Raw genomic sequence first — 55257 nt, 5'->3', positions numbered from 1 at the left:
CAAGCGGAAGACCGCCTCGGTCGGCGATGTCATCGTCGTGTCCGTGAAGGACGCGATTCCCCGCGGCAAGGTGAAGAAGGGCGACGTGCACCAGGCGGTGATCGTTCGCACCAGCTTCCCGGTTCGTCGGCCCGATGGCAGCGCGATCCGCTTCGACCGCAACGCGGCCGTGCTGATCAACAAGCAGCAGGAGCCGATCGGCACCCGCATCTTCGGCCCGGTGGTGCGTGAGCTGCGTGCGAAGAAGTTCATGAAGATCATCAGCCTCGCGCCGGAGGTGCTGTAATGGCTGCGCGCATTCGTAAGGGCGACACGGTCGTCGTCATCAGCGGCACCGATCGCGGCAAGCGCGGCGAAGTGCTGCGCGTGCATCCGAAGGACGACCGCGCGGTGGTGCAGGGCGTGAACGTGGCCAAGCGGCACACCAAGCCGCGCGGCATGGCCCAGCCCGGCGGCATCGTGGAGGTCGAGGCGACCATCCACCTGTCCAACCTGATGCTGGTGGATCCGAAGACCGACAAGCCGACCCGCGTGGGTTTCCGCGTGCTGGAGGACGGCCGCAAGGTTCGCGTGGCCAAGGCCACCGGCAACGTGGTCGAGAGCTGAGGAGATCACGGTGAGCGAGACGCAGATGGAGGCACGCGAGATGCCTCGCATGCACAAGCGCTATCTCGAGGAAGTGCGGGCCGCGCTGCAGAAGGAGTTCGGCTACACGAACCCGATGCAGGTGCCCAAGCTCGAGAAGATCGTCATCAATATGGGCGTGGGCGAAGCCGCCGGCGACCAGAAGAAGCTCGACGCCGCTGTGGCCGAACTGACCCTGATCAGCGGCCAGAAGCCGGTGAAGACGGTGGCCAAGAAGGCGATCGCCGGCTTCAAGATCCGCAAGGGTCTGCCGATCGGCTGCAAGGTGACGCTGCGCAAGTCCCGGATGTACGAGTTCCTGGACCGCCTGGTGACGATCGCGCTGCCGCGCGTGCGTGATTTCCGCGGCATCCCGAGCAACAAGGGCTTCGACGGCCGCGGCAACTTCGCCATGGGTCTGAAGGAGCAGATCATCTTCCCGGAAATCGTCTACGACAAGGTGGACGCGATCCGTGGCATGGACATCGTTTTCGTGACCACCGCGAGGAACGATGCCGAGGCGAAGGCGCTGCTGAAGCAGTTCGATATTCCGTTCGCTAGCTAATCAGCTTAACGCGCCTTTTGGCGTATTTGGTTTGGAAAACCGCCGGTTGACGCCGGCAGGTTCCGGAGGGTGAGACAGGATGGCCAAGACTTCGGCGGTCAACCGTAACGCAAAGCGGGAACGCATGGCGGTGCGCGACAAGGGCAAGCGCGCGGCGCTGAAGGCGATCGTGATGGATCGCACGCTCCCGGTCGAGGATCGTTTCGACGCGACGATGAAGCTTGCGCAACTGCCGCGCAACGGGGCGAAGGTGCGCGTGCGCCTGCGCTGCGAGTTGACGGGGCGTGCCCGGGCGAACTACCGGAAGTTCAAGCTGTGCCGTATCGCGCTGCGCGATCTCGCCAGCTCGGGACAGATCCCGGGCATGGTCAAGTCGAGCTGGTAAGGGGGCACACACATGTCTATGTCAGATCCCCTGGGCGATATGCTCACACGTATCCGCAACGCGCAGCGTTCACGTCACGCCAATTGCGTGGCGCCGGCCTCGAAGTTGCGGGCGAACGTGCTGGATGCGCTGAAGCGCGAGGGCTTCATCCGCGGCTTCTCGGCCGAGGAAGTGAAACCCGGCATCAGCCAGTTGCGTATCGAGCTGAAGTACAACGAGGGTGAACCGGTGATCAAGGAGATCACCCGCGTGTCCAAGCCGGGCCGCCGGGTGTACTCGAAGATCAAGGAACTGCCGCGGGTCTATGCCGGCCTCGGTATCTCCATTCTCTCGACGCCGCGCGGCGTGCTGAGCGATGCCGAGGCCCGCGCCGCCAATGTTGGCGGCGAAGTCCTTTGCCGCGTGTTCTGAGGAGAGCCACAGGATGTCGCGCGTAGGCAAATATCCCATCGAGATCCCGGCCGGCGTGCAGGTCGCCCTGGCCGGCGACAAGCTGACCGTCAAGGGCAAGCTCGGCGAACTGTCTCTGATGCTGACGGGCCAGGTGGACACGAAGGTCGAAGGCAACAAGGTCGCCGTCGCTCCGCGTGGCAACTCCGCGCCCGCCCGGATGATGTGGGGCACCACGCGGGCGCTGGTCGCCAACATGGTGAAGGGCGTCTCCACCGGCTATGCGAAGACCATGGAGATCACCGGCACCGGCTATCGCGCCGCGGTGCAGGGCAGCAACCTGGTGATCAACCTCGGGTTCTCGCATGACGTGGTCTACCCGATCCCCGCGGGGATCAAGGTGACGTGTGAGAAGCCGACCTCGATCAAGATCGAGGGTGTGGACAAGCGGCTGGTCGGGCAGGTCTGCGCCGAGATCCGCGCTTGGCGTCCGCCTGAGCCCTACAAGGGCAAGGGCGTGAAGTTCGAGGGCGAAGCGATCCGCCGCAAGGAAGGCAAGAAGAAGTAATGAGCGAGAGCAAGGATCTGCAGCAGCGCCGGCGTACCCGCCTGCGCTTCCAGCTGCGGCGGAAGGCCGCGGGACGTCCGCGCCTGTCCGTGTTCCGTTCCGGCAAGCACATCTACGCCCAGGTCATCGACGACGCGCAGGGCCGCACCCTCGCCGCCGCTTCCAGCCTCGACCGCGCTCTGCGCGAGGCGTTGAAGACCGGCGCCGACAAGGATGCGGCGACGGCCGTCGGCAAGCTGGTGGCGGAGCGGGCGGTCGCCGTCGGCGTGACCCAGGTCGTGTTCGACCGCGGGTCGTATCTGTATCACGGCCGCGTCAAGGCGCTGGCTGACGCCGCCCGAGAGGGCGGCCTGGCCTTCTGAGGGGAAGCAGCATGGCACGTGAACCGAGGGAAGGCGGCCGCGGCGGTCGCGATCGCGACCGTGATGGCGGCGACGATCTGATCGACAAGCTGGTCACGATCAACCGCGTGGCCAAGGTGGTGAAGGGCGGCCGTCGTTTCGCCTTCGCCGCCCTGGTGGTGGTCGGCGACCAGAAGGGCCGCGTCGGCTACGGCGCCGGCAAGGCGCGCGAGGTGCCGGAGGCGATCCGCAAGGCCACCGATCGCGCCAAACGGGCGATGATCCGGGTGCCGATGAAGGAAGGCCGTACCCTGCACCACGATGTGGAGGGCAATTTCGGCGCCGGCCATGTGGTGCTGCGCAGCGCCACGGCGGGCACCGGCATCATCGCCGGCGGCCCGATGCGCGCGGTGTTCGAGACGCTGGGAATCGGCGACGTCGTGGCCAAGAGCCTCGGCAGCCGCAACCCGCACAACATGGTGAAGGCGACGTTCGACGCCCTGCAGCGCTGCGCCAGCCCGCGTTCGGTTGCGGCACGGCGTGGCAAGAAGGTCTCCGACCTGCTGGGCAAGCGCGACGCGCCGGCGGCGCAGGAGGGGGCTGATGCCTGAGGGTAAGAAGGTTCGCGTCACGCAGGTGGCCTCCGGGCTGGGACGCAAGCCCGGCCAACAGGCGACGCTGATCGGGCTCGGCCTGAACAAGATCCGTCGCACGCGCGAGCTGGAGGACACCCCTTCGGTGCGCGGCATGATCCGCAAGGTGGCCCATCTGGTGAAGGTGGAGGAACTGTCCTGACCGGCGGTCGGGACAGAGGGGAAGTTCGATGAAGCTGAACGATCTGCGCGACAATGCCGGCTCGCGCCTGAAGTCCAAGCGCCTCGGCCGTGGCATCGGCTCGGGCAAGGGCAAGACCTCCGGCAAGGGCGTGAAGGGCCAGAAGGCGCGTGAGGGCGTGGCCCTGAACGGCTTCGAAGGCGGCCAGCTGCCGATCTATCGGCGGCTGCCGAAGCGGGGCTTCACGAATCTCTTCCGCAAGGAATACGCCCCGGTGAACCTGGGCGCCCTGGCGAAGGCGATCGAAGCCGGCCGTATCGACGCCGCCCAGCCGATCACCGAGGACACGCTGCGTGCGGCCGGGCTGGTGCGCGGCGGCAAGGTGTCCGGCGTGCGGCTGCTGGCCATGGGCGAGCTGAGCCGTGCGGTCACCATCACGGTCTCCGGCGCGTCCGCGGCGGCGATCGCGGCGGTCCAGCAGGCCGGCGGCACCGTGACAACCACGGTGGCGGCGCGTGCCGAGGCCGCGCCCAAAGCCTGACACGCTCTCGCCGACACGCTGCCTCCCAGGGCGCTTTCGTCCAATGGGGCGGCAGAGTATGAAGTGCCAAGCGGCGCCCTCGGGATCCCCGTCGGCGCCGTTTGTGTTAGATGACCCCGCGCGTCATTGCGCGACTTAGGGATAGCAATATGGCCTCGGCAGCGGAACAGCTTGCGGCGAACCTGAATCTCGGCGTGCTCTCGAAGGCGACCGAGCTCAAGAAGCGCATCTGGTTCACGTTGGGGGCGCTGCTGGTCTATCGTATCGGCACCTACATCCCGGTGCCGGGCGTCGATGCGTCGGTGATGGGCGAGATGCTGCAGCAGCACGGCGGCGGCATCCTGGGCATGTTCGACATGTTCAGCGGCGGCGCGCTGGGGCGCATGACCGTCTTCGCGCTGAACATCATGCCGTACATCAGCGCCAGCATCATCATTCAGCTGATGTCCGCCGCCATTCCCTCGCTCGAGGCCCTGAAGAAGGAGGGCGAGAGCGGGCGCAAACGGCTGAACCAGTACACGCGCTACCTGACCGTGGTCATCGCCATGTTCCAGGCCTATGGCATCTCGATCGGCTTGCTGAGCATGCACGGCACGTTTGGCCCGGCGGTGATCATCTCGGACCACGTATTCTTCACCGTGTCCTGCGTGGTGTCACTGGTTGGCGGCACGCTGTTCCTGATGTGGCTGGGCGAGCAGATAACGGCGCGCGGCATCGGCAACGGCACCAGCCTGATCATCTTCGCGGGCATTGTCGCCAACTTGCCGGGGGCGTTGGCGACCCTGCTTGAGCTGGGCCGCACCGGCGCGCTGAGCCCCGTGTTCATCGTGGTCTTCATGGTGATCGCGGTGGCCGTGATCGCCTTCATCGTCTTCATCGAGCGGGCGCAGCGGCGCATCGTGGTGCAGTATCCGAAGCGCCAGGTGGGCCAGCGCATGTTCGGCGGCGACTCCACGCACATGCCGCTGAAGCTCAACACGCCCGGCGTGATTCCGCCGATCTTCGCGAGTTCCCTCCTGCTGATTCCAGCGACCGTCTCCGGCTTCGCGGGCCCCGGCGGCGACACCGGCATACTCGGCATCATCGGCAACGCGCTTGCCCATGGGCAGCCGCTGTACCTGCTGTCCTACGCGGCCATGATCATATTCTTCAGCTACTTCTACACCGCGGTCGTGTTCAACCCGCAGGAGACCGCCGATAACCTGAAGAAATACGGCGGCTTCATCCCGGGAATCCGTCCCGGCAACGCCACCGCCGAATATTTCGACTATGTCCTGACCCGGCTGACGACCGTGGGCGCCATCTATGTGGCCTTGGTCTGCCTGTTGCCGGAAGTGCTGATCAGCCATTACGGCGTGCCGTTCTATTTCGGCGGCACCAGCCTGATGATCATCGTTTCGGTCACCATGGACACGGTTACCCAAATCCAGTCTCATCTTCTCGCGCATCAGTACGAAGGACTGATCAAGAAGGCGCGCGTGAAGGGGAGGGGTCGTTGAATCTCATTCTGCTTGGACCGCCGGGCGCGGGAAAAGGGACTCAGGCGAAGCGGCTTCAGGATCGCTACGGCGTCGTCCAGATCTCGACCGGCGACATGCTGCGCGCCGAGGTTGCGGCAGGCAGCGAGATCGGGCGCGAGGCGAAGGCGGTCATGGAGGCCGGCCAACTGGTGTCCGACGACATCCTGATTCGCATGCTCGGCAACCGGATCGCGAAGCAGGATTGTGCCCGCGGCTTCATCCTCGACGGCTTCCCCCGCACGGTGCCGCAGGCCCAGGCGCTGGACCGGTTGCTGGCCGAAAAGCATCTTGAGCTGGATGTGGTCATCGAGTTGAGGGTCGATGACGCGGCCCTGGTCGAGCGCATCGCCGGCCGCTTCACCTGCGCCGCATGCGGCGCCGGCTATCACGACCAGTTCCACCCGACCAAGGCGCCCGGCGTCTGCGACATCTGCGGCAGCACCGAATTCTCGCGCCGAGCCGACGACAATCGCGACACCGTGGCGGCGCGGCTGGAGGCGTACCACAAGCAGACCGCCCCGATCCTGCCGTACTATGCAGCGCAGGGACGGCTGCGGACCGTGGACGGGATGGCCGATATCGACGAGGTCACGCGCCAGCTCGTTACCCTTCTGGACGGGCTTCGGAAGCGGTCAGTGGCTTGAGCATGATTTCCGGTGGGTACGGCGTCTGGTGCATAGCTGCCTCTTAACCGTTTCGGGATCACCGAGAGTTGATATGATCGCGTTGACTCCCGGAAATCCCGGCCTATAGTGCGCGCCCTCGGCGACCCCCCTGAGGGGGCCGCCGTCATGCAGTTTTCCCGAAGCCTCAAGGATTCCACACGGAATCGCGGGCGATCAGAGGGCCGGGTGCCTCAGTCCAACGGATGCGGGTGTCGGGCGGACCAGGGGCGATCCTGGTATTGAAGGAGTGAATGGGCGTGGCGCGTATTGCCGGCGTGAATATCCCGACCAACAAGCGGGTGACGATCAGTCTCCGCTACATCTTTGGCATCGGCCCGGCGAAGGCGCAGGAGATCTGCTCCATGCTCGCCATTCCCGATGACCGCCGGGTGAACCAGCTCTCCGACGAGGAGGTGCTGAAGCTCCGCGAGCTGATCGATCGTGACTACCGGGTCGAAGGCGACCTGCGGCGTGAAGTTGCGATGAACATCAAGCGGCTGATGGATCTCGGCTGCTATCGCGGCCTGCGCCATCGCCGTGGCCTGCCGGTCCGCGGCCAGCGCACCCACACCAATGCCCGTACCCGCAAGGGCAAGGCCGTTGCGATCGCCGGGAAGAAGAAGGTGACGAAGTAAGGCGCGGGGGCGCGTTTTCTTCGCGAACCGGCGCCCCGCCGCCTCCGTCTTTCTTGAACTCCGTCGCGGCCGTTGCCGGCTGTGGCGCATTGTTGGACAGGACCGTATTCCATGGCGAAGCCCGCCGCCTCCTCGCGCCCCCGCAAAAAGGAGCGCAAGAACATCACGTCCGGCGTTGCCCATGTCGCCGCGACGTTCAATAACACCATGATCACCATCACCGACGCGCAGGGCAATGCCATTGCCTGGTCGTCGGCCGGCAGCCAGGGCTTCAAGGGCAGCCGCAAGTCCACGCCCTATGCCGCCCAGGTCGCCGCCGAAGACGCCGGCAAGAAGGCCCGCGAGCACGGCATGGAGACGCTGGAGATCGAGGTGAGTGGGCCGGGGTCCGGGCGGGAGAGCGCGCTGCGCGCGCTGCAGGCCGTGGGCTTCAACATCACCACGATCCGCGACATGACCCCCGTTCCCCATAATGGATGCCGCCCGCGCAAGCGGCGGCGCGTGTGATCACATGAGGCTGAGTGTGGTCTTACAGAAGAACTGGCAGTCCCTGATCAAGCCCGAGAAGCTCGAAGTCGAGCCGGGGTCCGATCCGTCCCGCACCGCCACGGTCATCGCCGAGCCGCTGGAGCGTGGCTTTGGCATGACGCTTGGCAATGCCATCCGCCGCATCCTGCTGTCGTCGCTGCAAGGTGCTGCCGTGACCGCCGTGCAGATCGACGGCGTCCTGCATGAGTTCAGCAGCATTCCCGGCGTCCGTGAGGACGTGACCGACATCGTGCTGAACGTCAAGCAGCTGGCGCTGCGCATGCACGGCGACGGCCCGAAGCGCATGGTGCTGACGGCCACCGGCCCTGGCGAAGTGCGTGCCGGCCAGATCCAGGCCGGCCACGACATCGAGGTGATGAACCCCGACCTGGTGATCTGCACGCTCGACGAGGGCGTGAAGCTGGGCATGGAGTTCACGGTGAACATGGGCAAGGGCTACGTGCCCGCGTCCGCCAACCGCCCCGAAGATGCGCCCATCGGCCTGATCCCGGTCGACGCCATCTACTCGCCGGTGCGCCGCGTGTCGTACAAGGTCGAGCCGACCCGCGTGGGCCAGGTGACCGACTACGACAAGCTGCTGCTGGCGGTCGAGACCAACGGCGCGGTGTCGCCTGAGGATGCGGTGGCCCTGGCCGCCCGCATCCTGCAGGACCAGCTGCAGCTGTTCATCAACTTCGACGAGCCGCAGCAGGTCCGCCCGGAGGAGCCGCAGGACGACCTGCCGTTCAACCGCAACCTGCTGCGCAAGGTGGACGAGCTGGAGCTGTCGGTCCGCAGCGCCAACTGCCTGAAGAACGACAACATCGTCTATATCGGCGACCTCGTTCAGAAGAGCGAGCAGGAGATGCTGCGGACGCCGAATTTCGGCCGCAAGTCGCTGAACGAGATCAAGGAGGTGCTCGCCTCCATGGGCCTGTCGCTCGGCATGACCGTGTCCGGCTGGCCGCCTGAGAATGTCGAGGATCTGGCGAAGCGGCTCGAAGAGCCGTTCTGATCGCCGGCCTCGCCGGCTTTGCGTCGCCGCGCGGCGGCGCCACTTTGGGTTGCCGCGCCGCGGCGCGAGAGGAGTCTAGACGATGCGTCACGGAGTTGCCGGGCGGAAGCTCGGCGTAACCACCAGCCACCGCTTCGCCATGTTCCGCAACATGGCGCACGCGCTGATCAAGCACGAGCAGATCACCACCACGCTGCCCAAGGCCAAGGAATTGCGCCCGGTGGCGGAGAAGCTGATCACGTTGGGCAAGCGGGGCGGCCTGCATGCCCGCCGCCAAGCCTATGCCGAGCTCCGCGACGACGTGATCGTGGCGAAGCTGTTCGGCGCCCTGGCCGATCGCTACAAGGACCGCAAGGGTGGCTATACCCGCGTGCTCAAGGCCGGCACGCGCTACGGCGATGCCGCCAGCATGGCGGTGATCGAACTGGTGGACCGCGACCCATCCGCCAAGGGGCAGGACAGCGGCCCGAAGCCCGAAGTCGCCACGGATTCCGAGAGCGAGTGAAGCGCCCGCTTCGTCACGCGCCTCGACGTGCTGAGCATGGACCGGTCCTTGGGCCGGTCTTATGTTTTTGGGCCATGGGACCGGCACCGACCGTGATGTTCCGAGATGTCGCAATTCTCCCGGGAGCAGGGGGCTGACGCCATGGCGCGTGCCCCTTCGGCGGCCGACGAACTGTTTGCCGCCGCCACGCCCAAGCCTTTGGCCGACCGGCTGCGGCCGCGCACGCTCGCCGAGATCGTGGGCCAGGATCATCTGGCGGGCTCGGCCGGTACGCTGACCCGCATGCTCGACCGTGGCTCGCTGGCCTCGCTCATCCTGTGGGGCCCGCCAGGGGTCGGCAAGACGACCATCGCCCGCCTGCTGGCCGATCGCGCCGGGCTGCATTTCGTTCAGCTCTCCGCCGTGTTTTCCGGTGTCGCCGACCTGAAGCGCGCTTTCGAGGAGGCGCAGAAACGCCGCCGCGCCGGCCAGGGCACGTTGCTGTTCGTCGACGAGATCCACCGCTTCAACCGGGCCCAGCAGGACGGCTTCCTGCCGGTGGTGGAGGATGGGACCATCGTGCTGGTGGGGGCCACCACCGAGAATCCGTCCTTCGCCCTCAACGGCGCGCTGCTGTCGCGCTGCCAGGTGCTGGTGCTGCGCCGGCTCGACGACGCGGCGCTGGAGTTGCTGCTGGTGCGTGCCGAGGCCGAATTCGGCCGCAAGCTGCCGCTGCAGGACGACGCCCGCGCCAGCCTGCGCGCCATGGCTGACGGCGACGGCCGCTACCTGCTGAACATGGCCGAGCAGCTTTTCGCCTTGCCGGAGGATACGGCGCCGTTGGAGGCCGCGGGCCTGGCCGAGCTTTTGGCAAGGCGGGCGGCGCTCTACGACAAGGACCGCGAGGAGCACTACAACCTGATCTCCGCGCTGCACAAGGCGCTGCGGGGGTCGGATGCCGACGCGGCGCTGTATTGGTATGCCCGCATGCTCGTGGGCGGCGAGGATCCGCGCTACATCGCCCGCCGCCTGGTTCGTTTCGCGTCCGAGGATGTCGGCATGGCCGATCCGCAGGCGCTGCCGCAGGCACTGGCGGCGTGGGAGGCGTATGAGCGCCTCGGCAGCCCGGAAGGCGAGCTGGCGATCGCCCAGGCGGTTGTCTATCTCGGCACCGCACCCAAATCCAACGCTCTGTACACGGCGATCGGCGACGCGCAGCGGGCGGCCCGGTCCACCGGCAGCCTGATGCCGCCGGCGCATATCCTGAACGCGCCGACCAAGCTGATGAAGCAGCTCGGCTACGGCGCCGGCTATGCCTACGACCACGAAGCCGAGGATGGCTTCTCCGGCCAGAACTACTTCCCGGAAGGGATGGACCGGCAGGCCTTCTACCGCCCGCGCGAGCGGGGGTTCGAACGCGAGATCGCCAAGCGCCTGGCGTATTGGGCGAAGCTGCGCGAGGAGAGAGGCGCATGAGCGTCACGACGCATCCGGTCAGCCTGCGCAAAGTGACCGACGACGAGGCCGATATCCGCCTGGACCGCTGGTTCCGCCGGCATTTCCCCGCGATCACGCAAGGGGCGATCCAGAAGCTGTGCCGCACCGGCCAGGTGCGCGTGGACGGCAAGCGCGCCGACGCGGCCACACGCCTGCTGCCCGGTCAGGCCGTCCGCATTCCACCGCTGCCCACCACCGCCGCCGTGGCCAAACCGGTGCAGGCGCTGGACCCACGCGAACAGAAAGACCTGGAGCGCATGGTCCTGTACCGCGACGACCATGTGATCGTGCTGGACAAGCCGCAGGGCCTGCCGACCCAGGGTGGGCCTGGCATCACCCGCCACCTCGACGGCATGCTCGATGGCCTGCGCTTCGGCTCGGAGCATCGGCCGCGGCTGGTGCACCGGCTGGACCGGGAAACCTCCGGCGTGCTGGTGGTGGCGCGCACCCCTGGCGTGGCCGCGAAGCTCGCCGCCGCGTTCCGCGGCCGCACGGTGGAGAAGACCTACTGGGCCGTGGTGGTCGGCCGCCCGGTGCCGCCCGAAGGCCGCATCGCGCTCGACATGGTGCGCACCGACGGCTTCCGCGGCGAACGCGCCGCCGTTGCCGGTCCCTACGACACGGACACCGCCCATTCCATCACCGATTTCCGCACCCTCGACCATGCCGGCCGCAAGCTCGCCTGGCTGGAGCTGAGTCCGCTCACCGGGCGCACCCACCAGCTGCGCGTGCATTGCGCCGCCATCGGCGCACCGATCCTTGGCGACCTGCCGTACGGCACCGAGCGCGAGGGGCGCAACACCGCCCTGGTGGACGGCTTGTCCGAGCAACTGCACCTGCATGCCCGCCGCATTTCCTTGCCGCATCCGGCCGGTGGCCGCCTGACGGTGGAAGCCGAGTTGCCGCCGCACATGGCCGAAACCTTCCGCACGCTGGGCTTTTCTGTCCCCGCGGCCCGGCCCGCGGTGCGACGATGACGCATGATCCCACCCGCGCACGTGCCATCCCGGTGACGCGGTGCGCCACGCCGCGCTAGTCTCGCGGGAGCAACGGGAAAGACCATGATGCTGCCGAGAAAGCGCCGCAGGCGTCACGTCAATCGCCGCATGCTGATCTGGATCGGTATCGGGGTGGCGATCGCGCTGGCGCTGCCGATCGTGGTGGTCGGCGTGCTGATCGCGACGATCGACCCCAACGCCTACAAGACGCAGATCGAGGCCTCGGTCAGCCACGCGCTCGGCCGCGAATTCAGGATCCGCGGCAATCTTTCGGTCTCCGCCTCGCTGTCGCCGACGCTGCTCGCCGAGAACGTCACGCTGGCCAACATGCCCGGCGGTTCGCGGCCGGAGATGATGCGGCTGGACCAGATGGAGGTGAATCTGCAGCCGCGGGCGCTGCTGACCGGCCGGCTGGTGATCGCGCGGCTGGTGCTGCTGCGGCCGGAAATCCTGCTGGAGACGGATGCGCAAGGGGAAGGCAACTGGCGCTTCGACCGCCCGGTCAACCCGCCCGCCAACCCCTCCGCCACGCCGTCGCCGTCTCCCGCTCCGCTGCCGGCGGCGGCGCCGGCAGAAGCGCCGCGCCTGCTGCTGCAGACGCTGTATATCCGCGACGGCCGGCTCACCTGGCGCGACGGCCAGACCGGCCGCGCCACGACGTTCGACGTGAAGCGAATCTCCGCCACCGCCAGCACCGCCGAATCGCCGGTGGTCCTGAACGCCGAGATCGGCCTCGGCCGCCAGCGCCTGAACATCTCGGCCCAGACCGGGCCGCTCGCACGGCTGCAGGACGCGGCGGCACGGACGCCATGGGGCCTGTTCGTCAACATCGAGACCTCCGGCGCGAAGCTGACGGTGGCGGGGTCGCTGACGCGCCCGATGGAGGGCCGCGGCTACTCATTGCGCGTCGACGGCGCCGTTCCCGATCTCGGCAACCTGTCCTGGATGGCCTCCACGCCGCTGCCGCCGCTGCACAACCTGACCTTCACCGGCAGGCTGCTGGATACCGGCGGCGCCTATCCGGACATCTCCTCGGTGACCGTGCAGACCGGGCTCACCAATCTCGACAAGATCTCGCCGGGCTTCACCCTGGACACGGCCCGCATCGAGATGCCGCGCATGACCGAGCCGGTGGTGCTCACGGCCGAAGGCACTTTCGCCGCCGCGCCATTGCGCCTGAACGGCACCATCGGCGCGCCGGCGTTGCTGATGCCCGGCGCCAAGCCGGGCCAGCCGTTCAACCTCGACGTGAATCTGCAGGCCGGCGGCGCCACCTTCGCGGTCCGCGGCACGGTCGCGGCGCCGACCCGGTGGTCGGGGCTGGATGTCGCCGTCGGCGCCCGCGTTCCCGACCTCAGCGTGCTGTCGCCGCTGGCCGGCACGAAGCTGCCGGCCTTGCGCACGATCGCCTTCAGCGGCCGGGTGACCGATGCCCCTGAAGGCTTCGCCGAGGCCGGCACACCCGCGATCGCGGTCAAGAGCATCATCCTCACCCTGCCGCAGGGCGACCTGACCGGCGACGTCACGATGAAACTGGCGGGCCGGCCGCGACTGCAAGCCGCGGTGAAGGCCGGCCGGCTCGATGTCGACGCCCTGCTCGCCGTGCTGGGCGTGCCCACGAGCACCGACGCTCTCCCGGGCAGCATTGCCGGTTCAACCGGAACCGCCCGCCTCGACGTCACCGCACCGCCGCCCTTGCCGCGGCGCAGCACGACGTTGATCCCGGACACGCCGCTGCCGCTCGGCGCCCTGGACAGCGCCGATGTGGATCTGCATGCGACGGTCGCGGAACTGCGCGCTCGCGGCGTTCAGTATCGCGACGTGGCCGCCACGATGGTGCTGAAAGACGGCAAGCTGACCTTTGATCCGCTCACCGGCGAGCTGCCGGGCGGACGGATTGACCTGCGGCTGGGGATGGAATCGCGGCTGTCGCCGCCGCCGGTTTCCCTGGCCGTACACGCGCCCGGCCTCGACCTCAAGCCGCTGCTCGTGGCCTTCGGCATGGACAACATCGCCTCCGGCAAGCTCGATGTCGAAGCCGACCTGCAGGCGACGGGACGCTCGCCGCACGCCCTGGCGGCGACGCTCGGCGGCCGGCTGGGCGTGGCACTGACCGACGGCGACGTCGACAACGCGGTGTTCGCCTCGTCCCTGGGCGAGGTGCTGCGCATGGCCAAGCTGGCGGGCGAGGCCCTCGAAACGGGGCGCACGAAGCTGCGCTGCCTCGCGGTTCGACTGGATGCCGCACAGGGTGTCGCCACGCTCTCCACCGGGGTGCTGGACAGCAACCGGCTGCTGGTGAACGGCGCCGGCACGCTCCATCTCGGCGACGAGACATTGGCCCTGCAGCTGCGGCCGATGCTGCGCACCGGCGGCCCGTCCATCGTGGTGCCGGTGAAGGTCGATGGCGGCTTCAGGGATCCGAAAGTTGCGATGGACTCCGCTGCTGTTCCCCAGGCGGCGGCGAAGTCGGCGGCACAGGCGGCAGCGGGGTTTGCCGCCAGCCTGCTCGGTGGTGGCAAGCCCCCCTCGCTCGGCGCCTTGGCCGCGGGGGCGTTGGGGGAACACGGCGGCGACGCGTGCGCCCCCGCTTTGGCAGCGGCACGCGCCCAGCCGCCGCAGATCCCCGCCGCCCGCAAGCCCGCCCAATAGGTTCCCCGATGATGTGCGACAGAACATGAAGCGATTCTGGACCCAGGCCTCGATCACGCCGCACGGCCCGGGCTGGCAGGTGCTGCTCGACGGCAAGCCCGTGCGCCTGCCGGGCGGCGCGCCGCTGCGGCTGGACAGCCCGGCGTTGGCCCAGGCGGTGGCGGCGGAATGGCAGGCGGCCGGCGGCGGCAAGGGGGGCGAAATGTCGTATGCCGACGTGCCGCTGACCCGGCTGGCCGGCACCGCGCAGGAACGCATCGCCCCGGACCCCGAGCCGGTGGTGCTGGAACTGGCCCGCTATGCCGAAAGCGACCTGCTGTGTTACCGCGCCGAACAGCCCGCGGCGCTCGTGCAACGGCAACAGGCCGGCTGGCAGCCCTGGCTGGACTGGGCCGAGAGCCGCTTCGCCGCCCGTCTGCGGGTGACCGCCGGCGTGATGTACGTGCCCCAGGATCCGCAGGCGCTGGCCGCCCTGGCTCAGGCCGTTGCGGCGCTGGATGCGTGGGCGCTGGCGGCGCTGGGCATTGCCGTGCCTGGCACCGGCAGCCTGGTGCTCGGCCTGGCGATGGCGGAAGGGGTGCTCGACCCCGCCGCCGCGCATGCCCTGGCGACGCTGGACGAAACCTTCCAGGAGGAACTCTGGGGAACCGACGACGAGGCGCGGGACCGCCGCCGCCGGATCGCCGCGGACCTCGCCACGGCCGGCCGGTTCCTGGCGTTGGCCCGCCCCGATACCGGCACCGGGGCGGCATGAGCACGCTTCGCCTGGTCATTTCCGGTCGCGTCCAGGGCGTTGGCTACCGGGCCTGGATGGCCGACCAGGCACAGGCGCTGGGATTGTCCGGCTGGGTGCGCAACCGGTCGGACGGCACGGTCGAGGCGCTGGTGGCCGGCGACGACGACGCGGTGGCCGAGTTGTTGCGCGCCAGCCGGCTCGGCCCGCGCCTCGCCGTGGTGACGGAAATTGTCGAGGAACTCGCCGAGCCGCCGGAACTCCCCGGCTTTCGCAGCCTGCCGACGATCTGACCGGCCTTGTTCCAGAGCCTCATCCACGGCCTGATCGACTTCGTCCAGGCGCATGCCGAATGGGCGGTGCCGATTGCCTTCGTGCTGTCCTTCCTGAAGGCGCTGGCCTTCGTGACGATGGTGGTGCCGGGCATCACGGTGATGTTGGCCATCGGCACCCTGATCGGCGCCAGCGGCATCGATTTCGTGCCGGTCTGGCTCGCGGTGAGCCTCGGGGCAGGGCTGGGCGACTGGGTGTCCTACGCGATCGGATTCCGCATCAAGGACCGCGCCCGCCATGTCTGGCCGTTGAGCCGCCACCCCGACCTGCTGCCGCGCGGCGAACGGTTCTTCCGCCGCTGGGGGGCGATGAGCGTGGTGCTGTGCCGCTTCTTCAGTCCGCTGCGCGCCACGATCCCGCTGCTCTGCGGTATTTTCGAAATGCCCTGGGGCGTGTTCCAGCTGGCCAACTGGTTCTCGGCCTTCCTGTGGGCGCTGGTCCTGCTGGCGCCGGGATCGCTGCTGGGGGGATGGTTCCGGTAGCGACCCGCGGCCGGGAGCGCCGGGTCAGCCGAACACGTCGCCCCACGCCGTGCGCAGCGCCGAATCGGCCTCCGCCATGGTCACCGGAATGCCCAGCGCATGCAGGCTGGTCACGCCGTGCTCGCGGATGCCGCAGGGGACGATACCCCCGAAATGGCTCAGATCCGGCTCCACGTTCAGCGCGACGCCGTGCCAGCTCACCCAGCGCGTCACCCGCACGCCCAGCGCGCCGATCTTCGCCTCGGTGCCGGTCAGGCGGTCGGCGACCCAGATGCCTACGCGCCCCTCGCGCCGCTCCCCGCGCACGTTGAACCGGTCCAGCGTGCGGATCAGCCACTCCTCCAGCCCATGCACGAAGCTGCGCACGTCGCGCGGCCGCACCGTGCCGTGCGGCCGGGTCAAATCCAGCATCACGTAGCCGGTGCGCTGGCCGGGGCCATGATAGGTCCATTGCCCGCCGCGGCCGGCGTCGAAGGTTGGAAACCGCCCGGGGTCCTGCAGGTCGGCGCGGTTCGCCGACGTCCCCGCGGTGTAGAGCGGCGGATGCTCCACGAGCCACACCAGCTCGGACGCGGTGCCGGCGCGGATCGCGGCGACCCGTGCGGCCATCGTGGCCAGGGCTTCGGGATAGGCGGTCAGCCCGTCGCTCACACGCCATTCGAGCGGGGCCGTCATCTCGCATATGTCGGTCATTGATGCCTTTTGACTCATCCGCTATACCCCCGTCGCCCGGGCGCCGATAGCGCCCTACGCGATGCGGTCGTGGCGGAATGGTAGACGCGCAAGCTTGAGGTGCTTGTGAGGGAAACCTCGTGGAAGTTCGAGTCTTCTCGACCGCATAACCGCTCCTGACGCCACGCATCGGGCAGCGGTTGCGTCGCCCGCACAACCCGCCGATCCTGCCCGCGCTGTTCGCGAGGGAAGATGGCGATGGACGAGGATTTCCGTAAGGCTGCTTTGGACTATCACCGGCTGCCCCGGCCCGGGAAGCTGGCGATCGAGGCAACCAAGCGCATGGCCACCCAGCGCGACCTCTCGCTCGCCTATTCCCCCGGTGTCGCCGCCGCCTGCGAGGAGATCGCGGCCAACCCCGACTCCGCCTATGACTACACCGCCCGCGGCAACCTCGTCGCCGTGATCTCCAACGGCACCGCCGTGCTCGGCCTGGGCAATATCGGCGCGCTCGCCGGCAAGCCGGTGATGGAGGGCAAGGCCGTCCTGTTCAAGAAGTTCGCCGGCATCGATGTTTTCGACATCGAGGTGGACCAGCAGGACCCCGAGAAGTTCTGCGACGTCGTGGCGGCGCTGGAGCCCACCTTCGGTGCCATCAACCTGGAGGACATCAAGGCGCCGGAATGCTTCGCCATCGAGGCGAATCTGCGCGCGCGCATGAACATCCCGGTATTCCACGACGACCAGCACGGCACCGCCATCACCGTGGCAGCCGCCATCCGCAATGGCCTGCTGGTGCAGGGCAAGCGGCTGGAGGACGTGAAGCTGGTCACCTCCGGCGCCGGGGCGGCCGCCATGGCCTGCGTCGATCTTCTGGTGGCCATGGGCCTGAAGCCCGGGAACGTCACGCTGACCGACATCAAGGGTGTGGTGCATGCCGGCCGCGAAGGGCTCGACGAGCGCATGCGCCGCTACGCCTGCACCACCGACGCGCGCACGCTGGCCGAGGTGCTGGATGGCGTCGACATCTTCATGGGCCTGTCCGCGCCGCGCGTGCTCAAGGCGGAATGGCTGCACAAATTCGCGCCGAAGCCGCTGATCCTGGCCCTGGCCAATCCCGAGCCTGAGATCCTGCCCGAGGCCGTCCGCGCCGCCCGCCCGGACGCGATCGTCGCCACCGGCCGCAGCGACTATCCGAACCAGTGCAACAACGTGTTGTGCTTTCCGTTCATCTTCCGCGGCGCGCTCGACGTGGGTGCGACCACGATCAACGAGCAGATGAAGCTTGCCGCGGTCGAGGCCATCGCCGAACTGGCCCGCGCCGAGGCCAGCGAGGTCGTCGTCGCCGCCTATGGCGGCGCAGCGCCGGTGTTCGGGCCGGACTACATCATCCCCAAGCCCTTCGACCCGCGCCTGATCCTGCAGGTGGCGCCGGCGGTGGCGCGTGCCGCCATGGATTCCGGCGTCGCCCGCCGGCCGATCGCCGATTTCGCCGTCTATCGCCGCGATCTGGAGCGGTTCGTGTTCCGCTCCGGCCAGCTCATGCGCCCGGTGTTCGAGGCGGCCAAGGCCGCGCCCACCCGCATCGTCTACGCCGAGGGCGAGGATGAGCGGGTGCTGCGCGCGGTGCAGACGCTGGTCGACGACAACATCGCCGAGCCGATCCTGCTCGGACGGCGCGCGGTGATCGAGCAGCGCGTGCGCGAGATGGGCTTGCGCCTCGACCTCAACGAAAGCGTGCGCATCCTCGACCCGGCCGCTGATGACGATGTGTTCGCCCCGCTGGTCCCGGACTACCAGTGCCTGGTGGGCCGCCGCGGCACGCCGGCGATCGCCGCCGCGCGGCGCGTGCGCAACCGGCCCAGCGTGTCCGCGGCACTGCTGCTGCACGCCGGCCTCGCCGACGCCGCCATCTGCGGCGGCAGCGGCGACTGGTGGCGGCACATGCTCTATGTCATGCCGATCATCCCGCGGCGGCCGGACGTGTCGCGGATCTACGCCTTGTCCTGCCTGATCCTGCCGGCCGGCGCGCTGTTCGTTTGCGACACGCACATGAACATCGACCCCACGGCGGAGCAGGTCACGGAAATGACGCTGCTGGCAGCCGACGTCGTGCGTCGCTTCGGCCTGACGCCAAAGGCCGCCCTGCTGTCGCATTCCAGCTTCGGCGCCAGCAATTCGCCCAGCGCCCGCAAGATGCGCCAGGCGCTGGCGATGATCCGCGATCGCGCGCCGGACCTCGAGATCGACGGCGAGATGCATGCCGACGCCGCCCTGGTCGAGAGCATCCGCGACCGCGCCGTGCCCGACAGCCGCCTGCACGGCACCGCCAACCTGCTGGTGATGCCCAGCATCGACGCCGCGAACATCGCCTTCACCCTGCTGAAGGCCGGTGCCGACGGGCTGCCGGTCGGGCCGTTGCTGATGGGCATGTCCAAGCCGATCCACGTGGTGGTGCCCGGCGTGAGCGCGCGCGGCATCGTCAACATCAGCGCGGTGGCGGCGCTGGAGGCGCAGGCGATGGCCGGCCTGACCCATCGCGGACCGGCGGCGCCGGCGCACGCGGTCGTGGAGGTTGCGAACCAGGGCGCATGATCGCACTCATCCTGGGGCTGGCGAGCCTGCTGGTGCTCATGGGCGCGCTGGGCATGTTCTCCCGCGCCCAGGTCGCCACGCTGAAGTCGATGGGCATCTGGGTGGCCGCCATCGGCGGATTGCTGCTGGCGGCGCTGCTGTTCCTGACCGGCCGCGGCGCCACCGCGCTGGCGGCCCTGGTGATGCTGGGCCCGCTGGTCTGGAGCTGGGTCATCCAACCCGGTAGCCCCTCCACCCCCCGGCCCGACGCGCCGCGTTCCGGCCCGATGAGCCGCGCCGAAGCCTACCAGGTCCTCGGCCTCAAGCCCGGCGCCAGCGAGGCCGAGATCCGCGCCGCCCATCGCCGCCTGGTGCGCGGCGCCCATCCCGACAGCGGCGGGTCGGACTGGCTGGCCGCGCGCATCAACCAGGCGCGCGACATTCTTCTGTCCTGACCCGGCGTTGACAATGAGTTGCGCTTGTCGGCCCTGCGCACGCATGGCAGGAACCAAGGGCGAAAAGCCGGGCCGCCGGCCGCCACAATTTGGCCTGCGGGAACTGGCTTAAGAAGGAGACGTTTCGTGAGCGAGGACCCGATATCGTGATCAAGCCGCTGCGCAAGGCCGTTCTTCCCGTCGCCGGCCTGGGCACCCGCTTCCTGCCAGCCACCAAGGCGATGGCGAAGGAGATGCTGCCCGTCGTCGACAAGCCGCTGATCCAGTACGCGGTCGACGAGGCGCGCGCAGCAGGCATCGAACAGTTCTGCCTGGTCACCGGCCGCGGCAAGACCGCCATCGTCGAGCATTTCGACATCGCCTACGAGTTGGAAGCGACGCTGCGTGCGCGCGGCAAGGACGCCGAGCTCAAGATGCTGCGCGACGCGCAGCTCCCCCCCGGCGCCGTCGTCACCGTGCGTCAGCAGGAGCCGCTGGGCCTTGGCCACGCCATCTGGTGCGCCCGCGCCTTCATCGACGACGACCCGTTCGCCATCCTGCTCCCGGACGATCTCGTGCTGTCCGAAACCCCCTGCACCAAGCAGCTCGCGGACGCCTATGCCCAGACCGGCGGCTGCGTCGTTGCGGTGACCGAGGTGCCGCGCGAGCAGACCAACCGCTACGGCATCCTGGACATCGGCAAGGACGACGGCCGGCTGGTCGAGGTGAAGGGCCTGGTCGAGAAGCCGAAGCCCGAGGACGCGCCGTCCAACCTGTCCATCATCGGCCGTTACGTGCTGGTTCCGAAAGTCGTCGAGTATCTCAGCCGCATGGAGCGCGGCGCCGGCAACGAGGTGCAGCTCACCGACGCCATGGCCAAGCTGATCGGCCAGGTGCCGTTCCACGGCCTGCGCTACGAGGGCCGCCGCTTCGACTGCGGCGACAAGGTCGGCTTCCTGGAGGCGCAGATCGCCTTTGCCCTGAAGCGGCCGGAAATGGCGCCCGCCGTGCGCGCCTTCCTGAAGACCTACGCCTGACCCCCGTGCCGCCGTCTCCCACCGAATGAGCGAGTCCATGGCCTTCACGCACGCCTTCGACCCCACAGTCCTGCGCGAATACGACATCCGCGGCATCGTCGGCCGCACCCTGCACCCGGCCGACGCCCACGCCATCGGCCGCTGCTTCGGCAGCGTGGTGGCGCGCGGCGGCGGCACCACCGTGGCGGTCGGGTACGACGGCCGCATGTCCTCGCCGGTGCTGGAGCCGCATCTCGTCGCCGGCCTGAAGGACAGCGGGATGGAGGTGATCCGCATCGGCCTCGGCCCGACGCCGATGCTGTACTACGCCGCCACGACCATGAAGACCGGCGGCGCCATCATGCTGACCGGCAGCCACAACCCGCCCGACTACAACGGCTTCAAGATGATGCTGAACGGCAAGCCGTTCTTCGGCACGCAGATCCGCGATCTCGGCCGGATGGCCGCGACCGGCGACGTGGTGGCCAAGGCCGCCGGCAGCGACCGGCTGGTGGACGTCTCCGGTGCCTATATCGACCGCCTCGTGCAGGATTGGGACGGCGGCGCGCGGGCGCTGAACATCGTCTGGGACAACGGCAACGGCGCCGCCGGCGAGGTGCTGCAGCGCCTGGTGCAGAAACTGCCGGGCAACCACACCGTGCTGTTCTCCGATATCGACGGCCGCTTCCCCAACCACCATCCCGACCCCACCGTGCCGAAGAATCTCGACGCGCTGGTGACCGAGGTGCGCACGCGCGGCGCCGACCTGGGCATCGCCTTCGACGGCGACGCCGACCGCATCGGCGTGGTGGACGATTCCGGCGTCATGATGTTCGGCGACCAGTTGCTGGTGGTGCTGGCGCGCGACGTGCTGAAAGCGCATCCGGGCGCCACCATCATCGCCGACGTGAAGGCCAGCCAGGTGCTGTTCGACGAGGTGGCGAAGGCCGGCGGCGCGCCGCTGATGTGGAAGACCGGCCACAGCCTGATCAAGGCGAAGATGGCCGAGACCGGCTGCCCGCTGGCCGGCGAGATGTCCGGCCACGTGTTCTTCGCCGACAAATGGTACGGCTTCGACGACGCGCTCTACGCCGCGGTGCGCCTGCTGGGCATCGTCGCGCGCATGCCCGGCAAGCTGTCGGCGGTACGCGCCGCCTTGCCGCATGTCATCAACACGCCGGAGCTGCGCTTCAACTGCGACGACCACCGCAAGTTCGAGGTGATCGAGGAAGTCGCGGCCCGTCTCAAGTCCGCCGGCGCGAAGCTGTCGGACACCGACGGCGTGCGCGTGCTGACTGACGACGGCTGGTGGCTGCTGCGCGCCTCCAACACCCAGGCGGTGCTGGTGGCGCGGGCAGAGGCGACCGGGGAGGCCGGGCTGGAGCGGCTGAAGCTGGCGCTGGTGGAGCAGCTGGAAGCCTCGGGCCTGGAGGCGCCGGATTTCTCGGGCGAGAACGCCGGCCACTGAACCAAACGCCGGCGCGTCTGATTGCAGCGCCGGCCCGGCCCCGCCATTGCGTGCCACACCCATTCTGGGTAAGCGGTGGCGCTGCCGGCGGTCACCTGGCCCGAGCTCGGCGGAGTGCGGTACATGCAGCCGATACGACGACGATCGGTCGGGCTGTGGCTGTGCGTCGGCCTCGCTGTGTTCCTCGCGACCGATGCCGCCATTTTTCGCAGCGGCTGGTATTTCCAGTGGATCGAGCCGCTGTCGGCCCTGGGGCAGGTCCGGCTGGCGCTGGCCAATGCACGCGCCGCGCCGCAGGATCGCCAGGCCGTCCTCGTCATAGGCGATTCCCGCGTCGGGGAAGGCTTCTCCGCGCCGCTTGCCACCGCCGCCGCGGAGCGCCTGGGCCGGCCGACGGCCTTCGTCAATGCCGCGGTGGGCGGAACCAATCCGCGGGCCTGGTTCTATATTCTCCGTCAGATCCTCGCCTCGGATCGCCGCTACGCGGCCGTGGTGATGATGGCGCCCTCCTACCACGACAACGACCCGTTGGCCCTGGCGGATGCGCTGACGGATATTGCGTTCGTCCATCCATTGCTCGGCTGGGCCGATGTTTTCGATTTCCCCGCATCGTTCCACCCGCTGGCCGCGAAGATCGAGGCGATGAAGGCGTTTGTGACCGAGGGTTCCTTCTACAAGACCGACGTCACGAACCTGCTGGACGACCCGCAGACGCGCATGCAGAACGTCGAGTTGTGGCGCGATCACGGTGTCGAATGGCTCGGCGCCTACGCGGGCCGGGCACCTTCGCTGGCCGGGCTTCGGGCCGACGACGCGACGGGCGCCTTGTCCGTCCCGGCGGGCTTGTTGCCGCTGCAGACGGCAGGCCTGGCGGAATATGGCAAGACCCTGCACGCCTTCGCCGGCCGCTTCCCGGACAATCCTGGATCGGCGCAGTACCGCCGGCTCTGGTACGGACGGATCGCGGCGTTGTGCGCGCAGGCCGGGGTGAAGCTGATCGTGTTCCGCATTCCGCGCGGGCCGCTCCATTCGCTCGTAGCCGCGGACCCACAACCAACCGGTACCCTGGCCGATCTCCAGGCCGGCGGCCGGCTGGCGCTGCTGTCGGCAACGCAGTTCGACGATCTTGAGCGGCCGGAATATTTTTTCGACTATCTGCATCTGAACAGCGGTGGCCGCGTGCTCTTTTCCGGCCAGCTGGCAGAGGCGGTGCTGCAGCGTCTGCCGCCGGCGAAGTAGGGCGCTACCGTGCTGTTCAACTCGTTCGAATTCTGGATGTTCTTCGCGGCCGTGATGCTGGCCTGCCAGGTCTCGCCGCCGCGTGGCGCCCGCGCCATCCTGGTCGTCGCCAGCTTCGCCTTTTACGGCATGTGGGACACCAGGCTGATGCTGCTGCTGGCCGCCTGCGTGGTGTTCAACTTCTTCACCGGGCTGGCGATCGGCGGCGCTCTGCAGGCGGGCAGGGGGGCGAAAGCCCTGCTGGCCTTCGCGGTCGCGGCCAATCTCGGCCTGCTCGGCTTCTTCAAGTATTTCGGCTTCTTCGTCGCCAGCCTGTCCAGCCTGGCGACGCTGCCGGCCGGCGTGCTGGCGCTGCATGTCGTGCTGCCGGTGGCGATCTCGTTCTACACGTTCGAGGCGATCTCGTACAATGTCGACGTCTATCGCGGCAACGTTCCCGCCCGCCGCAATTTCGTCGACTTCGCCCTGTTCATCTCGTTCTTCCCGCATCTGGTCGCCGGCCCGATCATCCGGCCCGGGCATTTCTTCCCGCAGCTGGCTGCCCATCGCCGCCTCTCCGGCGAAGATCTGCGCTGGGGTGCGGTGCAGATCGTCAAGGGCCTGATCAAGAAGACCGTGTTCGCCGATAACTTTGCCGTCATCGCCAACGCCTATTTCAACGGCGGCGTGGGCGAGTCCGGCGCCCTCGCCGCCTGGATCGGCACGCTCGCCTTTTCGATGCAGATCTATTTCGACTTTGCCGGCTACACCGACATCGCCCGCGGCTGTGCCCGATTGCTCGGGTATGAATTCCCACCGAATTTCGAGCGCCCTTATCTCGCTGCCAACATCGCCGAGTTCTGGCGGCGCTGGCACATTTCGCTGTCCACCTGGCTGCGCGACTATCTCTACATCCCGCTCGGCGGCAATCGCCGCGGCAAGGCGCGGGTTTACGTGAACCTGCTGATCACCATGGGGCTCGGCGGGCTGTGGCACGGCGCCAGCTGGAACTTCCTGGCATGGGGCCTGTACCACGGCATCCTGCTGGCCGCGCACCGGGCCTGGCGCGAATGGCGCGGCGCCCCGCCCCCGGTTGGCGCGGTCAGGCATGCGCTCGGCCGCGCCGCCGCGACCGCGGTCACGTTCCTCGGCGTTACCCTGGGCTGGGTGGCGTTCCGGGCGCCCGATTTCGCAACGACCTGGAAGGTGCTGGGCGACTTGTTCGCGGGCTCCCTCGCCCCCGACCTGTCGCTCCCCGACCGTTTCCTACCGCTGATCATCGCCACCCTGCTATGGGTCGTCCTGGACCGCGACCGTCGCCTGCAGTACTGGCTCAGCTCAGGGGCGGGGTTCGCGGGGATGCTCAAGGTGTCCTCCGCCTTTGCGCTTGCCTTGCTGGTTCTCGAATTGTTTTCGCGCACCGACATCTCCGTGCCGTTCATCTATTTCCAGTTCTGACGTCTCTCTCTGCCGGTCGGTCATGGATCCGCCTGATACCAACGGCCCTTGACGATGACCCTTCCATCGTCAAGGGCCGTTGGTATTGCGCGCCGATCCGCTTGCGGCACGCAAGCGCGTGCCTGTCGCGGGCTTGGTGGGCGGCGGCGCGTAAAATAACGACTCGTACCGGCGGTCATTCTTCATGGCCGCTGGTATGAGCCGCCCGATCCCTGGCGCCCTCACCCACTATCGGAACGTTCGCCAGATTGACGGAGGCGACGACCGGGAGGGATCATCCGGCTGACCGGCGCGGTGCTGCTGGAGGCCAACGATGGGCAGGAGTTGCAGCACCGCGATATCGGATCTATGCGTATCGAAGCGATGTCGGAACATACGCCACGGCCTACCGAGACGAAGCCCCATTCTCCACCAGCGCAGAATGACCCATGGCCAGATCGGATGACGCCGCAATTCCCGGGACGTTGACAGGCGTGGCCACAAAGGCCCCTGGGCGTCTCCGCGGCGTCGCGATGACGACACTGGACGTCGTCTTCCTGACTGCTGTGGTCGCGCTGCTATATCGCGATTTCTTCTTGCACGCAGACGGGCTGGTGAGCGCCGTCGACGGCAAGTACATGAGCTACCCCTTCGAGCATTACGTTGCGAGCCAGTTGAGGGCGGGCGAGCTCCCGCTGTGGCTCCCGCATACCAATTCGGGCTTTCCCACCATCGGCTATCCGCAGTACGGCGTTTTCTATCCCTTCCATTGGCTGTTCTGGCTCTGGCCCCAGGATGGCGGCTTTTCCCCCACCCTCTACGGCGCCCAGATCGTCTTCCACAGCTGGCTGTCGGCAATGACCATGTATGCCCTGGTGGTCCAGCTTGGATGGCACCGCGCCGGCGCCGTGGCGGCAGGCCTGGCATGGGCGATCGCGCCGAATGCGCTGGCCTATGCGGGGTGGGCCAACGCAATGCCCGGCTTCGCGTGGTGGCCGCTGACCGTGCTGTTTCTTGTGCGCGCGGAGCAGCGTGGCTTGCGGAACTGGGGTGACATCAGCCTGGCCGGGCTTTGCCTTGGCATGACCATCCTGGCCCAGCCCGCTCAACCCGCGATCCAACTGATTGTGCTGATCTGCCTGCTGTTCGTGTTTCATACGCAGTGGGCCGGCTGGACCTGGCGCTCGCTCGCGCCGCGCGGCCTGCGCTATGGCTCGGTCGGCCTCATCGGGATCGGTCTGGCCGCCGTGTCGCTGCTGCCTGTCGTCGAGTACGCCTCGGCATCCGTGCGCTTCCTGGGCCTCTTCGGCGCCGCGGGCACCCTGCAGCGGATGGGGCTGAGGCCCTTCACCTATTACCATTTCGGAATATGGCAGCTTCCCGGCTTCGTGATCTATAACCTGTCCAGGGAAGAGTCGGCATTCTTCGCCTATATTGGCGCGTTCATGTTCTGCGCAGCGGCCCTGGGGTGCGCCGCGGCCTATCGCAGCCGGAACAGGTTTGCACTGTGCCTGATTTTTCTGCTTGTCGTTTCGATTTTATACATGTTCGATGTCGGGCTCCCGTATCTGTTCTATTGGCTGCCGCTCTTGAACATGATCAGGGAGCCCGCTTATTACGCGTCGTACGTGTTGTTCGCCGCCAGTCTGCTGGCCGCCTATGGCATCGACCAGGTGGTGCGGCGGCAGATCAGCCGCGCCGACGCGCTGCGAACCGCTGGCGCCGCAATTGCCTGCCTCGCGGCTCTCTCCGGCCTTGCATGGGCCATCGAAGGCTCCTCGATGCTGGACTCGAACGGTGCCGTCTTCCTGGGCGTGGCTGCGGCCTGGATGCTCTGCTTCAGCCTGATCCGTGGAACCTTCGCCGCGAACGCCCTGGCCACGATCTTCTGCGGCCTGGTCGCCTGGAACTTCTTGTCCATCAGCAACCCGGTCGCGTTGAACGTCGCCAGCATGGCCAAACTCGGCTTCGCCGAAAGCCTGGCAGGAAGTCGGCCGCTGGAGCGCCTTGCACCACCTGGGGACGACCCGCAGCGCGTGATGTACTTCCGCAGCGGAGAGCCCCCAACCGGCCCGGTCTGGAACCCCAGCATCGCCGCGCTGGCGGGTTTCTACGATGTGTTCGGCTACAACAATCCTGTGCTGAAGGCGCCGTTTCAGGCGTTCCTGAAGGCACGTGAATTCGAGCAGATGCTGGTTCTTCTCGATGTAAGAACGATCGCCACAGATCCGTCCGGTGTATCTGCCGTGGCAGCCAATTACGGTCTCGACCCCGCCGCCGCTTCGGTCCTGGAGTCGATCCCGATGGACGATGCGACCTATACGCCGTTCCGGTCGGACGTGTTTCTGTTCCGTTACGGCAAGGGGATGGGGCATGCATGGCTCACCACCCGTTACGAAGTCGTGAAGCCCGCCCCGGCTTCCAGGGGGGTGGCGCTAGAACTGCTGCCCGAGTTTCGCCGGCTGTTGAAACCGGGCTTCGACCTGTCCAGCACGGTGATCCTGGACCGGGCGCCTGATGGCGCCACAGCGGCCGTCGATCCGGCCGGTCCGCCCGCTTCCGGCCAGGTCAGCTGGCTGCGCTATCGGCCGAACCGGATGGAACTGCAGGTGACATCGGATCGTCCGGCGATCCTGACCGTCAGCGAACTGTCCTATCCGGGCTGGCGGGCGCGCGTGAATGGCGAGGATGTGCCGGTCTACAAGGCCGATGGGCTGCTGCGCGCGGTGGTGGTACCTGCGGGGACGTCCAAGGTGGATTTCCACTACATGCCGAACAGTCTCCTGATCGGATGCCTGATCAGCGTCGTGGCGGCGGGGGGGGCGGTGATGCTCCTGGTATTCTCCCTGATGGGCAGACGATCGGCCCGAGCACGCGCCTCTCTTCCACCGACGCAATGATGTCCCTGAGCAGGATTGTGCGGACAGGCTTCCGTCGCTGAACCCGACAGTTGGCCGGATGGCGGATCACGCGTGCAAGGCCGGCGGATGGGAGTATCCGGCCGTCTGGAGTGCTGCCCTATTCGTGCAGTCCCCGATCGGCGACGCGGCCTATATACTGAAACGGCCCCGGCGCACCCTCGCCACCGCCTGAAGGAGGAAACGACAATGCTGCCGAGCCTGTTCATCAGCCATGGCTCCCCCATGCTGCCGCTGGTCGAGACGCCCGCGCGCGATTTCCTGGCCGGGCTCGGCGGCACCCTTCCGCGCCCGAAGGCGATCCTGGTCGCCTCCGCGCACTGGGAGACGGAGCGGCCCACGGTGAACGCCGTCGCCCGCAACGACACGATCCACGACTTCTTCGGCTTCCCGCGCGCGTTGTATGAGCTCAGCTACCCCGCGCCCGGCGACCCCGCGCTGGCCGAGCGCGTCAGCGACCTGCTCGGTGCGGCGGGGCTGGCCAGCGAGGTCGATCGCAGCCGCGGCCTCGACCACGGCGCCTGGGTGCCGCTGCTGCTGGCCTACCCGGACGCCGACATCCCCGTGCTGCAGGTGTCCGTGCAGAGCCATCTCGGCCCGGCGCACCACCTGCAGCTCGGCCAGGCCCTGGCGCCGCTGCGGGCCGAGGGGGTGCTGGTGATCGGCTCCGGCAGCTTCACCCACGACCTGCGCCGCTTCCGCGGCCAGGGGATCGATACGCCGGAAGCGCCCGACGTAGTGGCCTTCTCGGACTGGATGGACGAGGCCCTGGCCGAAGGTCGCCGCAGCGACCTGCTGACCTACCGCAACAAGGCGCCCCACGCCGCCGACGAGCACCCCACGGAGGAGCATCTGCTGCCGCTGTTCGTGGCCATGGGCGCGGGCGGGGAGGGGGCGACGCCGCGGCGCATCCACAAGAGCGCCAATTACGGCGTGCTGCGCATGGACGCCTACGCATTCGCCTGAGGCGGCTGTTCCTCGAGGGGACCTTGGCGCGGCTCAACGTCCATGAAGGCGAGGCGTATCGCCCGGTGCGGGTTGCGGTACGCACCGAGCGCGGCAAGACTGCGGCCCGCGCCTGGATCGCTCCGGGCGGAACGCGCCGCCCCTGATCCTGAAGGAACCGCTCCATGCTGCAAACGCCGCCCGCCCGCCCGGGCATGCGCGAAGACGAGGTCGACACCCCCGCATTGCTGATCGACCTCGACGCGTTCGAGGCGAATCTCGACACCATGACCGCGCATCTCGCGGGCACCGGGGCGAAGCTGCGCGCCCACGCCAAGACGCACAAATCGGCTGTCGTGGCGCATCAGCAGATCGCCCGCGGCGCGGTCGGCCAATGCGTGCAGAAAGTGGCCGAGGCCGAGGCGCTGGCCTGGGGCGGCGTGGCCGATATCCTGGTCAGCAACCAGGTGGTGGGCGCGGACAAGCTCGCCCGGCTGGCAGCGCTCGCGCGCATCACCAACATCGCCGTCTGCGCCGACGACGCCGGCCAGGTGGCGGCCATCGAGGCCGCCGCGCGCGATGCCGGCATCCGCCTGTCGGTGCTGGTGGAGATCGACGTGGGCATGGGCCGGTGCGGTGTGGCGCCCGGCGCCGATGCCGTGGCGCTCGCGCATGTCATCGCCGCCAGCCCGCATCTTCGTTTCGGCGGCCTGCAGGCCTATCACGGCCGCGCCCAGCATCTGCGCCGGCTGGAGGAGCGACATTTCGCCATCGGCGCGGCCGCGGACTCGGCCCGCCGCACCGTCGAGATGCTGCGCCAGCAGGGCCTGGACTGCCCCATCGTCGGCGGCGCCGGCACCGGCACCTTCGAGCTGGAGGCCGGTTCGGGCGTCTACACGGAGATCCAGGCCGGCAGCTATTGCTTCATGGACGCCGACTACGCCCGCAACCTCGGCGCCTCCGGCAAGCCGGTCGCCATGTTCCGCCATGCGCTGTTCGTGCTGTCCACCGTGATCAGCGCCGTCCGCCCTGGCATCGCGGTGCTGGATGCCGGGCACAAGGCGGTGGCCATCGACAGCGGCATGCCGTTGGTCTGGCAGCGCCCGGACATCCGCTATGTCGGCGCCAGCGACGAGCACGGCAAGCTGGAAGTGCCGTCCGAGGCCGAGGCGCCAAAGGTCGGCGAGAAGCTGCGCCTGGTGCCAGGCCATTGCGACCCGACGGTGGACCGGTTCGACTGGTATGTCGGCGTGCGCAACGGCCGCGTGGAATGCCTGTGGCCCATCGCCGCACGCGGTGGCTTTTACTGATCGTCCCGCGCGGCCTTCAGCCGCCCACCGCCAGCGCCACGCCGGCCGGTTCAACGGCGGCGGGCGCGGCCTCGGCCAGCTCGTACACGCAAAGCTGGCCGGGCACGGCGGCGAAGCGTCCGGTGATGCCCAGCACGGTCTCGGCGCCGCCGAGATACAGCAGGCCGTCCGCCGGCATCTGCCGGGCGATCGCCTCCAGCACGCGCGCCCTGGTGGGCCGGTCGAAATAGATCAGCACGTTGCGGCAGAACACCACGTCGAACCGGCCCAGCGGGCGCAGGTCGGACAGCAGGTTCCACTCCCGGAACTGCGCCATCGCGCGAATGGCTTCGGCGATCCGCCAGTTCATCCCTTCCCGCCTGAAGTATTTCACCAGCATCTGCACCGGCAGGCCGCGCTGCACCTCGAACTGCGTGTAGGCGCCCGCCTGGGCGCGCGCCAGCTGCTCGCGCGCGATGTCGGTGCCGAGGATCTCCACGTCCCGGCCGTTCATCTGCGCCCGGCATTCCGCCACGATCATCGCCAGCGAATAGGCTTCCTGGCCGGAGCTTGCCGCCGCCGACCAGATGCGCAGCCGCGTCGCCGCCGTCCGCCTGGCCAGCAGCCTCGGCAGCGCCTGTGTGCGGAAATGCACGAACGGCTTGTCGTCGCGGAAGAAGAAGCTCTCGTTCGTGGTCATCGCCTCGATTACCTGGCGCGCCAGCGCGGCCGCGTCGCCCGCGCGCAGGCGGTCGGCCAGCGCGTCCAGGTCACGCAACCGGTGCTGCCTGAGGATTCCCGCCAGCCGCGTCTCCAGCAGGTATTCCTTGTCCGGCCCGATCGCCAGGCCGGAGCCGGCGCGCAGCAGGGCCGCCAGCGTCTCGAAGGAATGCGGCCTCATGCGCGTGCGGGCCGCAGGATATCCAGCACCTTCGGCGCGATGTCCGGCAACGGCAGGACCTGGTGGCACAGCCCGGCCTGGGCAATGGCGCCAGGCATTCCCCAGACCACGCTGGTCGCCTCGTCCTGCGCCACCGCCGTGCCGCCGGCGGCGACCAGCTGGCGTGTGCCGGCCAGCCCGTCATGCCCCATGCCCGTCAGCATCACCATCAGCACGCGCCCGCCGCAGGCGGTGGCGGCGCTGCGCAGCATCGGATCGACGGCGGGACGGCAGTAGTTCTCGGGCGGATCGCTGCTCAGCCGTGCCCGCAGCGCCCCGGCGGTGCCTTCGACCAGCAGATGCCGGTCACCCGGGGCCAGCACGATCTTGCCGGGTTCCAGCCATTCCCCGTCGCGCGCCTCGGCGCAGGGCATTCCGCCCAGTCGCGTCAGGTGCTCGGCCAGGATCGGGGTGAAGGTGGCGGGCATGTGCTGGGTCAGCACCACGGGAACCGGCAGCCGCGCGCCCAGGCCCCGGACCAGCGTGAACAGCGCTTGCGGGCCGCCGGTGGAACTGCCCACCGCCAGCAGCAGCGGCGCCTGCCGCCCCGCCGGCCGCAGGGCCGGCGGGGCGAGGCCCGGCCTGGCGACGTTGCGGCGCAGCCGTGCCAACCCCTTCACCTTCGCCAACAGCTCGCGGCGGAAGCTGTCGTCGGCAATCGCCGCGACGGCGGGCTTGGGCACGTAGTCGGCCGCGCCCAGCCGCAACGCGTGCATGGCGATATCCGCGCCGCGCGTGGTCAGCGTGCTGGCCATGATCACGCGCAGCCCGGGATCCGCGCGCAGCAGCACCGGCAGCGCCGCCATCCCGTCCAGCACCGGCATCTCGATGTCCAGCACGACGACGTCGACCTGGCCGGGCGCGCGCCGGACTTCCTCGATCGCCTGCCGCCCATTGGCCACGCGCGCCACCACGCGCACCTGCGGATCGGCCTCCAGCATGCGCGCGACGGCGCCGCGGATCACCGCGGAATCGTCGCAGATCATCACCCGCGCGCTGTCCGTGCCGCCGATGCCAGAAAGGCTTCGGACCGGGGCGGCGGCGGGTGCGGCCACCAGCGTCACAGCAGGCCTACCTGCGCGAACTTGCCCACCAGGATGTCCGCGTCGAACGGCTTCATGATGTATTCCTGGGCGCCGCTCTCGATCGCCTGCTCGATGAAGCTGATGTCGTTCTCGGTGGTGCAGAACAGCACCGGCGGGCGGTCGGGCCCGAATTCCTGGCGCAGCGCCTTGAGGAATTCGATGCCGTTCATGACCGGCATGTTCCAGTCCAGCAGCACGCAGCCGGGCAGCCGGCGACGGCACGCGTCCAGCGCCGCGCGCCCGTCCTCCGCTTCTTCGACCGCGAAGCCATGCGCCTCCAGGATCCGCCGCGCGACCTTGCGCACCACGCGGCTGTCGTCCACCACCAGGCAGAGTCGTGCGGAGCGGGCGGTCATCGCCGTGTCACCCGTCCTGCGACAACGCCAGCAGGCGGCCGACATCGAGCACCACCAGCAGGCGCCCCTGCAGGCGGTAGATGCCATCGCTATAGGCGGCCCAGGATTGCGGCAGCGTCGGCGGATTGCGCTCGAAGGCGCTGGCCGGCAGGCTCATGACCTCGCTGACCTGATCGACCAGAAACGCGTACAACTCGCCGCCCTGCTCGACGACCACGGACATGCGCGGCGCTCCCTGCGCGGGCGGCGGCAGGCACAGGCGCCGGCGCAAGTCGACCGCGGTGACGATCCGCCCGCGCAGGTTCAGGCTGCCGGCGATCTCGTGCGGGGCCAGCGGAATGCGTGTGATCGCCTGCTCGCCGAGGATGTCGCGCACCCCCAGCACCGGCACGCCGCACAGCTGGTCCGCCACCGTCAGGGTGACGAAGACCTTTTCCTGCGCGGCGGCCTGCGTCTCCGCAGCCGCGCGATCCAGAACCGCCTCTGTCATCGCCGCGCCCCCTTACGCCGCCAGGCGGGCGTCGCTGCGCGCGGCCAGGCACTGCCGCAGGCTTGCCAGCAACGCGTCACGCTCGAATTTCTGCACATAGTCGGTGAAGCCGGCTTCGCGCCCGGCGGCGATCCTTGCCGCGCCGGCATGGCCGGTCAGCGCGACCACCGGCAACTGCGCCCAGCCGCCGCCGGCGCGCAGATCGGCCACAAAGGCCAGCCCGCCCATATCGGGCATCTCGATGTCGGAGACGACGGCATCGAACATCACGCCGGCATCGCGCAGCCGCAGCGCCTGCGCGGCATCGCCGACGGCGGTCACGTCATAGCCCGCGGCGGACAAGGCAGGGACCAGCAGTTGCCGGAAGAAATCGCTGTCCTCCACGACCAGCAGGCGCGCGCCCTGCAACGGCCCGCCGCGCTCGTTGCCGCGGAACCAGTCGCGGAAGGCTTGCGTCAGCCAATAGCCGATATCGATCACGTCGGTGGCATTGCCGGCGATCACCGCGGTGCCGAGCAGGCCCGCGCGGTCGCCGGTCAGCTCGATGCGCAGTTGGTCCTCGACCACATCGACGATCTCGTCCACCACCAGCCCCATGCAGCGGTCGCGGCCCAGCGCGCGATCGACGTCGGTGAACACCAGAACCGACTGGCGCGACTTGTCCATGTCCAACGCGCCCGCCATGGGCACCAGGGGCATCAGCCGGCCGCGGTACTGCGTCACCGGCTGCCCCGCCGAGAACTCGATCCGCTCCTGCGGGATGTCCTCCAGCCGCGCGACCAGGCCCAGCGGCACCGCCCTCGGTTCCGCCCCGCCGGCGCGGAACAGCAGCATGGCGGTGTGGCTGGCCGTCGCCATGCCGGCCGCGTCCCGTCCGGCTTCGCGCGCTTCCGCCGTGCGCGCCTCGCTGCCGCCGGCGATTCCGGTGGCCCGTGCAATGCCGTTCGGGTCCAGGATCATGATCACCGAGCCATCGCCCAGGATCGTGTTGCCGCTGAACATCGTGATGTGGCGCAGAATCGGGGCCACCGGCTTGACCACGATCTCCTCGGTGTCGAACACGCGATCGACGATGATGCCCAGCGTGCTGGCGCCGACCTGTGCCACCACGATGTGCACGCTGCCGTCCTGCGCCGACTCCGTCCCGCCGCCGAGCTGCAGCAGATCGTTCAGGTTCACCAGCGGCAGCAGCCGGTCGCGCAGGCGCAGCACCGGCGTGCCGTCGATACGCTCGATCATCGGCTCGGCGCCATCGCCTTGCCCCTGCCTCGCGCCGCCGGCGCGCACCAGCTCCACCACGCTGATCTGTGGAATCGCGAAACGCTCGCCGCCGGCTTCGACGATCAACGCCGAGACGATCGCCAGCGTCAACGGGATCTTGATGGTGAAGGTGGTGCCGTGCCCGGGCACGCTCTTGAGATCGATCGTGCCGCCGATCCGCTCGATATTCGTCTTCACCACATCCATGCCCACGCCGCGGCCGGACACGGCGGTGACGGCGGCGGCGGTGGAGAAGCCGGGGCGGAAGATGAAGCGCTGGATCTGCATGTCGCTCATCCCCGCCAGCTCGGCCTCGGTTGCCAGGCCCTTGGCCACCACCTTGGCGCGGATCCGGTCCACCGGCAGGCCACGGCCGTCATCGGCGATCTCGATGATGATGTGCCCGCCTTCATGGAAGGCGTTCAGGCTGATATGCCCCGTTTCCGGCTTGCCGGCGGCGTGCCGCTCGGCCGGCGCCTCCAGCCCGTGGTCGCCGGAGTTGCGGACCATGTGCGTCAGCGGATCCTTGATCAGCTCCAGCACCTGCCGGTCCAGCTCGGTCTCGGCGCCGAGCATGACCAGCTCGATCCGCTTGTCGAGGTCGCGCGCCAGGTCGCGCACCAGCCGCGGCAGCTTGTTCCAGGCATTGCCGATCGGCTGCATGCGCGTCTTCATCACGCCCTCCTGCAGGTCGGAGGTGATGTGCGACAGGCGCTGCAGCGGCACCGCGAACGACGCGTTCTCCTGGCTGCGCGCCAGCTGCAGCAGCTGGTTGCGGGTCAGCACCAGCTCGCTGACCAGGGTCATGAGGTCCTCCAGCACGTCGACGCCGACACGGATCGTCTGCCCCGCGACCGCGGCCTCGGCCGCAGGCTCGGGCGCGGCCTCCGGCGGCTGGGCGACGATCCCGGCCGCCGCCGCGCCCGCCGCGCGGCCCTCGGCGACGGCGTCGAGTGCGGCAATCAGGGTGGCGTCGTCGCCGGCCGGCTCGGTCTCGGTGGCGGCAAGTCCGGCCACGATGTCCTTGATGCGGTCGAGTGCCGCCAGCACGGTGCTGACCAGGTCGGGCGTGACCGGCAGCACCTTGTCGCGCACCCGCCCCAGCACGTTCTCGGCGGCGTGCGCCACCCGTTCCAGCCGCGGCAACCCCAGGAAGCCGCAGGTCCCCTTGATCGTGTGTACGAGGCGGAAGATCAGCGACAGCGTCTCGCTGTCGTCGGGCGCACGCTCCAGCTTCACCAGCGCGACGTCCAGCTCCGCCAGACTCTCGCTCGTCTCGGTCAGGAAATCAGCCAGCAGGTCGTCCATCGGCCCCCTCCGTCCCGCCGGCGGTCAGCGCGCGGCGAGAGCGGAAATGTGCGGGCGAGGGGCGAAGAAAACGTAAAGGGAAGCCGGGCCGGGAGACGTCAGGCCTCGGCCAGTCTCAGCAGCAGCGGTGGCGCCGCCTCGGCGGCGGGCGCCATCAGCAGCGACAGGCGCAGCCCGCTGGCATGCGCGATCAGCGCCGTCAGCGGCGCCTGCAGGCCGCGCGACACCTCCAGGTCCCGGGTCGCATCCAGCGCCCCCCAGGCTTGCGCCTCGTCGGCCAGGAACGCCGCGAACCCCGCCGGCCAGGCCGCGCGCGGCCCGGCGATCGTCGCCAGCACGTCGCCCCGCGGATCGCTCGACAGCGCTGCGACGCCGCCGCCCGGCAGGCTCTCGGCGGCCAGCATCAGCACGTTCAGTGTCAGGCGGGCGGCGGCCGGCGGAAGGCGCAGCGCCGGGTCCAGCCCGCTCAGGTCAACGCCCACGCGGCGGCCCTGCGGCAGACCCTCGGCCATCGCCGCCAGCTCGCTCACGCCCAATGGCGGCGTGGCGCCGCCCCAGGCCGCGCGCATCAGGCGCAGCCGCTTGCCCAGGGCCGTCGACACCTCGCTGGCCAGCGGCACGGCTTCGGCGGCGGTCTCGGGATCGTCGACCAGCAACTCCAGCGCGCCCATCAATGTGCCGAGCGGGCCGCTGAGGTCATGGCAGAGCCGGATCGCCAGCACCTCCGCCAGCTGCAGCGGGCGGGCCTTCGCGGCAGCGCCTTGTTCGATCTTGCCCGTCACGCCTCACCCGATTTGCTGCCCAAGGTATCTCGCGGTTGGATTACGATGCCCTGAAAGCCGGAGTCGAGAAAGCGTCATCCCGTCGCAGGATGCCGGCCCGGACGTCAGCGAAAGGACCCGCCCATGGACAAGCCCGGACATCATCACCCCTACCGGGCGGCCGCGATGCTGGAGCCCGGGCAATGGGTCCGCCATCCCGGCGAGCCCGGCTGGGGCGACGGCCAGGTGCAATCCGTGATCGGCGAGCGCGTCACCGTCAATTTCGAGAATGCCGGCAAGATCCTGGTGAATACCAACGTGGTGACGCTGGAAGTCATCAGCGAAGCCTAGGGCGATGCCGGCTCGGACGGAATCATCCGAACCGATGAGGTCGCGCGCCAGACCAGAGAGCCGGAGCCGTCTTCGGCGCGCGCAATCACGCTGAAAAATCTGCCGGCCGCCGGCCTGGGGCGGTGCGGCAGGCTTGCATCGGCTGGCGGGAGGCGCAACATTCGCGCTATATACGAAGGAGAACAACCGTCGCCATGATCGACCCCTTCGGCCGCGCCATCACCTATCTGCGCGTGTCTGTCACCGACCGGTGCGACCTCCGCTGCGTCTACTGCATGGCCGAGGACATGACCTTCCTGCCGAAGGCGGAGATCCTGTCGCTGGAGGAACTCGACCGGCTCTGCGGCGCCTTCATCCGGCTCGGCACGACCAAGATCCGCATCACCGGCGGTGAGCCGCTGGTCCGGCGCGACGTGATGACGCTGTTCCGCTCCCTCGGTGCGCGCATCGGCGCCGGCCTCGACGAGCTGACGGTCACCACCAACGGCACGCAACTCGCGAAACACGCAAGCGCGCTGCATGCGGCCGGCGTGCGGCGGGTGAATGTCAGCCTCGACACGCTCGACCCTGCCACCTTCGCGTCGATCACCCGCTGGGGGAAGATCGAGAAGACGCTCGACGGCATCTTTGCGGCCAAGGCCGCCGGGCTCGCGGTGCGTCTCAATGCGGTGGCGCTGAAGGGCGTCAACGAGGACGAGTTCGACGCCATGCTGGCCTGGTGCGGCGAGCACGGGTTCGATTTGTGCCTGATCGAGACCATGCCGCTGGGCGAGATCGGCGGCGACCGCATGGACCAGTACCTGCCACTCTCGCTGGTGCGCAGCCGGCTGCGCCGCCGCTGGACGCTGCAGGACACCGACTACCGCACCGGCGGCCCGGCGCGCTATTTCACCGTGGCCGAAACCGGCCGGCGCATCGGCTTCATCACGCCGATGACCCATAATTTCTGCGAAAGCTGCAACCGCGTGCGGCTGACCTGCACCGGGACGCTCTACATGTGCCTCGGCCAGGACGATCAGGCCGATTTCCGCCGCCCGCTGCGCGCCGGCGCCAGCGACGACGAACTGGACGCGGCCATCCTTGCCGCGATCGCCCGCAAGCCGAAAGGCCACGACTTCATCATCGACCGCCGCCACCGCCAGCCGGCCCTGGCGCGGCACATGAGCGTGACCGGCGGGTAGGCCTTCAGGCGGGCGCCAGCGCTGCCCTGTGCCCGGAATGCAAAAGGCCCGCCGGAGCGGGCCTTTTCGTATTCATGCGTTGAGCGCAGCCCGGGGGCTCAGGCCGCCGCGCCGGCACCTTGCTTCTTCGCGTGCGCCTTCTGGATGCGCCGCTTCACCACCAGGGCCTCCTCCGGCAGCTTGCTGTTCCGCGTGCCGAGCAGGAAGGCATCGATGCCGCCATTGTGCTCCACCGTGCGAATCGCGCGGGTGCACAGGCGCATCTTCACGTCGGCGCCAAGAATGTCGGACAACATCGACGTCTCCTGCAGGTTCGGCAGGAAGCGGCGGCGGGTCTTGTTGTTGGCGTGGCTGACGTTGTTGCCCGTCAGGACACCCTTGCCGGTGATCTGGCAGCGGCGTGACATCGCGAAAATCCTTGGTCGGTCAGGCGCGCGGCCGGGGCCGGCGCGGGGTGCATCAGAAGCCGGGGCTTATGGCGAAACGCTTCGCGTCCGTCAAGCCACGCCCGGTGGCGGCTGGTCTGCGGTGCGGACGCGTCCGGCCCGGGCAGGGTCGGCATGACCGCGCAGCAGGTCCAGCAGACCCAGCAGATTGCCGCGCAGGCGCCCACGCCGATCGACATGCGGCTCCGGCCAGGCGGCGCGCACCAGGTTCATGCCCAGGTTCTGCCCGATGCTCACCAGCGCATGACGCCAGTGATAGCTGCCCTTGCGGCACAGATAGACCGGGTTCACCACCTGCGCATAGCCGAGCGGCGCGCCGGGTCCGCGGCCGGTCTTGGTGCCCAGGTGTACGCCACGCGCCGCCGGCAGCCGCACCATGCGCCCGAACGCGCCGACCCTGCGAGTGAAGTCGATATCCTCGTACCATGCATACAGGGGCATGCCCTCGTCGAAGCGCAGCCCGTGCTGCCGCGCCACGTCCAGGCGGATCGCCATGTTGCAGCCATAGCCGTTATAGACTGGCACCGGCACGCCGGCGTTCGGGTGCTGCGGCTCCGAGAGGATCGTGCGGCCTTGCGCGGGCGAGAGGCCCGGCCCCCTCACGCCGTCCGCCAGCACCAGTCCGGTGGCGACGACGATGGCCGGATCGGCCAACAAAGCGCGCTCGGTGGCCGCGAGATAGCCGGGGTCGGGCAGGAAGTCGTCGTCGAAGAAGACGATGACATCGCAATCCCCGGCCGCGTCCAGCAGCCGGTTGCGCTGCCGGGTCATCCCCGCCGGGGACAGCAGCAGCTCGATCCCCGGTCGGTCGGCCTCCTCGCCCGCGATGTCATCCGGCCCGGTCGCGCAGACCAGGGTCCGGTCCGCCCTGCGGCTCTGCCGCCCCAGCTCCCGCAGCGTTTCCGCCAGGATCGCCGGCCGGCGCATGGTGACAATGCCGACCGCGATCCGCAGCCGCCCCGCTGCCTGATCCTGCGGCATGCGCCGGTGCGTCAGTTATCCATCTTGCGCAGGTCGCCGGTGCGCACGCTGGCAATGGCGTTGTTCAGCACCTGCACGATGGCATCGTCCGACAGGCTGCGCGTGAGCAGGCCCAGCGCACCGCCCAGCAGTGCCGAGGCGATGGCCAGCGAACCGATATTCTGGCCGGTCATGTACTCGATCGCCTTGTCGACGATCGTCCCGGCATGGCTGAGGTCGGCAGGCGCACCGCCCGGCGCATCCGCGCCTTGGTCGGTAGGGGGATCGATCGGCATCGGCAGTCTCCTTTTCAGCGGGTATCGCGCGAACCAGGCCGCTTGGAAAGCCGGGCCGCCATACCCGAAACCCGCGCGGGCGCGGAGCGTCGCGTCAGGCAGCGGCGGCTTCCGGCTGGTCCTGCTGCTCGGCCTGCATCGCCCACATCCGGGCATAGATGCCGCCGGCCGCCAGAAGATCGGTATGGGTGCCCCGTTCCACCACCACCCCGTGGTCCAGCACGATGATCTCGTCGGCGTCCACCACGGTCGAGAGCCGATGCGCGATCGTCAGCGTGGTGCGGTTGCGCGCCACCGCCCGCAGCGCCGACTGGATCTCCTGCTCGGTGCGCGTGTCCAGCGCGCTGGTCGCCTCGTCCAGGATCAGGATGCGCGGGTTCTTCAGGATGGTCCGTGCGATCGCGACGCGCTGCTTCTCGCCGCCGGACAGCTTCAGCCCCCGCTCGCCCACGCGGGTGTCGTAGCCCTCGGGCAGGCGGGCCACGAAATCATGCACCTGCGCCAGCCGCGCGGCCTGCTCGATCTCCTCCTGGCTGGCGCCGGGCCGGCCATAGGCGATGTTGTAGCGGATGGTGTCGTTGAACAGCACGGTGTCCTGCGGCACCACGCCGATCGCCGCCCTTAGGCTGTCCTGGGTGACGTCGCGGATGTCCTGCCCGTCGATCAGCACCCGCCCGCCGGTGGCGTCGTAGAAGCGGAACAGCAGCCGGCTGATGGTGGACTTGCCGGCGCCCGTGGGCCCGACGATCGCCAGGCTGCGGCCCGCCGGCACCCGGAAGGACACGCCCTTGAGGATCTGCCGGTTGGCATTGTAGGCGAACTGCACCTCTTCGAACGCCACTTCGCCGTGCGGCACGGCCAGCGGCGGCGCGCCCGGCTTGTCCGCCACTTCCTGGTGCACCGACATCAGCCGGAACATCTGCTCCATATCCGTCAGCCCCTGCTTGATCTCGCGATAGACGAAACCCAGCATGTTCAGCGGCTGATAGAGTTGCATCAGATACGTGTTCACCAGCACGAACCGGCCCACGGTCATGCTGCCGTCCTGCACGCCGCTCGCCGCCATCAGCATCACCAGCGCCAGCCCCAGGGCGATGATCGAGGCCTGCCCCAGATTGAGCAGGTTCAGCGTCACCTGGCTCTTGACCGCCGCCCGCTCATAGCGCGCCCAGGCCTCGTCGAAGCGCCGTGCCTCATGCGCCTCGTTGCCGAAATACTTCACGGTCTCGTAGTTCAGCAGGCTGTCCACGGCCTTGGACTGCGCCTCGCTGTCGGTCTCGTTCATGGTGCGGCGGATCTTCACCCGCCAGTTGGTGAACAGCAGCGTGAACGACAGGTAGAGCGCCACGGCCACGAAGGTCAGCGCGGCATAGCGCCAGTCGAACAGGTTCCACAGGATCGCCGTGACCATCGTCACTTCGAGCAGCGTGGGGATGATATTGAACACCGCCAGCCGCAGCACATTCTCGATGCCGGTGGTGCCGCGCTCGATGGAGCGCGACAGGCCGCCGGTCTGGCGGTCCAGATGGAAACGGAGGGACAGGCGGTGCATGTGCTTGAAGGTCCGCAGCGCCACGCGGCGGACGGTGCGCTGCTGCACTGCCGCGAACACGGCGTCGCGCATCTCCCCGAAGCCGGAGGCGGCCACCCGCAGCAGGCCGTAGCCGACGATCAGCGCCACCGGCACCGCGATGAAGGCGGCGCCGCCGGCCGGCGCCAGCGCATCGACCGCATGGCTGTAGACCAGCGGCACGAACACGGTCGCCACTTTCGCGGCCACCAGGAACACGCAGGCCACGGCCATACGCAGATGCGCGCCGTGGTCGCCTTTGGGCCACAGATACGGCAGCAGCGAGCGGATCGTCTGCAGGGTGGACCGGGGCTCGCCCGGAACGAGATTGGTGCGCGGGCCGATCATGCGTCTCATGGCGACCGATGTGGCATGCGGGGGCGGGCTTTGAAAGCCAGGCAGTTGGCGGAATGGCGGATACGCGCTACCGGCATCGCATGAACACCCTGATGCGCCATATCGCCGCGTGCAACAACGCCATGCTTCCCGGGGGGCGGGTGCCGTTCCTCATCGGGGCGGCACCGGTCGGCTGGGTGCGGCCCGGGCTGGCGCAGGCGCTCGCGGACTTCGGCGGCATCGTTGTTGGGGCGGACGGCGTCGTCCTGGCGGCGGACGCGGCCGCCGACCTGCCCGCCATCGTCCGCGCCGTCTCCGAACGCGGTTTCTGCCGTTGGCGCGGCGAGGCGTTCGATGTCCGTGCGGCCGCCGGCGAGCCCGCGCTGGCGCAGATCGACCGCGGCGCGCTGCCGGCCTTCGGCGTCCTGGCCGAGGGGGTTCACGCCAATGGCATCGTGCGCCGGCCGAACGGGCTGCATCTGTGGGTGGCCCGCCGCGCCGCCGGCAAGGCGCTGGACCCCGGCAAGCTCGACCATGTCGTCGCCGGCGGCTCGCCCGCGGGGCTGACGCCGGAGGAAACCCTGGTGAAGGAGGCCGCCGAGGAGGCGGCGATCCCTGCCGCTATCGCCGGGCGCGCCGTGAAGGTGGCGGAGATCGGCTACGCCATGGAGCGGCCGGAGGGCCTGCGCCGCGACCTGCTGCACTGCTATGATCTTGATTTGCCGGAAGATTTCGTGCCGCAAGCGGCGGACGGCGAGGTCGAGAGCTTCGCCTTGTGGCCGGTCGGCCGCGTCATGGACGCGGTGCGCGGCACAGACGCGTTCAAGTTCAACGTGAACCTGGTGCTGATCGACCTGTTCCTGCGCCTTGGGATGGTCGCGGGCGAGGAAGGCCAAAGCCTGCGCGCCGCCCTGTCCAGGCCGTAGGGCATCGTCCGGCCTGGAGGAGCCTCGGGCGGTCAGCTTTCCGGCGGCGCCGCGGCGATCGGGATCTCGCGGGCGTCGCTGCCGCCCGGCTGGTCGCCCACGCCGGCCGGCTGGCTCTCGCCATCCTCGCCATCGGCGTCCCCGGAGCCGTCCTGCATGACCTGCCGGCGCTGCTGGTGGCCGGCCGGCTGACCCTGGCCCTGCTGGGCGGCCTGGTTCATGGCGTTGAGGATGCGGAAATAATGCTCCGCGTGCTGGAAATAGCTCTCGGCCATCACCCGATCGCCGGAGCTGGTCGCGTCGCGGCCGAGCTGCAGGTACTTCTCGAACAATTGCTGCGCGGTCCCGCGGATGCGCAGGTCCGGGCCGCTGCTGTCGAAGACATGGTTGCGGTTGAGCGGAATGCCGCCGCCGTGATGGCGTATGGGGCCACCACCGCCGCCGCCGCCGCCTCCTCCGCCTCCACCGCCCCGGTGATTGCGTCCGCGCATGCGTTTCATGTTCATCAGTTTGCCAAAGCGCCTTCCTGTTCGCAGACCCGTTCCCGGACGGTGCCGCACGAGGCGTGCACGATCCTGGACCCTGGCGATGGGGGACACAGAGGCACTCCCCCTGGTCATTCCGCCGCCGCAACCCGAAGGCCGGGCCATCTCGTTCCGTGGGCTACCGCGCGGCGCCCCTGCCGCCCGTCATCGCGATTCGGATCCGGGCATTCCGGACCTGGCGCGATCGCCGCAGCCGAGGCATCCGGGGCCAGCCTGAACGGGCGGTCCCTGCCGTGCGTCGCGGAAGCTAACCGTCCTCGGCCCAGGTGCCAAACGGTTTTTTCAGGGCACTGCCCGATGCAGCACCAGGGCACGCGCGATGCCGGCGAGGTCGCGGCGCAGGGCCGGTGCGGCGAATCCGGCCTGCCGCGCGAGATTCCTGGCCGACTCGGCCTGTCCCTGGCCCAGTTCGAGAACAGCCGTGCCGGCTTCGTTCAGCAGGCCGGGCAGGGCAGGGATGAGCGTGCGGTAGGCATCCAGCCCGTCCAACCCGCCGTCCAACGCCGATGCCGGTTCATGAACCGCGACTTCCGGCATCAGCGCGCCAATCTCCTGCGATGCGATATAGGGCGGATTCGACAGAATCAAGTCGAACCGGCCCCGGATGGGGGACGCCCAGTCGGCGCAGACCACGGCGGCGCGGCTGGCAAGGCCATTGCGCCGCGCATTGCGTGCGGCCAGCGCCGCCGCGGCTGGTGCCCGGTCGATTCCCACGCCCCAGGCCGCCGGAAATTCGCTGAGCGCGGCCAGCAGCAGGCAGCCGGTGCCGGTGCCCAGGTCCAGCACGCGGCGCACGGCGGTGCGGTCAGGGAAGGCTTCCAGCGCCGCCTCGATCAGCGTCTCCGAGTCGGGCCGGGGGATCAGCGTCGCCGGCGAAACCTCCAGGTCCAGGGTCCAGAACCCCTGATGCCCCAGGATCAGCGCCATCGGCTCCCGCGCCAGGCGGCGGGCCAGCAGGGCATCGAACCGGTTGGGGTCGATCTCGGCGGCACGGTCCAGCAGGGCCGTCTGCGGCACGTCCAGCGCATGCGCCAGCAGCAGGCGGGCCTCCAGGGCAGGAGACTCGACTCCGGCGGCGCGCAGCGCGTCCGCGGCCCGGCGCAACACCGCGCCGATCTGCATCACACGTCCGCGGCGAGGCGCGCGGCCTGGTCCTCGGCCGTCAGCGCGTCGACGAACTCGTCCAGTTCGCCCTGCATGATGCGCTCGATCTTGTACAGCGTCAGGTTGATCCGGTGGTCGGAGACGCGGCCCTGCGGGAAGTTGTAGGTGCGGATCCGCTCGCTGCGGTCGCCGGTGCCCACCTGGGCGCGGCGGTCGGCGGCGCGGGTCGCGTGCAGGCTCTCCCGCCGCTGCTCGTACAGGCGGGCGCGCAGGATCTTCATCGCCTTCGCCTTGTTCTTGTGCTGGCTCTTCTCCTCCTGCATCGCCACCACGATCCCCGACGGGAGGTGGGTGATGCGCACCGCGCTTTCGGTCTTGTTCACGTGCTGCCCGCCGGCGCCGGAGGCGCGGTACACGTCGATTCGCAGGTCGCCCTCGTCGATCTGCACGTCCACCTCCTCGGCTTCCGGCAGCACCGCGACGGTCACCGTGGAGGTGTGGATGCGGCCCTGGCTTTCGGTGGCGGGCACGCGCTGCACCCGGTGCACGCCCGACTCGTATTTCAGCCGCGCGAACACGCTGCGGCCGGTGATTTCGGCGATGCCGCCCTTCATGCCACCGAGGCCGGTGTCGTCGTATTCCAGCACCTCGAAGCGCCAGCCGCGCAGGGCCGCGTATTTCTGGTACATCGCGAACAGCTCGGCGGCGAACAACGCGGCCTCGTCGCCGCCGGCGGCCGGGCGGATTTCCAGGATCGCCGAACGGTCGTCGGCCTCGTCCTTGGGCAGCAGCGCGACGCGGATCGCGTGCTCCAGCGCCGGAATCCGCTCCTTCAGCTCGGACAGCTCCCCTTCGGCCAGCTCGCGCATCTCGGGGTCATCGAGCAGCCCCTGCGCCTCGGCGGCGCTGCGTTCGGCGGCGCGCAGCTCGTCGATGCGCGCCACCACCGGCTCGATCTCCGACAGTTCCTTGGAGGCCTTCACGAAGGTGTCGCCGGACACGCCTTCGGACAGCAGCGCGCGCAGCTCCGCCGCGCGGTCGACGATGCGGTCGAGCTTGAGGGAAAGGCTCATCCGAGTTTCGCGACAAGCTCCGCGATCGGCACTTCCGCCTGTTCGCCGGTGCCGAGATCCTTGAGCTGGGCCACGCCGCGGGCCAGTTCCGCCTCGCCCAGGATCACGGCCGCGCGGGCGCCGATGCGGTTGGCGCGCTCCATGCGGCGCTTGAGGTTGCCGCGATAGGCCATCTCCGCGCGGATGCCGGCCCCGCGCAGCGCCTGCAGCACGTCCAGCGCCGCCGCCTCCGCCGCCTCGCCCACCGGCACCACCGCGACTCCGCGCGGCGCCGGCGGCGGCTCGGCCAGCAGCATGGACAGGCGCTCGACTCCCGCCGCCCAGCCGATGCAGGGCGTGTGCGGCCCGCCCATCTCCTCCACCAGCCCCTCGTAGCGCCCGCCGCCGAGCACGGTGCCCTGGGCGCCGAGCTGGGAGGTGACGAACTCGAAGGCGGTGTGGCTGTAGTAGTCCAGGCCGCGGACGATGCGCGGGTTCTCGCGGAACGGCACGCCGATGCGGGCCAGATGGTCCTGCAGCTTGGCGTAGAACGCGGCCGCGGCTTCGGTCAGGTGCGCGTGGATGGTCGGCGCATCGGCGACGACGCGCTTGTCGCCCTCGTCCTTGGAATCGACGATGCGCAGCGGGTTGCGCTCCAGCCGTGCCAGGCTGTCCTCGGAGAGCTTGTCCTTGTGGGCGGAGAAATAGGCGACCAGGGCGGCGCGGTAGGCGTCGCGGCTCTCGCGGTCGCCGAGCGTGTTCAGCTCCAGGACCACGTCCTTGGCCACGCCCAGCGCCTGCAGGATGGCCCAGCCGCAGCCGATCACCTCGGCATCGGCCAGCGGCTCGGCGCTGCCCAGCACTTCCACGTCGATCTGGTGGAACTGGCGGTAGCGGCCCTTCTGCGGCCGCTCGTAGCGGAACATCGGGCCGGCGTAGAACACCTTCTGCGGCAGCGACTGGGTCAGGCCGTTGCTGACCAGCGCGCGGCAGACGCCGGCGGTGGCCTCCGGGCGCAACGTGAGCGATTCGCCGCCGCGATCGGTGAAGCTGTACATCTCCTTCATCACCACGTCGGAGGTGTCGCCCAGGCCGCGGGCGAACACCCGCGTGTCCTCGAAGACCGGCGTGCTCCATTCGTCGAAGCCGTAGGTCGCGGCCACGCGGCGGGCGGTGTCGATCACATGGGCGTGGCGGCGCTGATCCTCGCCGATCAGGTCGCGGGTGCCGCGGACCGGCTGCAGTGCGACGTTTTCCTTGTTCACGTTATTCCGCGGCCTGCTTCGCTGTGGCGGCCTTGGCCGCGTCGATCTCGGCCTGCAGCACCGCCGCCTTCTTCTCCACCAGCTCGACGATGTGGTCGATCATGCCGTCGACGCCGACGGTGTGGTCGGTCTTGCCGGCGTTGTAGACCATGTGCCGTCCGGCACCGCCGCCGGTGACGCCGATATCCGTCATCAGCGCCTCGCCCGGCCCGTTCACCACGCAGCCCAGGATGGACAGCGTCAGCGGCGTCTCGATATGCGACAGCCGCTGCTCCAGCCTGGTCACGGTGTCGATCACGTCGAAGCCCTGCCGCGCGCAGGACGGGCAGGAGATGATCTTCACCCCGCGATGCCGCAGCCCCAGCGCCTTCAGCAGCTCCCAGCCGACGAACACTTCTTCCTCGGGCTCGGCCGACAGCGACACGCGCACGGTGTCGCCCACCCCGGCCCAAAGCAGGTTGCCCAGGCCGATCGCGCTCTTCACCGTGCCGGTGCGTTTGCCGCCGGCCTCGGTGATGCCGATATGCAGCGGGTGGTCGCACACGTCGGCAAGCTGCTGATAGGCGGCGACGGCCATGAACACGTCGCTCGCCTTCACGCTGATCTTGAATTCGTGGAAATCGTGGTCCTGCAGGATCTTGGCGTGCTCCAGCGCGCTTTCCACCAGCGCCTCCGGGTTCGGCTCGCCGTATTTCTCCAGCAGGTGCTTGTCCAGCGAGCCGGCATTCACCCCGATGCGCATGGAGCAGCCATGGTCGCGCGCGGCCTTCACCACCTCGCGCACCCGCTCGGGGCTGCCGATGTTGCCGGGATTGATGCGCAGGCAGGCGGCGCCGCTCTCGGCGGCCTCGATCGCGCGTTTGTAGTGGAAATGGATGTCGGCCACGACCGGCACGTCCACCCCGCGCACGATCTCCTTCAGCGCCAGCGCGCTGTCCCGGTCGGGGCAGGAGACGCGGACGATGTCCACGCCGGCCCGTTCGCAGCGCTTGATCTGCGCGATCGTGCCGGCGATGTCGGTCGTTGGCGTGTTGGTCATGGTCTGCACGGTGATCGGCGCGTCGCCGCCCACGGCCACGTTGCCCACATGGATCTGGCGCGACTTGCGGCGCTCGATGTGCTGATACGGACGGTAGCTCATGACCTCGTTCTCCGGTGTCTGGGGGCTGGTTGGGGCGCAACATGCCCATTCGGCCGGCGTCGCGCAAATGCGCAACGCAGCCGTAAGCCATGCAGATGGTATCGGATGGTGCCGGAAGCTACGGCTGTTTCGCGGCCGGCAGCGGCTTCGCGCCGGCCTGGCCAGAGGCGAGCGGGAGCGCCAGCTTGCCGTCGCGGATCAGATCCGGGTCGAGCGGGAGGTCGCGGCGCACCGCCCCGTCATTGCCGAGCGATGCGGTGACGATGCCGTCCACCAGCACTTCCGTGCCGCCGGCATTGCCGGTGGTCAGCAGCAACTGCCCTTTGGTGGGCACCGGCCAGGTCTCGCCGTTGCGCATCACCCGGTTCAGCAGCACCGATCCCTGCCGGTCGCGGACCTGCAGCCAGGCATCGGCACGCGCGCGCAGAACGATGCGCGTGCCGTCCGGCGCCGGCAGCGCGCCCGGCCCGACGCCCGACGGCGAAGCGGCGAGCGGGCTGGCCGGCGGGGCGGCAGGCGCGGGCGTGATGACGATGCCCGGGGCCGGCACGGCGGCTGCGGCGGAGCTAGGCGACACTGAAGGCGCAGGCGCGGGCGCCGGCGTCTCGACCGCGGCGGCGACATGCGTGGGCAGGGCGGGCGGCGGAGCCGGCGCCTCCGCCAGCGCCATCAGCCGGGGCGGCACCGGCTGCACCGGCTCCGACGCCGGGCGGTCATTGCCGGACGCGTGGTACCAGCCGACATAGGCGCCGACGGCCAACACCACGCCCAGCAGCACCACGGCGCCTGCGGGGACGCCACGCTCCGGCACCGGCGCGGGAAAGGCGAGTTCGGTCTTGCGGTTGATGTCCGCCGCTTCGGTCCGGAAGCGCCGGGCGACCTCGTCGGGATCGAGGCCCAATGCCTGCGCGTAGGTGCGCACGAACCCGACCGCATAGGCATTGCCCGGCAAGTCGCGGATGCGGCCGTCCTCGATCGCTTCCAGGAACGGAAGGCGGATGCGCAGTTGCGCGGCAATCGCCGGCAGCGACCACTCCAGGCGTTCACGCGCCGCGCGCAGATCGGCGCCAACACGCGATGCGGTCGCGGCACTGCCCTCGTCGGCGGAGGACATCAGCGTCCGGACTTCCGCAAGCTTCGACCTGCGTTCCTGCAGCACGGCGATCCGATCCCGCGGCAAAGTTGTTTCGACGTTGGCGGTGTCACCTTCTGACGAGTGACCGTTGAAATATGATGCACGGGTTCTAGACCGACATCGCGACAAAGCCAACGGGCATGCTCGTCTCCCGCGTGATGGTGATCGCAAAATCTGCAACAAATCGCCGTATCATCGCCATCGCCCGCAGGCTGCGCGGAATGGCCGTTGCCGGTAACGGCCGCGAGGTCATGCGGTTATGGCGGGATGTGCGATCGCGGTACGAATGGGCGGCGGCCGCCAAAAGCGAATCGAGCAGGTCAGATCGGCAACCCACGCTCGCGTGCCCAGGCCGCGATCGGCTCGCGTACGCTCGCCTCGGCGCCGCAGGTGCGGCGAATCGAGGCCAGCACCTGGCGGAACGCCGGCAGGTCCAGCTCGGCCAGCATCGCCTTCACCGGCAGCAGGCCCGAGGCCGGCATCGACAGGGCGCCGATGCCCAGGCCGACCAGCGTCATCGCCTCCAGCGGCCGCGACGCAGCCTCGCCGCACACCGACAGCGGCACGCCGGCCGCCCGCGTCTGCTCGACCAGCGTGGACAGCAGATCGATGACAGGCGGCGACAGCAGGTCGTAGCGCCCGGCCAGCGCCGGCGTGCCGCGATCGGCGGCGAACAGGAACTGGAGCAGGTCGTTGGTGCCCACCGAGACAAAGTCCACCTCGCGCAGCAGCGCCGGCAACTGGAACAGCAGCGCCGGCACCTCCAGCATGGTGCCCACGTTCAGCCTGGCGGGCGCAGGACGCACCTTCGCCGCCTCGGCGAGCAGCAGCGCCCTGGCGGCCCGGAACTCCGCCACATTGGCCACCATCGGGAACATCACCGACAGCTCGTGCCCATTCGCCGCCAGCAGCAGGGCGCGCAACTGCCGGCGCAGCAAGGCGGGGCGGTCCAGGCCGATGCGCAGGCTGCGCCAGCCCATCGCCGGATTCTCCTCCTCCGGCCGCGCGCTGCCCGGCAGCAGCTTGTCACCGCCCAGGTCCATCGTGCGGAACAGCACCGGCCGCCCGGCGGCGGCATCCAGCACGCGCGCATAGACCGCGGCCTGCTCCGCCACGTCGGCGATGGCGCCGCGCGCCAGCATGGCGATCTCGGTGCGGAACAGGCCGATGCCCTCGGCCCCGGTCGCATCGAGCTGCGCCAGCTCCATGGTCAGGCCGATATTCAGCATCAGCCGGACCGGGGTGCCGTCCATGGTCAGGTTTGGCTGGTCCCGCAGCGCGGCCCAACCGGCCTCGCGGGCGCTGCGGGCGTCCAGTGCGCGCAGGAACGCCTGTTTCACGTCCTGCTCCGGCCGCAGGATCACCTGGCAGCCCATCGCGCCGCTGCCGCCTTCGTGGGCGTCGAGGATCGCCTCGTCGCCTTCCTCGGCCGTCTCCAGGATGCCGCGCGCGCCGGCGGCCGCGGTGATGCCCAAAGCGCGGGCCAGGATGGCGGCATGGCCCGATGCGCTGCCTTCCTCCATCACCACGCCGACAATGCCGCGGGCATGCCAGTCCAGCAGCTCGGCCGGGCCCAGGCGGCGCGCCAGCAGGATGGCGCCGGGTGGGACCGCCACCGGCTGGCCGTCGCCGTTGAGTGCCGCGAGCAGCCGCCCGGACAGATCCTCCAGATCCGCCAGCCGCTCGCGCAGATAGGGATCGACCACACGCCGCATCCGGTCGCGCAGGTCGCTGGTGACACGATGCACCGCCGCCTCGGCCGACAGCCCGCCGCGGATGGCGTCACCCACCCGCTTCAGCCAGCCGGCATCGGCGGCGACCATCCGGTAGGCGTCCAGGATCTCGCGCGACGCCGTCGCATCCGCACCGTTGCGCCCGTCGGCCTTGGGCAGCCCGGCGGCGATCAGCTCATCCAGTCCGCGTTGCATCGCCTCGACCGCATCGTTCAGCCGGCCCAGCTCGGCCTGCGGATCGTCGGCGAGCAGACGCCGCGGCCCATGCGTGACGCCGTGCACGATCACCGGGCCGACCACCAGGCCCGGCGCGATGGCGGTCGCGGGAAAGCGGCGGGGCATCGTGGCCCCCAGGCCTTCCTCGGCGCTGTCCTCCGCTCCGGCTGCCGCCAGCACCTCGGCCAGCAGCATCGCCACCGTCTCCAGCACCTCCACCTCGTCGGCGTCGTAGCGGCGCAGCGCCCGGTTCTGCACCGACAGCACGCCCAGCGTCCGCCCGGCGCGCCGCACCGGCACCGCCAGCATCGACACGTAGGGCTCCTCGCCGGTCTCGGGGCGGTAGGCGAAGGCGGGATGGTTCTGCGCGTCAGGCAGGTTGAGCGGCGATCCGGTTGCCGCCACCAGGCCGACGATGCCCTCGCCCACCCGCAGCCGGGTGCGCCCGACCGCATCGGCGCGCAATCCCTCGGTGGCCGCCAGTTCCAGGATGTCGCCGGGCCGCAGGGTGTAGATCGAGCACACCTCGCTGACCAACTCGCCGGCGATGAGGCGCACGAGCTCGGGCAGCGGCCCGGCCCCGCGCGCCATCAGATCCCGCAGTCGTGCCAGCAACCGTCTCGGTGTCGACATACACCGCGATTAACGAGGGGTTGAGGCGGAAACAAGGCCGGAGGCTTCGTTTCCGGCCCCTAATTCATTTTCCGCTGCGCGCCGCCAATGCCGCGGTGGCCTGGCTCATCAGTTCGGCGATGATCTCGGCCGTCGTCTGGATCGAGGTGACCATGCCGACCGACTGGCCGGCCATCACCGAGCCCTGCTCCACGTCGCCCTCGATCACCGCGCGGCGCAGCGCCCCGGCCCAGAAATGCTCGATCTCCAGCTGCGCCGCCTCCTTGGTCAGCTCGCCCGACTGGAACCGGTCGCGCGTGTCCGCCTGGTGCTTGAGGAAACGCTTGGTCCCCTCGTTGACCAGCCCGCGCACGGGGATCACCGGGAAGCGCTCGTCCACCTGCACGCTGGGCAGGGCGTCGCGGGCATTGGCCCGCAGGAAGGCTCGCTTGAAGTTGGGATGGGCGATGCTCTCCGCCGCGGCGGCGAAGCGGGTGCCGAGTTGCGCGCCGGATGCGCCCATGTCGAGATAGGACAGGATCGCCTCGCCACGGCCCAGCCCGCCGGCGACGAACACCGGCACCTCGCGGATATGCGGCAGGATCTCCTGCGCCAGCACGGTCAGCGACACCGGGCCGATATGCCCGCCGGCCTCGCTGCCCTCGATCACCAGCGCATCGGCGCCCGAGCGCACCATCCGCTTCGCCAGCACCAGCGCCGGCGCGAAGGCGATCAGCCTGGCGCCGCCATCCTTCACCGCGCGCACCGCGCCGCCGGGCGGGATGCCGCCGGCCAGCACGACATGGCCGACCTTGCCGGCCAGGCACACCCGCACGAGGTCGTCGAGCTGCGGATGCATGGTGATCAGGTTCACGCCGAACGGCTTGTCGGTCATCGCCTGGGTGGCGGCGATCTCCGCCTCCAGCTGCGCCGGGTTCATGGAGCCGCAGGCGATCACGCCAAAGCCGCCGGCATTGGAAATGGCGGAGACCAGATGGCGCTCGCTCACCCAGCTCATGGCGCCACCCATGATGGCGACCTTGCAGCCCAGGAATTCGGTGCCGCGCGCCCACAACCGGTCGAGCTCGGCGCGGGCCGCGGTCATCTGCGGGTCAGGGGGGGCGATGTCAGGGGCCATCGCGGCGTGGGGTGCGTCAGGCTGCATCGAGACCATAGGCGGTGTGCAAGGCGCGCACCGCCAGTTCCGTGTACTCGGCGCCGATCAGCACGGACACTTTGATCTCGCTGGTGGAAATCACCAGGATGTTGATGCCCTTGCTGGCCAGCGCCGCGAACATCGTGTTGGCGACGCCGGCATGGCTGCGCATGCCCACCCCCACCACGCTGATCTTCGCCACCTCGGTGTCCGCCAGCAGTTCGGCATAGCCAATCTTCGCCCTGTGCTCGGCCAGCGTCGCCTTGGCGCGCGGCAGGTCGGTGCGGCCGACGGTGAAGGTCAGGTCGGTGCTGCCGTCGGCGGACACGTTCTGCACGATCATGTCGACATTCATGCCGGCCTCGGACAGCGGCCCGAAGATCGCGGCGGCCACACCGGGCCGGTCCGGCACGTGCCGGACGGTGATCTTCGCTTCGTCGCGCGAATAGGCGATGCCCGATACGATTTCCTTTTCCACGATCTCGTCCTCGTCGACAACCAATGTTCCCGGCAGGTCCCCGCCCAGCGCGTTGGCGCCATCGAAGCTCGACAGCACCTGGACCCGGACCCGTTCCTTCATCGCCAGCTCGACGCTGCGCGTCTGCAGCACCTTGGCGCCCACCGAGGCAAGCTCCAGCATCTCCTCGTAGGCGATCTTGTCCAGCTTGCGCGCCTTGGCGACGATGCGGGGGTCAGTCGTATAGATTCCGTCGACATCGGTATAGATGTCGCAGCGATCCGCCTTCAGCGCGGCGGCCAGCGCCACCGCCGAGGTGTCCGACCCGCCGCGGCCCAGCGTGGTCACGCGGTTGTCCGGGCCGATGCCCTGGAACCCCGTCACCACCGGCACCTGGCCGATCTGCATGCGCCGGATCAGCTCGCCGCCGTCGATGCCGTCGATCCGCGCCTTGCCATGGGCGCCGTCGGTGCGCAGCGGGATCTGCCAGCCCTGCCAGGAGCGCGCCTCCACGCCGATCTCCTGCAGCGCGATCGCCGTCAGCCCCGCCGTCACCTGCTCGCCGGTCGCGACCACGGTGTCGTATTCGCGCGCGTCATGCAGCGGCGAAAGCTGCTGGCACCAGCCGACCAGCCGGTTGGTGACGCCGGCCATGGCGGAGACGACCACCGCCACTTCGTTGCCGGCGTCCACCTCGTGCTTCACACGGGCGGCGACGTTGCGGATCCGGTCGAGGTCGGCCACGGACGTGCCGCCGAACTTCATGACGATGCGGGCCATCAAGGACTTCCAGTGGGGGCGCGGGCACGCGGCCGGCGGGTTGTGCGTTTTGGTGGGTCGGCACACATACTGGCGGCGAGGAGAGCCGGCAACATGGAACCAACGGCCAGGGCGGGGGTCTCGCCTGACGAAATTGCACGCTTCGATGCGCTTGCGGGCCGTTGGTGGGACCCGGACGGGCCGATGCGCCCGCTGCACCGGATGAATCCGCTGCGCGTCGGCTGGATCGAGGCGCGAATCGGCCGCCGCTTCCCGGGGCCGGTCCGGCTGCTGGACGTGGGGTGCGGCGCCGGCCTTGCCGCCGAGGCGCTGGCCCGGCACGGCCACGCCGTGCTGGGCATCGACGCGGCGGGGGAGGCGATCACCGCCGCCCGCGCCCACGCCGAGGGGCAGGGCCTGACGCTGTCCTATCGCGCGACGGTGGCCGAGGACCTGCTGGCCGAGGGGCAGCGCTTCCCCGTCATCACTGCGCTGGAGGTGATCGAGCACGTGCCGGACCCCGCCGCCTTCCTGCGCACCCTGGCGGGGTTGCTGGAGCCGGAGGGGCTGCTGTTCGTCTCCACCTTGAACCGCACGCCGAAATCCTTCGTGGTGGCCAAGCTGGGCGCCGAATATGTCATGCGCTGGCTGCCCGCCGGCACGCATGACTGGCGCAAGTTCCTGACGCCGCCGGAGCTTGGTGCCGGGCTTCGGGGCGCCGGGCTGCGCGTGTCCGATGTCGCCGGCATGGTGCTGGACCCGCTGTCCGGCCGCTGGAAGACCAGCCGGGACCTGTCGGTGAACTACATCGCCATGGCCGAAGGCGCGGGGAGGTGAGGCGGCGCCCGGAAGGCGCGACGGACGTTAGCCGTCCGCACGGGCGTGACGGACGCTAGCCGTCCGCACGGGCGCGACGGACGTCAGCCGTCCGCGCGGGGCACCCAAGGGATCTTGGCGATCTCGATGCCTTCCTCGGCGAGCGCTTCGGCCTCGTCGGACGTGGCTTCGCCGTAGATGCCGCGCTTGCCGCTCTCGCCGCGATGGATGCGGCGGGCTTCCTCGGCGAACTCGCCGCCGACATAGTCGCAGTTCTGCTCGATCTCCGTGCGCAGCTTCTGCAGCATGGCGCGGACATGGTCCGGCAGCTTCTCGGCCGCCACCGCGACCGGAGCGGTGGGGGCCGACGCGTCCGCCGTCTTCGGTTTGGCGGCGCGGCCCTTCCTGGGCACCGACGGCGTCATCAGCGCCCGTTCCACCTCGGTGGTGCCGCAGATCGGGCATTCCAGCAGGCCGCGTTTGGCCTGCTTCTCGAAGCTGGCGCTATCCTTGAACCAGCCGTCGAAGCCGTGTTCCGCGCTGCATTGCAACTGATAGTGGATCATTCAGACACTCGACCGAAACTCTTCTCATCGCTTGAGATGGGATATCCTGGCACTCTCGGCAAGAGATTGCCAATACGCGGTCGGTATACGTCCGCATGCAGCAGCAATCCGTTACGCGGCCTGGAGCAGCGGGTCGAGCTTGCCGGCGCGATCCAGTGCCATGAGATCGTCGCAGCCGCCGATATGCTGGCCGTCGATGAAGATCTGCGGCACCGTGCTGCGGCCGGAGCGCGCGCGCGCCTCCTCGCGTTCGGCGGTGCCGCCGGGGGCAACGATTTCCCGATAGGCTACGCCCTTGTCGTCCAGCAGCCGCTTGGCGCGGACGCAGTAGGGGCACCAGTCCTGGGTGTAGATCTCGATATCCGGCATCAGGCTCTCCTCGTGAACAACGCCAAGGGTTGTGACGCCGCACCGGCGCCGCAAGCCCCCTCAATGCAGACGCGGATCAGGCACGCGCGCGGCGACGAGCACGTCCACGGCCCTCGCGCCGGCGGCCAGCAGCGCGCGCGCGCAGGCGCCACTGGTGGCGCCGGAGGTCATGACGTCATCGACCAGCAGCACCCGCCGCGCGGCGATGCGCGGCTGGCGCGCCGGGCGAACCGCGAAGGCGTCCCGCACCTCGCGGGCGCGCGCCTCGGCCGACAGATCGCCGAGCGGGACGGTAACGCGGGTGCGCCGCAGTGCGTCGGGGAGCACGGGCCGGGCGGCGATGCGGGCCAGCGCCCGGGCCAGC

The 55257-nt window shown here is 69.3% G+C and carries 58 protein-coding genes and 1 tRNA gene (1 of these 59 only partly in view); 36 read left to right on the top strand and 23 right to left on the bottom strand.

Translation table 11 applies throughout. The features are described 5' to 3' along the window. The 22 genes from rplN to OL599_RS00190 form a co-directional block, all read left to right on the top strand. Positions 1–286 carry the 3' portion of a 50S ribosomal protein L14 gene (rplN, locus tag OL599_RS00295; RefSeq protein WP_264711587.1) on the top strand. It extends 83 nt beyond the left edge of the window, so only the last 286 of its 369 coding nucleotides appear in the window; its start codon lies beyond the left edge, outside the window; its stop codon occupies positions 284–286. Further along, positions 286–606: a 50S ribosomal protein L24 gene (rplX, locus tag OL599_RS00290; RefSeq protein WP_264711586.1), complete on the top strand. Its 321-nt coding sequence runs from the start codon at positions 286–288 to the stop codon at positions 604–606. Before rplN ends, rplX begins: the two co-directional genes overlap by 1 nt. A gap of 40 nt (positions 607–646) precedes the next feature. Further along, positions 647–1189 carry a 50S ribosomal protein L5 gene (rplE, locus tag OL599_RS00285; protein WP_264712304.1) on the top strand — a complete coding sequence of 181 codons (543 nt, stop codon included), beginning with the start codon at positions 647–649 and terminating at the stop codon, positions 1187–1189. Between the two features lie 79 nt (positions 1190–1268). Further along, on the top strand, positions 1269–1574 hold the full coding sequence (gene rpsN / locus OL599_RS00280) for a 30S ribosomal protein S14 (RefSeq protein WP_264711585.1): 306 nt from the start codon (positions 1269–1271) through the stop codon (positions 1572–1574). A gap of 12 nt (positions 1575–1586) precedes the next feature. Continuing rightward, positions 1587–1985: a 30S ribosomal protein S8 gene (gene rpsH / locus OL599_RS00275; RefSeq protein ID WP_264711584.1), complete on the top strand. Its 399-nt coding sequence runs from the start codon at positions 1587–1589 to the stop codon at positions 1983–1985. Positions 1986–1998: 13 nt separating this feature from the next. Continuing rightward, positions 1999–2532, top strand: a complete 534-nt coding sequence (rplF, locus tag OL599_RS00270; RefSeq protein ID WP_264711583.1) for a 50S ribosomal protein L6 — start codon at positions 1999–2001, stop codon at positions 2530–2532. After that, positions 2532–2894, top strand: coding sequence for a 50S ribosomal protein L18 (gene rplR, locus OL599_RS00265; protein ID WP_264711582.1), 363 nt, complete (start codon positions 2532–2534; stop codon positions 2892–2894). Before rplF ends, rplR begins: the two co-directional genes overlap by 1 nt. Before the next feature lie 11 nt (positions 2895–2905). Then, positions 2906–3484 carry a 30S ribosomal protein S5 gene (rpsE, locus tag OL599_RS00260; protein WP_264711581.1) on the top strand — a complete coding sequence of 193 codons (579 nt, stop codon included), beginning with the start codon at positions 2906–2908 and terminating at the stop codon, positions 3482–3484. After that, positions 3477–3668 carry a 50S ribosomal protein L30 gene (gene rpmD, locus OL599_RS00255; RefSeq protein WP_264711580.1) on the top strand — a complete coding sequence of 64 codons (192 nt, stop codon included), beginning with the start codon at positions 3477–3479 and terminating at the stop codon, positions 3666–3668. The genes rpsE and rpmD overlap by 8 nt, the downstream gene beginning before the upstream one ends. Before the next feature lie 28 nt (positions 3669–3696). Continuing rightward, positions 3697–4188: a 50S ribosomal protein L15 gene (rplO, locus tag OL599_RS00250; RefSeq protein WP_264711579.1), complete on the top strand. Its 492-nt coding sequence runs from the start codon at positions 3697–3699 to the stop codon at positions 4186–4188. A gap of 149 nt (positions 4189–4337) precedes the next feature. Continuing rightward, on the top strand, positions 4338–5687 hold the full coding sequence (gene secY / locus OL599_RS00245; protein ID WP_264711578.1) for a preprotein translocase subunit SecY: 1350 nt from the start codon (positions 4338–4340) through the stop codon (positions 5685–5687). Then, entirely contained in the window at positions 5684–6352 is a 669-nt protein-coding gene (locus OL599_RS00240) for an adenylate kinase (protein WP_264711577.1), read from the top strand. The genes secY and OL599_RS00240 overlap by 4 nt, the downstream gene beginning before the upstream one ends. Before the next feature lie 278 nt (positions 6353–6630). After that, positions 6631–7008 carry a 30S ribosomal protein S13 gene (rpsM, locus tag OL599_RS00235; protein WP_264711576.1) on the top strand — a complete coding sequence of 126 codons (378 nt, stop codon included), beginning with the start codon at positions 6631–6633 and terminating at the stop codon, positions 7006–7008. Positions 7009–7119: 111 nt separating this feature from the next. Further along, entirely contained in the window at positions 7120–7515 is a 396-nt protein-coding gene (gene rpsK, locus OL599_RS00230; protein WP_264711575.1) for a 30S ribosomal protein S11, read from the top strand. 16 nt (positions 7516–7531) lie between these two features. Further along, a complete protein-coding gene (locus OL599_RS00225; RefSeq protein ID WP_264711574.1) occupies positions 7532–8551 on the top strand; it encodes a DNA-directed RNA polymerase subunit alpha in 1020 nt (339 codons plus the stop codon). A gap of 82 nt (positions 8552–8633) precedes the next feature. Beyond that, a complete protein-coding gene (rplQ, locus tag OL599_RS00220; protein ID WP_264711573.1) occupies positions 8634–9056 on the top strand; it encodes a 50S ribosomal protein L17 in 423 nt (140 codons plus the stop codon). Between the two features lie 141 nt (positions 9057–9197). Further along, positions 9198–10511, top strand: coding sequence for a replication-associated recombination protein A (locus OL599_RS00215; protein WP_264711572.1), 1314 nt, complete (start codon positions 9198–9200; stop codon positions 10509–10511). Then, entirely contained in the window at positions 10508–11509 is a 1002-nt protein-coding gene (locus OL599_RS00210; RefSeq protein WP_264711571.1) for an RluA family pseudouridine synthase, read from the top strand. Before OL599_RS00215 ends, OL599_RS00210 begins: the two co-directional genes overlap by 4 nt. 129 nt (positions 11510–11638) lie before the next feature. After that, complete coding sequence (locus OL599_RS00205) at positions 11639–14182, top strand: AsmA family protein (RefSeq protein ID WP_264711570.1); 2544 nt, start codon at positions 11639–11641, stop codon at positions 14180–14182. A 25-nt stretch (positions 14183–14207) separates the two neighbouring features. Continuing rightward, positions 14208–14936: an ATP12 family chaperone protein gene (locus tag OL599_RS00200; protein WP_264711569.1), complete on the top strand. Its 729-nt coding sequence runs from the start codon at positions 14208–14210 to the stop codon at positions 14934–14936. Then, positions 14933–15208: an acylphosphatase gene (locus tag OL599_RS00195; RefSeq protein ID WP_264711568.1), complete on the top strand. Its 276-nt coding sequence runs from the start codon at positions 14933–14935 to the stop codon at positions 15206–15208. Before OL599_RS00200 ends, OL599_RS00195 begins: the two co-directional genes overlap by 4 nt. A 6-nt stretch (positions 15209–15214) precedes the next feature. Next, a complete protein-coding gene (locus OL599_RS00190) occupies positions 15215–15730 on the top strand; it encodes a DedA family protein (RefSeq protein ID WP_264711567.1) in 516 nt (171 codons plus the stop codon). Between the two features lie 24 nt (positions 15731–15754). On the opposite strand, the gene lipB is transcribed toward OL599_RS00190, so the two are convergent. After that, positions 15755–16423 carry a lipoyl(octanoyl) transferase LipB gene (lipB, locus tag OL599_RS00185; protein WP_456306669.1) on the bottom strand — a complete coding sequence of 223 codons (669 nt, stop codon included), beginning with the start codon at positions 16421–16423 and terminating at the stop codon, positions 15755–15757. A 63-nt stretch (positions 16424–16486) separates the two neighbouring features. Here lipB and OL599_RS00180 point away from each other — a divergent pair. From OL599_RS00180 to OL599_RS00135, 10 genes are all read left to right on the top strand, one after another. Beyond that, positions 16487–16569: transfer RNA gene (locus OL599_RS00180), tRNA-Leu, on the top strand. 91 nt (positions 16570–16660) lie between these two features. After that, positions 16661–18997, top strand: a complete 2337-nt coding sequence (locus tag OL599_RS00175) for an NADP-dependent malic enzyme (protein ID WP_264711565.1) — start codon at positions 16661–16663, stop codon at positions 18995–18997. After that, a complete protein-coding gene (locus OL599_RS00170) occupies positions 18994–19431 on the top strand; it encodes a DnaJ domain-containing protein (RefSeq protein WP_264711564.1) in 438 nt (145 codons plus the stop codon). The genes OL599_RS00175 and OL599_RS00170 overlap by 4 nt, the downstream gene beginning before the upstream one ends. Positions 19432–19577: 146 nt before the next feature. Further along, positions 19578–20447 carry a UTP--glucose-1-phosphate uridylyltransferase GalU gene (gene galU / locus OL599_RS00165; protein WP_264711563.1) on the top strand — a complete coding sequence of 290 codons (870 nt, stop codon included), beginning with the start codon at positions 19578–19580 and terminating at the stop codon, positions 20445–20447. Positions 20448–20484: 37 nt separating this feature from the next. After that, positions 20485–21894 (top strand): phosphoglucomutase/phosphomannomutase PgmG, encoded by a 1410-nt coding sequence (gene pgmG, locus OL599_RS00160; RefSeq protein WP_264711562.1) that lies wholly within the window; start codon positions 20485–20487, stop codon positions 21892–21894. Positions 21895–21969: 75 nt separating this feature from the next. Then, positions 21970–23133, top strand: coding sequence for a hypothetical protein (locus OL599_RS00155; protein ID WP_264711561.1), 1164 nt, complete (start codon positions 21970–21972; stop codon positions 23131–23133). A 9-nt stretch (positions 23134–23142) separates the two neighbouring features. Beyond that, a complete protein-coding gene (locus tag OL599_RS00150; protein ID WP_264711560.1) occupies positions 23143–24570 on the top strand; it encodes an MBOAT family O-acyltransferase in 1428 nt (475 codons plus the stop codon). 512 nt (positions 24571–25082) lie between these two features. Then, positions 25083–27449, top strand: coding sequence for a YfhO family protein (locus OL599_RS00145; protein ID WP_264711559.1), 2367 nt, complete (start codon positions 25083–25085; stop codon positions 27447–27449). Positions 27450–27656: 207 nt separating this feature from the next. Continuing rightward, positions 27657–28433, top strand: a complete 777-nt coding sequence (locus OL599_RS00140; protein ID WP_264711558.1) for a DODA-type extradiol aromatic ring-opening family dioxygenase — start codon at positions 27657–27659, stop codon at positions 28431–28433. A gap of 164 nt (positions 28434–28597) precedes the next feature. After that, complete coding sequence (locus OL599_RS00135) at positions 28598–29722, top strand: DSD1 family PLP-dependent enzyme (RefSeq protein WP_264711557.1); 1125 nt, start codon at positions 28598–28600, stop codon at positions 29720–29722. 16 nt (positions 29723–29738) lie between these two features. Here the strand turns inward: OL599_RS00135 and OL599_RS00130 are convergent, their stop codons facing one another. From OL599_RS00130 to OL599_RS00105, 6 genes are all read right to left on the bottom strand, one after another. Continuing rightward, positions 29739–30602, bottom strand: a complete 864-nt coding sequence (locus OL599_RS00130; protein WP_264711556.1) for a CheR family methyltransferase — start codon at positions 30600–30602, stop codon at positions 29739–29741. After that, positions 30599–31696, bottom strand: coding sequence for a chemotaxis response regulator protein-glutamate methylesterase (locus OL599_RS00125; protein ID WP_347403169.1), 1098 nt, complete (start codon positions 31694–31696; stop codon positions 30599–30601). The genes OL599_RS00130 and OL599_RS00125 overlap by 4 nt, the downstream gene beginning before the upstream one ends. A 5-nt stretch (positions 31697–31701) precedes the next feature. Continuing rightward, on the bottom strand, positions 31702–32082 hold the full coding sequence (locus OL599_RS00120) for a response regulator (protein ID WP_264711555.1): 381 nt from the start codon (positions 32080–32082) through the stop codon (positions 31702–31704). Between the two features lie 7 nt (positions 32083–32089). Continuing rightward, complete coding sequence (locus OL599_RS00115) at positions 32090–32572, bottom strand: chemotaxis protein CheW (protein ID WP_264711554.1); 483 nt, start codon at positions 32570–32572, stop codon at positions 32090–32092. Positions 32573–32584: 12 nt separating this feature from the next. After that, on the bottom strand, positions 32585–35140 hold the full coding sequence (locus OL599_RS00110) for a hybrid sensor histidine kinase/response regulator (RefSeq protein ID WP_264711553.1): 2556 nt from the start codon (positions 35138–35140) through the stop codon (positions 32585–32587). 98 nt (positions 35141–35238) lie between these two features. After that, positions 35239–35922, bottom strand: coding sequence for a histidine phosphotransferase family protein (locus OL599_RS00105; protein WP_264711552.1), 684 nt, complete (start codon positions 35920–35922; stop codon positions 35239–35241). Between the two features lie 123 nt (positions 35923–36045). Between OL599_RS00105 and OL599_RS00100 the strand changes: the two genes are divergently transcribed. Together OL599_RS00100 and moaA are read left to right on the top strand one after the other, a co-directional pair. Next, positions 36046–36252 (top strand): DUF3553 domain-containing protein, encoded by a 207-nt coding sequence (locus tag OL599_RS00100; protein ID WP_264711551.1) that lies wholly within the window; start codon positions 36046–36048, stop codon positions 36250–36252. A gap of 194 nt (positions 36253–36446) precedes the next feature. Beyond that, positions 36447–37433 (top strand): GTP 3',8-cyclase MoaA, encoded by a 987-nt coding sequence (moaA, locus tag OL599_RS00095; RefSeq protein ID WP_264711550.1) that lies wholly within the window; start codon positions 36447–36449, stop codon positions 37431–37433. A gap of 98 nt (positions 37434–37531) precedes the next feature. Here moaA and rpmB read toward each other — a convergent pair whose 3' ends face one another. The 4 genes from rpmB to OL599_RS00075 form a co-directional block, all read right to left on the bottom strand. Next, on the bottom strand, positions 37532–37840 hold the full coding sequence (gene rpmB / locus OL599_RS00090) for a 50S ribosomal protein L28 (RefSeq protein WP_264711549.1): 309 nt from the start codon (positions 37838–37840) through the stop codon (positions 37532–37534). A 90-nt stretch (positions 37841–37930) separates the two neighbouring features. Continuing rightward, complete coding sequence (locus tag OL599_RS00085) at positions 37931–38860, bottom strand: glycosyltransferase family 2 protein (protein ID WP_264711548.1); 930 nt, start codon at positions 38858–38860, stop codon at positions 37931–37933. An 11-nt stretch (positions 38861–38871) separates the two neighbouring features. Further along, positions 38872–39135, bottom strand: a complete 264-nt coding sequence (locus OL599_RS00080) for a hypothetical protein (RefSeq protein WP_264711547.1) — start codon at positions 39133–39135, stop codon at positions 38872–38874. Between the two features lie 94 nt (positions 39136–39229). Continuing rightward, positions 39230–41053: an ABCB family ABC transporter ATP-binding protein/permease gene (locus OL599_RS00075; protein ID WP_264712302.1), complete on the bottom strand. Its 1824-nt coding sequence runs from the start codon at positions 41051–41053 to the stop codon at positions 39230–39232. Between the two features lie 62 nt (positions 41054–41115). Here OL599_RS00075 and OL599_RS00070 point away from each other — a divergent pair, with 62 nt between their 5' ends. Then, positions 41116–41967 carry an NUDIX hydrolase gene (locus tag OL599_RS00070; protein WP_264711546.1) on the top strand — a complete coding sequence of 284 codons (852 nt, stop codon included), beginning with the start codon at positions 41116–41118 and terminating at the stop codon, positions 41965–41967. Between the two features lie 32 nt (positions 41968–41999). Here the strand turns inward: OL599_RS00070 and OL599_RS00065 are convergent, their stop codons facing one another. The 9 genes from OL599_RS00065 to OL599_RS00025 form a co-directional block, all read right to left on the bottom strand. Then, positions 42000–42473, bottom strand: a complete 474-nt coding sequence (locus tag OL599_RS00065) for a DUF4167 domain-containing protein (RefSeq protein WP_264712301.1) — start codon at positions 42471–42473, stop codon at positions 42000–42002. A gap of 321 nt (positions 42474–42794) precedes the next feature. Beyond that, positions 42795–43634, bottom strand: a complete 840-nt coding sequence (gene prmC / locus OL599_RS00060; protein WP_264711545.1) for a peptide chain release factor N(5)-glutamine methyltransferase — start codon at positions 43632–43634, stop codon at positions 42795–42797. Next, entirely contained in the window at positions 43634–44689 is a 1056-nt protein-coding gene (gene prfA / locus OL599_RS00055; RefSeq protein ID WP_264711544.1) for a peptide chain release factor 1, read from the bottom strand. Before prfA ends, prmC begins: the two co-directional genes overlap by 1 nt. Beyond that, the gene (hisS, locus tag OL599_RS00050; protein ID WP_264711543.1) at positions 44686–45933 is read right to left on the bottom strand and encodes a histidine--tRNA ligase; all 1248 of its coding nucleotides are present in this window, start codon (positions 45931–45933) and stop codon (positions 44686–44688) included. The genes prfA and hisS overlap by 4 nt, the downstream gene beginning before the upstream one ends. A 1-nt stretch (position 45934) precedes the next feature. Further along, positions 45935–47074: a flavodoxin-dependent (E)-4-hydroxy-3-methylbut-2-enyl-diphosphate synthase gene (ispG, locus tag OL599_RS00045; RefSeq protein ID WP_264711542.1), complete on the bottom strand. Its 1140-nt coding sequence runs from the start codon at positions 47072–47074 to the stop codon at positions 45935–45937. 118 nt (positions 47075–47192) lie between these two features. After that, positions 47193–48188, bottom strand: a complete 996-nt coding sequence (locus OL599_RS00040) for a helix-turn-helix domain-containing protein (protein ID WP_264711541.1) — start codon at positions 48186–48188, stop codon at positions 47193–47195. A 341-nt stretch (positions 48189–48529) separates the two neighbouring features. Continuing rightward, positions 48530–50791: a putative PEP-binding protein gene (locus tag OL599_RS00035; protein ID WP_264711540.1), complete on the bottom strand. Its 2262-nt coding sequence runs from the start codon at positions 50789–50791 to the stop codon at positions 48530–48532. A gap of 64 nt (positions 50792–50855) precedes the next feature. Next, positions 50856–51908, bottom strand: a complete 1053-nt coding sequence (locus OL599_RS00030) for an NAD(P)H-dependent flavin oxidoreductase (RefSeq protein ID WP_264711539.1) — start codon at positions 51906–51908, stop codon at positions 50856–50858. A gap of 16 nt (positions 51909–51924) precedes the next feature. Continuing rightward, the gene (locus OL599_RS00025; RefSeq protein WP_264711538.1) at positions 51925–53163 is read right to left on the bottom strand and encodes an aspartate kinase; all 1239 of its coding nucleotides are present in this window, start codon (positions 53161–53163) and stop codon (positions 51925–51927) included. Positions 53164–53256: 93 nt separating this feature from the next. Between OL599_RS00025 and ubiG the strand changes: the two genes are divergently transcribed. Then, positions 53257–53979, top strand: coding sequence for a bifunctional 2-polyprenyl-6-hydroxyphenol methylase/3-demethylubiquinol 3-O-methyltransferase UbiG (gene ubiG, locus OL599_RS00020; protein ID WP_264711537.1), 723 nt, complete (start codon positions 53257–53259; stop codon positions 53977–53979). 83 nt (positions 53980–54062) lie between these two features. Here the strand turns inward: ubiG and OL599_RS00015 are convergent, their stop codons facing one another. The 3 genes from OL599_RS00015 to OL599_RS00005 form a co-directional block, all read right to left on the bottom strand. Continuing rightward, complete coding sequence (locus OL599_RS00015; protein ID WP_264711536.1) at positions 54063–54524, bottom strand: DUF1178 family protein; 462 nt, start codon at positions 54522–54524, stop codon at positions 54063–54065. Positions 54525–54635: 111 nt separating this feature from the next. Beyond that, positions 54636–54893 (bottom strand): glutaredoxin 3, encoded by a 258-nt coding sequence (gene grxC, locus OL599_RS00010; protein ID WP_264711535.1) that lies wholly within the window; start codon positions 54891–54893, stop codon positions 54636–54638. A 60-nt stretch (positions 54894–54953) separates the two neighbouring features. Beyond that, the coding region (locus OL599_RS00005) for a ComF family protein (protein ID WP_264711534.1) at positions 54954–55257 on the bottom strand (304 nt) is incomplete at its 5' end.

This window comes from Limobrevibacterium gyesilva (genome assembly GCF_025989185.1).
Classification (GTDB): Bacteria; Pseudomonadota; Alphaproteobacteria; order Acetobacterales; family Acetobacteraceae; genus Limobrevibacterium; species Limobrevibacterium gyesilva.
The sequence above is the reverse complement of the archived record's forward strand: the minus strand, read 5'-3'. Positions and strand labels throughout refer to the sequence as shown.

Bases quoted from the DNA above. Each gene is read 5' to 3' on its own strand.
- OL599_RS00115 (WP_264711554.1), bottom strand. From the start codon at position 32,572: ATGACAGAGGCGGTTCTGGATCGCGCGGCTGCGGAGACGCAGGCCGCC.
- ispG (WP_264711542.1), bottom strand. From the start codon at position 47,074: ATGAGCTACCGTCCGTATCAGCACATCGAGCGCCGCAAGTCGCGCCAG.
- prmC (WP_264711545.1), bottom strand. From the start codon at position 43,634: ATGCAGATCGGCGCGGTGTTGCGCCGGGCCGCGGACGCGCTGCGCGCC.
- rplR (WP_264711582.1), top strand. From the start codon at position 2,532: ATGAGCGAGAGCAAGGATCTGCAGCAGCGCCGGCGTACCCGCCTGCGC.
- OL599_RS00205 (WP_264711570.1), top strand. From the start codon at position 11,639: ATGCTGATCTGGATCGGTATCGGGGTGGCGATCGCGCTGGCGCTGCCG.
- ubiG (WP_264711537.1), top strand. From the start codon at position 53,257: ATGGAACCAACGGCCAGGGCGGGGGTCTCGCCTGACGAAATTGCACGC.
- rpsK (WP_264711575.1), top strand. From the start codon at position 7,120: ATGGCGAAGCCCGCCGCCTCCTCGCGCCCCCGCAAAAAGGAGCGCAAG.
- OL599_RS00030 (WP_264711539.1), bottom strand. From the start codon at position 51,908: ATGGCCCCTGACATCGCCCCCCCTGACCCGCAGATGACCGCGGCCCGC.
- OL599_RS00065 (WP_264712301.1), bottom strand. From the start codon at position 42,473: ATGAACATGAAACGCATGCGCGGACGCAATCACCGGGGCGGTGGAGGC.
- OL599_RS00140 (WP_264711558.1), top strand. From the start codon at position 27,657: ATGCTGCCGAGCCTGTTCATCAGCCATGGCTCCCCCATGCTGCCGCTG.
- OL599_RS00100 (WP_264711551.1), top strand. From the start codon at position 36,046: ATGGACAAGCCCGGACATCATCACCCCTACCGGGCGGCCGCGATGCTG.
- OL599_RS00170 (WP_264711564.1), top strand. From the start codon at position 18,994: ATGATCGCACTCATCCTGGGGCTGGCGAGCCTGCTGGTGCTCATGGGC.
- OL599_RS00215 (WP_264711572.1), top strand. From the start codon at position 9,198: ATGGCGCGTGCCCCTTCGGCGGCCGACGAACTGTTTGCCGCCGCCACG.
- OL599_RS00040 (WP_264711541.1), bottom strand. From the start codon at position 48,188: ATGTCCTCCGCCGACGAGGGCAGTGCCGCGACCGCATCGCGTGTTGGC.
- rplX (WP_264711586.1), top strand. From the start codon at position 286: ATGGCTGCGCGCATTCGTAAGGGCGACACGGTCGTCGTCATCAGCGGC.
- rpmD (WP_264711580.1), top strand. From the start codon at position 3,477: ATGCCTGAGGGTAAGAAGGTTCGCGTCACGCAGGTGGCCTCCGGGCTG.
- OL599_RS00135 (WP_264711557.1), top strand. From the start codon at position 28,598: ATGCTGCAAACGCCGCCCGCCCGCCCGGGCATGCGCGAAGACGAGGTC.
- OL599_RS00145 (WP_264711559.1), top strand. From the start codon at position 25,083: ATGACGACACTGGACGTCGTCTTCCTGACTGCTGTGGTCGCGCTGCTA.
- rplQ (WP_264711573.1), top strand. From the start codon at position 8,634: ATGCGTCACGGAGTTGCCGGGCGGAAGCTCGGCGTAACCACCAGCCAC.
- OL599_RS00070 (WP_264711546.1), top strand. From the start codon at position 41,116: ATGGCGGATACGCGCTACCGGCATCGCATGAACACCCTGATGCGCCAT.
- moaA (WP_264711550.1), top strand. From the start codon at position 36,447: ATGATCGACCCCTTCGGCCGCGCCATCACCTATCTGCGCGTGTCTGTC.
- OL599_RS00110 (WP_264711553.1), bottom strand. From the start codon at position 35,140: ATGGACGACCTGCTGGCTGATTTCCTGACCGAGACGAGCGAGAGTCTG.
- rpsN (WP_264711585.1), top strand. From the start codon at position 1,269: ATGGCCAAGACTTCGGCGGTCAACCGTAACGCAAAGCGGGAACGCATG.
- lipB (WP_456306669.1), bottom strand. From the start codon at position 16,423: ATGACCGACATATGCGAGATGACGGCCCCGCTCGAATGGCGTGTGAGC.
- rpmB (WP_264711549.1), bottom strand. From the start codon at position 37,840: ATGTCACGCCGCTGCCAGATCACCGGCAAGGGTGTCCTGACGGGCAAC.
- OL599_RS00085 (WP_264711548.1), bottom strand. From the start codon at position 38,860: ATGCCGCAGGATCAGGCAGCGGGGCGGCTGCGGATCGCGGTCGGCATT.
- rplF (WP_264711583.1), top strand. From the start codon at position 1,999: ATGTCGCGCGTAGGCAAATATCCCATCGAGATCCCGGCCGGCGTGCAG.
- OL599_RS00130 (WP_264711556.1), bottom strand. From the start codon at position 30,602: ATGAGGCCGCATTCCTTCGAGACGCTGGCGGCCCTGCTGCGCGCCGGC.
- prfA (WP_264711544.1), bottom strand. From the start codon at position 44,689: ATGAGCCTTTCCCTCAAGCTCGACCGCATCGTCGACCGCGCGGCGGAG.
- OL599_RS00195 (WP_264711568.1), top strand. From the start codon at position 14,933: ATGAGCACGCTTCGCCTGGTCATTTCCGGTCGCGTCCAGGGCGTTGGC.
- pgmG (WP_264711562.1), top strand. From the start codon at position 20,485: ATGGCCTTCACGCACGCCTTCGACCCCACAGTCCTGCGCGAATACGAC.
- rplO (WP_264711579.1), top strand. From the start codon at position 3,697: ATGAAGCTGAACGATCTGCGCGACAATGCCGGCTCGCGCCTGAAGTCC.
- secY (WP_264711578.1), top strand. From the start codon at position 4,338: ATGGCCTCGGCAGCGGAACAGCTTGCGGCGAACCTGAATCTCGGCGTG.
- rplE (WP_264712304.1), top strand. From the start codon at position 647: ATGCCTCGCATGCACAAGCGCTATCTCGAGGAAGTGCGGGCCGCGCTG.
- grxC (WP_264711535.1), bottom strand. From the start codon at position 54,893: ATGCCGGATATCGAGATCTACACCCAGGACTGGTGCCCCTACTGCGTC.
- rpsE (WP_264711581.1), top strand. From the start codon at position 2,906: ATGGCACGTGAACCGAGGGAAGGCGGCCGCGGCGGTCGCGATCGCGAC.
- OL599_RS00210 (WP_264711571.1), top strand. From the start codon at position 10,508: ATGAGCGTCACGACGCATCCGGTCAGCCTGCGCAAAGTGACCGACGAC.
- OL599_RS00080 (WP_264711547.1), bottom strand. From the start codon at position 39,135: ATGCCGATCGATCCCCCTACCGACCAAGGCGCGGATGCGCCGGGCGGT.
- OL599_RS00025 (WP_264711538.1), bottom strand. From the start codon at position 53,163: ATGGCCCGCATCGTCATGAAGTTCGGCGGCACGTCCGTGGCCGACCTC.
- OL599_RS00175 (WP_264711565.1), top strand. From the start codon at position 16,661: ATGGACGAGGATTTCCGTAAGGCTGCTTTGGACTATCACCGGCTGCCC.
- OL599_RS00200 (WP_264711569.1), top strand. From the start codon at position 14,208: ATGAAGCGATTCTGGACCCAGGCCTCGATCACGCCGCACGGCCCGGGC.
- OL599_RS00120 (WP_264711555.1), bottom strand. From the start codon at position 32,082: ATGACCGCCCGCTCCGCACGACTCTGCCTGGTGGTGGACGACAGCCGC.
- OL599_RS00035 (WP_264711540.1), bottom strand. From the start codon at position 50,791: ATGTCGACACCGAGACGGTTGCTGGCACGACTGCGGGATCTGATGGCG.
- OL599_RS00015 (WP_264711536.1), bottom strand. From the start codon at position 54,524: ATGATCCACTATCAGTTGCAATGCAGCGCGGAACACGGCTTCGACGGC.
- OL599_RS00075 (WP_264712302.1), bottom strand. From the start codon at position 41,053: ATGATCGGCCCGCGCACCAATCTCGTTCCGGGCGAGCCCCGGTCCACC.
- rpsH (WP_264711584.1), top strand. From the start codon at position 1,587: ATGTCTATGTCAGATCCCCTGGGCGATATGCTCACACGTATCCGCAAC.